The sequence below is a fragment of the Psychroserpens burtonensis DSM 12212 genome, assembly GCF_000425305.1.
GTDB lineage: Bacteria > Bacteroidota > Bacteroidia > Flavobacteriales > Flavobacteriaceae > Psychroserpens > Psychroserpens burtonensis.
The window spans coordinates 57,672-115,342 of sequence record NZ_AUDE01000019.1 but is presented as its reverse complement, the minus strand read 5'-3'; the positions used below and the strand labels follow the sequence as shown (position 1 = coordinate 115,342).

The following is a 57,671-nucleotide window of genomic DNA, read 5'->3' as shown; positions in this document are numbered from 1 at the left end:
ACCGTTGAAAAACTCAAAGGTTTTGGTGTCAATTATATTACGCTGCGCTCCGTTGGTCATGATAATGTCAACTTAAGAACTGCTTCAAGATTAAACTTGAAAGTAGCAAATATTCCTGCATACTCACCTTATGCTATTGCTGAGCATGCTGTGGCTTTATTATTAGCACTTAACAGAAAATTGATTGAATCTAATTTTCGAGTCAACCATTACAATTTTAATCTAAATAATCTCGTTGGCTTTGACCTCAACAACAAGACTATTGGCATTATAGGTACTGGAAAGATTGGTTCTGTAATGAGCAAAATAATGCATGGCTTTGGCTGTAAACTGTTAGGCTATGATGTTGAAAAAAACAATGAACTGGTTGATAAATATCACATGCAATATACAACTCTAGAAAATTTATGTAATAAAGCAGACATTATTTCTCTTCACGTACCTTTAACTACTGAAACCTATCAGATGATAAATGAAGATTTAATTTATGAAATGAAGGATGATGTTATTCTTATCAACACTGCAAGAGGATCTGTAATTAATACCGAAGACGTTATCGAAGGTCTAAAAAAAGGAAAGATTGGAGCTTTAGGTATTGATGTCTATGAAAAAGAAAAAGGTGTCTTTTTTAAAGATTGTTCTCAAGACCTACCAGATGATGATCTTCTATTAATATTAAATGCGATGCCAAATGTCCTTATCACAGGTCATCATGCTTTTCTAACTGATGAAGCGCTTACAAACATTGCACAGACAACTATATATAATTTAGATTGTTGGGAGTCGGGACAGGAATCTGAATACGAATTAACCGAAATAAACTAACTTTTCTTGTTATAACCATAAATATCCTTTAATACTAGAGTTTTACCGTCAGCATCAACAATATTTAAGTCATATCTAATTTTTACTTTGGTGTTCATTGGTGCATAATAATAAATCACCCAAGCATCTGCCTCCCTTATTGCAATACAACCATTAGAATAGACTTTACCTAGAGATATTGGATTTATGGTAGGATGTATTAATTGACCATGTCGCAACCCATTAATTTCAGTTTCAATAAAAGGGATTTGAGGTAACTTAGTCACTTTATCATCGTCTCTCTTGGTTACAAAATATTCATGGTTATTTGTAGGATTTATGTATCTGGGATTACAGGCATGGTTAACGATGTAACCTTCTCCCGTTTTTGTTTTTAAATCCTGAACTCTACCAGACATTTCTAAATATTTTTTTTCATTCCTACCTACTCTTACTAGAAATTCAGAGAGTTGAATGGTATCCTCGGAAATGCGAAGTTTAAATTCAGGGATGTTAATATCTATTATTATTTTTTGAAAAGCCTTTAAAAGATTTTTAGCTTGAATAGAATCTGGAATTAAAATTAAATTGCCTTTCGATAAAGCAATCATCTTTTTTTGATTATAAACAAATGAATCTCTCTCCATCATTTTATAATAATCTGTATTTTGCAGTGTATTTATAATCCAAGGATTAGCTCTCACCAAATGATGTTCAGTTAGTTCATAAGATGTTAACGAATCATATTTAGAGACAATAGAATCCAAATATTCAAAGTAATTTTATAAAATGACATTGTGTTTTATTTCAATATTATTTGGTTCTACTAAATCAACTAAAGCGATACTCCCTAATAGATTTGAAGACACAATCACATCTTTATCTCTGGGACAGCAAAGCTTTTATAAAACGAATACTGTAATAATCTTAAAGCCTGTTTTTAGCATTTGAAGGGTAATTAAATTAATGATATTACTTTAATCATTTTTTAATTTTACCAAAGACGAAACTCAAATAAGATCGCGGTTTGGTCTTTAATTTGTTTTCTTTGCCCACAATGGGATAACCTATTCTAGATAACGGGTGTTTTGCAGCTTCAAAATCATGATTTGTGTGATAATCAAAAGCCACAGCAGCATGTTCTTGACTAATTTCAACATCACTAATATTTATCCCTTCGGAAAGTCTATTTATAATTGTATTCTCGCCACCACCACAATGCAGGTTTTGTATATGAACTTTAATTCTCATAAGGTGTTTTTTTTTATCCAATGCGCTATAGTTATTTAGCTATTTTTGATGAAATCACTAAATCACAATCTTGAAATTCCCTACAACCCTCTTGAATCGCTTTTAATACAAAAGCGCGCGCTATGACTATATAAGAATATTTTAAATCTCCAATTATGAGACTCATTGACATATATTAGACGCATCTAAGAAGCCATTATAACTCCTGTATTAGAACCAGAAATATATGCTGCAGCTCTCGACAACCCTTCACATAGCACCAAGCCTATTATCATAATATTCAAAATATTCAGTATGACACAAATCAGGGTTATTGAGAGGCAAGTGAAATGATATTTGTGAGTTCATTGATATGATTTATATCATTTTTTACAAAGCTGTATTACTATAAATTTGATAAGACTTTAAACTAAGTATGTCAGGTATGCAAAAAATTAAAGCTCAATTGGATTTGTTTTTAATTGAAATAGGAGATTTATCCTATTTTACTGGACGCTTTTTCAAAGAAGTCTTTAAACGCCCATTTGAGTTTAAAGAATTTTTAAACCAATGCTACAACATGGGAAACAAATCCTTGTTATTAGTATGTGTTACTGGTTTTATTATTGGTTTGGTTTTAACATTACAAACACGACCAACTCTTATGGAATTTGGAGCTGTATCATGGATGCCATCTATGGTAAGCATTTCCATTGTTAGAGAAATTGGGCCTATCCTCACCGCATTGGTATGTGCTGGTCGTATTGGATCTGGTATAGGTGCAGAAATTGGCTCAATGCGAGTTACAGAGCAAATTGATGCCATGGAAGTCTCTGGCACAAACCCCTTCAAATATCTTGTTGTCACTAGAGTTTTAGCGGTTACGTTTACACTTCCTTTATTAGTAATCATTGGCGATGCCATTGCGTTATTTGGTTCTTTTTTAGTAGAAAATGTAAAAGGAAATGTATCATTCATTCTATATTTTAATCAAGTGTTTGATTCTTTAGAGTTTGGAGATGTTATGCCTGCAACTATTAAATCATTCTTCTTTGGTCTCGCCATAGGACTCATAGGCTGTTATAAAGGCTATTACTGTAAAAAAGGTACTGCTGGTGTCGGTAAAGCAGCAAATTCTGCCGTAGTATTAACCTCTTTGCTATTATTTATTATCGACTTTATTGCTGTTTTTGTAACCGATATATTCTACGATTTATGATTGAAGATAACAATATATCGGCTCTAAATATTGTACTTGAAATCAAAGATTTAAACAAGAGCTTTGGAGACAACCATGTATTAAATGGATTTAACATGAAACTCCATCAAGGAGAAAATTTAGTCATAATGGGGAAATCTGGGTCTGGTAAATCGGTTATGATAAAGTGTTTAGTAGGCCTAATGGAAGCCGATAGTGGTTTGATTTCTGTAATGCATAATGATATTACAACACTAACTCAAGAGGCTTTAGATATTTTACGAGCAGATATTGGATTCTTGTTTCAAGGCAGTGCCTTGTATGATTCTATGACTGTACGAGAAAATTTAGAATTCCCATTACGACGTCATACCAATAAATTTGGCAATGATATGAACACTGAAAAACTAGTTATAGAAGCTCTAGAAAACGTAGGTTTAGCTCATGCTATAGATTTAATGCCTTCAGAATTATCTGGTGGTATGAAACGTCGTGTGGCTTTAGCCCGAACACTGATATTACAACCAAAAATAATTCTATATGATGAACCTACAAGTGGATTAGACCCCATTACTGCAAAGGAAATCATCATCCTAATGCAGGATATTCAAAAAAAATATGGAACCTCGTCACTCATTATTACTCATGATGTGGATTGCGCTCGAGTTATTTCTGACAGAATGATATTACTTATTGATGGTATTGATTACGCCACAGGGACGTTTACTGAATTATCAACTCTTCAAGACCCAAAGATTAAAGCCTTTTTTAAACAATAATGATTATGAAACGAGCATGTTAAAGGTATTGCTATTAAAGGGAATAATAATAATAATAATAGCGAACAACATGTGACCGTCAAAAAACAATAAATATAGACACATGAAAAATACAAACTCACAAAAATTACGACTAGGCTCTTTTGTACTCCTTGGCACAGTACTTTTCATAGCAGGCGTCTATCTCATTGGACAACGTCAAGATATGTTTAAAAAAACATTTATAATTAGCGCTTATTTCCAGAATATAAATGGTTTACAAAAAGGTAATAATGTTCGTTATGCAGGAATTGATATTGGTACGGTTAAAGGAATTACCATGATCAACGATTCTACCATAAAAATAGATATGAATATAGATGAAAAGATCATTACTCATATTAAGAAAGATGCTATAGCTACAATCGGTTCAGATGGTTTGGTTGGCAATATGATTGTAAATATTGTACCAGGAAAAAGTATCTCAGAAGTAATAAACAATGGAGATATAATTGAATCTTACAGTAAAATTGGGACTGATGATATTTTGAATACTCTTAACACAAGCACTGAAAATGCAGCGATACTCACAGCAGACCTTCTAAAAATCACCAATAACATTACCAAAGGCAAAGGCACGATAGGCGTTTTACTAAATGACACTATAATGGCAAAAAATTTAAAGAAATCTATTGACAATCTTAAAAATGTTAGTTATGGTGCTTCACATACAATTACCGAGTTAAACTCTATCATCACTTCAGTAAAAACAAATGACAATACTATTCTAAGCATGATTCTTAATGATTCTATCTCTGGTCAAAAGCTTAAAACAGTCGTTAATAATCTAGAAAAATCAAGTACAGAAATTGAAAGCGTTTTTAGTAATATTAATATCGCAGTAGATGACTTCAACTCTAGTGAAGGTGCTTATAATTACATTATAAAGGACACCTCTTTAGTAAATAGCTTAAAATCTACACTAAACAATATTAATGAAGGGACAGATAAGTTCAATCAAAACATGGAAGCTTTAAAACATAATTTTCTAACACGCGGCTATTTTAGACGACTAGAACGACAGGAGAAAAAAGAAGCTGAAAAGAAAAAGGATTAGAATTCAAAATAATTTAAAAATGAAAATTGATTATTTCATCTTTATACCCCTAGTTTTTTTACTAAAAAGAGAGACTGCGAACATTTAAAAAATAAGTTTAAAACGTTCTACTAGTTGATATATATCATAGAAATTTTAAAGAATTGTATTGATATTTATATTGAATATAAAAAATCTTAATTATTATGGAAACAACACAAAACACTCATTTTATAGACAAGGTTGTTGAAGCTCTTAACAAAACAGCCATTGAACTTGAGGAATTTCAAGTAAAAGCAGCATTGGGAAAAGCCGAAGCGCTAGAAAAATATGAGGAATTAAAAAAGAAATTCAACATATTTATTAACGATAACAAAACTAATATTAAAACAGGTAAAGAAAAAGTAGATGATATTCATACTAAATTTGATGAACTTCGAGTGCAACTAGCGTTAGGTAAAGCAGAAACATCAGAAAAATTTAATGCACAAAAAAGACAATTACTACAAACCATGCATGATCTTGAAGTAGAAATTAAAACAAACGAAACACTTAAACGCATGTATGCTTTTGTTTTGATTGAAATAGAACAATTTAGAATTAGTCTCGAAATTTTAGAGGGAAAATTCAGCAAAGGCAAATCAGATACGAAAACATCTTTTGAAAAAGGCAAACAAGAGTTTGAAAATCTCATTGATGAGTTAAAATCAAAGTACTCAAAAAAGGAAGAAACCAAATGGGATCATTTTCAAAATGAAATTTCTGATGCACTTACGCATTTAAAGCAAGCATTTGTTAATAAATCCTGATTTAAAAAGGAGAGAAGATAAAAAAGCATCTCTAATTAGAGATGCTTTTTTATTAGTCGTATTTATACATCTATTTCAGTTGTCATAATCTCCTTTTTTAATATTTAATAGCAACCCAAATGTAAGAATACCTGCTATTATTATACCAATGATTCCAAAAACAGAAGTATCTCTCCATAAAGGTTTTACATTATTAATAATAAACAATGATGACCCTATTACTAGCGCAACTGCAATAAAAGCACTAACCAATTGTTTTGTAATTCGTTGTAATGTATGTACCATTGGGTCAATACCTTTATGTGTTAAATCTACTTTTACTTGCCCACTATTTATTTTACGGATAGCATTTTTTAAATCCCCTGGAAAATCTTCCATATAATTACTTAACTCATAAATAGAATTGAGTACTTTTTCACCCATTTTTAAAGGATTATAATTTCTGGATACGCTTTTAAATAAATATGGCCGAACCATATCAAACTGCTGTAAGTCTGGATTGAGTTTCTCTATAACGCCTTCAATGGTCACCAATGATCTAGCAAAAAGATAAAAATAAGTTGGTACTTTTAGACCATGAGCTACAATTATATCTTTTAGCTCCAGCAATATAGTACTCATTTCATTTTTATGAATCGTTCTCACGTAGTTTTTCTCTACAAATTCATTAATGTCAAATTCTAAATCTCTCATGTTAGGTATCGAAGAATTACTTGATAATTTCTGTAATACTTTAATAATTTTATGAACGTCCTTTTTTATGATTGAAATAAATAATTGACCAAAAATTTCAATATCTCTAGGTAGAATACTACCCATCATTCCAAAATCCAAATAACAGATAAGTCCATTTGGCATCACCAATAAATTGCCTGGATGAGGATCTGCATGAAAGAAACCATAATCAAAAATCTGCTTAAAATAAGTAGTAGCTAATCGCTTGCCAATATCGTTAACATCGAAACCTGCTTTCTCCAACTCCTCAATATTATTTATTTTTATGCCAGACATGAATTCTAATGCAAGTATTTTATCCGTTGTATAATCTTGATAGACTTTGGGCGATATAGCAAATTGATCTTTACCAGTGTCCTTATTTATATTATTATAAAATCGCTGTACATTTATTGACTCATTAATAAAGTCAAGCTCCTTTACAATTGATTCCTCAAAGTTTTTAACCAAACCAATAGGATCAAAGCTTTTTAAAGAAGGAATTCGTTTTTCTAATACAGCAGCTATGCTATACATTACTTTTATATCTTCAAAAATAATATCACGTATATTTGGTCGTTGAATTTTCAAAACAACGCGTTCTCCGCTATGCAGTGTTACCTTATGCACCTGAGCCATTGAAGCAGATGCAAAAGGTTTAGGATCAAACCAAGCAAATAAATTTTCTACCTTATCTTTTAATTCAAATTCGACAATGTCTTTAGCTTGTTCTTCTGGTATTGGCGGAACGTTATTTTGGAGTTTCTCTAACTCAAAAACCAAATCAAAAGGAATTAAATCGGGACGATTACTCATTATTTGACCAAACTTCACAAATGTTGGCCCAAGCTCCTCGCAAACCAATCGCATTTTCTCCCATTTTGTATGCTGCAAAGCGCGCTTTTTTGACGATTTAGGAATAAGTTTTTGAAAAAACTGAAATCGTTTTTCTCTTTTCATGTAAAAGACCAAGTCATCAAAACCATATTTAATCAAAACTTTTAAAATTTGATTATATCTGGCAACCGAATTATACTTATTACTAATTTGACTAAAAAATCCCATATTATTTTTTTGCTTCTAAACGATTTAAACGCGCTTCCAATAAGGCAATTTCCATATCAGCCTTTTTAACTTTTTCATTAAGAGCTATAATTTCATCGATATGAGCAATATTCATTTTCTTGTAAATTTTAATGACCTGCTCTTCAATTATTTCCTCAAGTTCATCTTTTACTTGATTAGCTTTAAGAATAATCTTATCAATAAACTCTAATTCATTTCCAGCATCATCTGTTTGAGATTCTGAAGCAACTTTGTTAATTTCGTCTTTACTCTTATCGGACAACTCATTTATTTTATCCATTAGTTGTGCCTCTTTGGCAAAATGATATATACCCGACGATAATGTGAGTAGCTCTAACATGGTTCTGGTTTTCATATACTAAATATTTAGTTTAATTCTGAAATAAATATATTGCTTAAAAATGTGCTTAAAAATGATATAAATCATGAGTTTTTATTAGTCTTTAAATTACTTTAGCTTAAGTACTAATAACCATAAAATCAACTTATGAAATCTACAGCTGTATCTTCAATAATGACAAAAAATGTCGTTAGTGTTTCACCAGAGCAAAAACTTATTGACATTAAACATATCTATGAAAAAGAAAAATTTCACCATCATATTCTTGTTATTGAAAATGATAAATTATTAGGCATTGTTAGCTTAATTGACTTTATGTACAGGATTAAAGGCGCTGGAATTGATGACAATAACGCCATTTACAATGACCTTTTGGTAAAAGACATTATGACCACTAACCCTTTTTCATTAAATCCTGATGCCACTATTCAAGAAGTAGCTTTAGAACTTTCTAAAGGAAGATTTCGTGCGATTCCAATAGTTGATGGTAAAAAAGTTGTTGGTATCGTATCTACAGAAGATTTAATAAAATATTTCCTTAGCAAACAAAAATAGTTATTGCTTATCAAGGGAGAAATTCAAGACATATTGGTTATTAACAATCACTATGTCTTAGAGATTGGAATACATAGTATAACACCAACGATTTATCAAACCAAGACCAGTGCCCTAATACGTAATATATCAAGAAACATTTGTAAAAAAACTCATCAATTGCACTAATTAAATACCGGATTATTAATTTACCCAGAGTATTGTATTAGTATTTTCACAATCCCATAGCTGAAGTCTACATACCGTTATACGCTTTCCTTATGTATCAAATACCAATAAAAAATAGTATTGTAGAGTTAGAAGTATATAGCCCATAATATATTCCAGAAAACCTATTGCTTTTATAAAGAAGATGATAAAGAAGGAAGTGTCTACACCTAATCATAAATAAAGTAACTAATAATTAAACTCAATTTTGAGTCACAGGAATTTTAATTACAACACTCACATCTGGCCAGAGCTTAGAAATACCATCTGTGCCTTTATGTAAATCGTAGCATACTTTATTTAAAGTATCTAGAGCTTTTTCTGCTTTCCAATTCAATAAATCCAAATTGGTTTTTATAATTAAAGTATCCGCTTTTAAATTATAATTATAGGCTATCTCGTTTGTTGTATTATTCATATTTAAAGCTAAAACACCTTTTCCGGTACTTGCTTCTAAAATTTCACCTTTAATCTTTTTTGTATTAAATATTTTAAAGAATATATCACGAAGTTTTTCGTCTCTAATCTCTGATTTTGAATTTACAGACTCAGCTTTAATTGAGATTATAGTGGTTTCAAGTAATGTTTCAATAGATCCTATTTTGTCTTCAGTCTTAAATTCAAAATCATCAAACACTCCTTTTACACCCACTTTATCTGTAAACTTATAAGCTGTCCAAGCAACTGTTATTCCATGAGTATCTATTGAGTAATTCGTATTTTCGTTAGTTTGTTTTTTTTCTGAGTTATTACAAGAAAACAACAAAATCAATACTATTAAATACGAGGTGTTTTTCATGAATTGTTATAATTTCACATAAAGGAAAGTATTTTTATAATAATTTAAAATGATATTAGTCATACACCAATACTAATGAGCATTTTACTAAAACAACGCTAGAAGGTTTCAGCTTTTATTTTACGCTATTCTATCAAATACCCCATCCATATTTATTTATAATAGCAAGTTGTCCTGCATGATAAGTAGTGTGAGAAATGATTCTCCCAAAGGCCTCTGCCTTGGTTTTTGTTCCAAATTCTTTAGTTATAATATTAGTTTCCCAATCTTTATCCTCTTGTTTCTCAACAATAGCTTCTAAAACTCTAAATGAATGGTTTACATACTCTAACAATTCACTAAGGTTTGTCCATTCTCCAGTATCTTCTTGAGCTATAACTGTTTTAGCTATGACTTTAGTTTGGCTTGCTCCAAATACATTTTTCGCAAAGAGTAATTCGACATCTCCAATATGACGCATTAAAAAACCAACACTGTTTGGCGAAGGCAACAATTTCTTTTTTAGATCTTCTTCTAAAAGATGAGCCAACTGATTTGAAAATCGTGTTCTAGATTCTATCCAGAGTTCTAGTAATAATTGTGTTTTTGTTTTCATAATTAATCAACGTTCAAGTCTAATTAAAAAATTAAAGGATTTGAGTCGTATTTTTTCAAAACTGAAAGCAATTCTACTAAGGGTAGTTCTATAGAATACGTACCTGTATAAGATGGACACATAACACAATCATCAAAATAAAATTCTACATAAGTATCGTTAAGCACAAAGTTATTTTTACTTTCAAAAAAATCATTTGGTGATAATTCCCAACAGTCGTAATACAAATCGCCTTTACCAATTTGTTCATTTATTTTTTTATTAATTATTATCACTAAATCTTCTTCAGACCCTTGGTTAAAGAAATCTTCATAAGTCATAAAAACACCTCTATTCAAATCAAAATTAAAACCATCAAAAGAATAACTTGGATGCATAGCACCTGAATAATAATTCTCCCTATAAAAAAGCACACTTACAAGTTGATCATTAACATTATAGATTTTGTAATCTATAAATCGTTCTTCTCTAAATTTTGAAACTTCTATACTATCACATAATAATTTACTTTCTAATATGTCTGACTCTGTTTTCGTCACATTAACATAATACTCGTTCATAAATTCATTAAAGTTTCTATTGGTTGGTTTCATGGATTCATTCAACAATGGATACCTAAAATTGATGGTGTAGTCTTTCTTATCTATAAGATACCTTTTATCGATAATCAATTTCTGTAAATCTTCTCTTTCATCTTCTTTTTCAATCAGTTTTTTTTGCTTTAATTCAATAGTAATTGTTTTATCCAAGGTCTTAATATCTTTATCTACAATTTGAATTGTGTCTTCTGTAATTGGCTCAATTTGTTTAATGCCTTCAATTTTATTTGTGTTTTCCTCGCGTTTGTCACTTTTACAGTTAGTAAATAATAGGGTTAATATTACTATGTATATATATTTCATGTACACTATTTTGAAGTTAATTACGTCTCATTTTACCTGTGATTTCATCAACCTTAATTTGAAAAACGACAGGCAGGTCATCCTTATAGATTTTACTCGAAAACTCACTTATAAAGTCTAATTTTCGGTGTTCTTTATTAATAATCAAATCTTTTACACCTAAAGAAAATATATGGAGCTGTGCTTTTGCATCGCTTCCAGAAAGTTCTAGAAACCTGCCTTGAGCTAGAACAGAATTCCAAGAATTTACAGAATCCACATCTGAAACTCCTAAAGACACGCTACTATTTTTACGCATGGCATTTATTTTATGGCCTTCAGCAGAATAACAAATAATCACATCATTGGCCTTATCAAAAAAATAAGTTATTGGCGCTATGAACGGTCTGTTTTGATAAATATATGATAAATTACCAATATAATTTGATTCTAAAAGCCTGGAGCTTTCTCTTTCATTAAGTGTTCTAATCATTGTTTAACTATTAAGTGTTTATGCTAAATTAATTAGTATATAGTTCTCAAACCATGATTTTAGTCAGTTATTCATTCTTCTTAATTCTATAAGTGTGATTTCTGGTCGCATACCTATTCTTGCAGGAAATCCCAGCCATCCTAAACCTCTGTTCACGTAAAGATATTGTTGGTTCTGTTTATATAAACCTGCCCAATGCTTAAACTTATATTTTATAGGACTCCATTGTAAATTTTTATACTGAAAAGCAGCTTGCATACCATGTGTATGACCAGCAAGTGTTAAAATAATATCCGTTTTATCCAAAACTTGTTCTGCCCAATGAGTAGGATCATGAGATAATAAAATTTTAAAAGGAATGGCATTTACGTTTGTCATAGCTTTTTGTAAATCACCATATTGTTTAAATGGCGGTTTTCCCCAATTTTCAACACCTATAAAAGCAATATGCTCATTTCGATCTGAAATAATTTCAGATTCATTCAACAAAAGTTTAAAATCTATATCTCTATAAAACTGCTTAATAGCGTCAAAATTTTCTTGCTTTGCTTCGGGCGAATCCCATTGACTATAATCACCATAATCGTGATTACCTAAAATAGCTAATTTTCTTTTTTTGGCTGTGAGTTTGTTAAAAACAAGCTTCCAACCTCGTAATTCCCAAGCATAATTATTTATCAAATCACCTGTAATCACTATATAATCAGGCTGTAAATGATTGATTTTTTCAATGGCACGTTCTAATTTATCATAACTGTAATTAAAACTACCTAAGTGTAAGTCTGATATCTGAACAATTTTCAAACCTTCAAAGCTTTCAGGTAAAATTTTTGATCTAATACAATGATAATGTACTTTAAATCTATACACAGATTTAAAAATACCATTGATAATTATAAAAAAAGGGAGAAACCCTGAAAGCAATCCAATAATAGGAACAATCAAAAGCGATTGACTTTCTGAGAAAAGATAATTAGTAAAGTAGAGTACAGAGATAACGATAACAAAAACAAGTTTAGGAACAAAAGAAGAAATAGCAAGCCCATAAAACCTTGAAATTAATAATTGTTTTCTCATAGGATTAATATCGTCCAATGTTACTTTTAGGACTACAATTGACGTGATTAAACCTAGAGTAAATATCCAAAATAGAGCATGAATAGTCGTTTTTAATAAAGATGAACTTAGATGTTGTGTTATGGATTGAAGCCAATAAAATGCGAGAACATCTATTAGGAGAATCACTAGACATAATATAATAATAGTGAACAATGAGAAGGACTTCATGGATTCTTTTTTAGTCGTCTTTTATCTCTAAAAGCCCAATAAACCCCTTTTACGTCTGATGCCCAATTATCATACATAAAAATGAGTGTGATTTCTTCGAATGTCTCCAACAACCCAATGGTAATCATCATATAGAATAGACTGTATTCAGGAGATAAAAATAGTGACCATAAAATAAATGCGCTTTGTACAACAGCAGATAACTTTGCTAAATAGGTATGAAATGCTGTAGCTTTTCCATATTTAGAATAGGCAACAATCATTTGAATAATATATGGTATAAACACCACACCTATTAAAACAAGATTGATTTTTATGAAGTTTGTTTCAAAATAAGATAAACCGACAAGACCTACAATCAATGTTATTTGATCTCCAAAAGAATCTAGCTGTGAACCTCTAGGACTTGTTATATTAAGTTTACGTGCTAGAAAACCATCAATAGCATCTGTTGAAAAACTGATTAAAAGTAACCACGTAAAAATTAACCGCTGATCATACCAAATTAGTGCTAACAAAAAAGGCGCAGCTATGATTCTATAAAATGAAAACCAATCTGCTATATTGAAGTTTTTAAATGTGAGCATGCTATCATTTTTAACAAATATAAATGATGCCCATTTCATGAACTATGAGAGATGTCAGTTCTCGGATTCTAATTTTGGTTTGGCTCCATAAAATTTATTAAATATGATGCAGGCTGTCAAATCTCCGGTAACATTAACCGCAGTTCTAAACATTCCTAAAATACGATCGATGCCAATAATGATAATGAGTCCATCAATTGGAATACCTGCGCTCTGTAATACCGATGCAAGAATAATAACTCCACCTCCAGGAATAGCTGGTGTTCCTATGGAAGCTGCTACAACAGTAAAGGTTATTAACAGAAGGCTTACTATAGATAATTCAATGCCATAGGCTTGCGCCATAAATAAAGTTGTTACACATTGAAACAATGCGGTTCCATCCATATTAATTGTAGCTCCAACTGGGATTACAAAATCACTGATATTAGAGGATACTCCCAGTTTTTCATCTGCTGTTTTCATAGAAAGTGGCATAACAGCTGCCGAACTTGCAGTAGAAAATGCTAATAGTTGAGGTTCTCTTATCGCTTTTAAGAATTTGAATGGGTTTTTCTTAGTGATTATCAAAGCCAACATTAAATAGAATATCAACAATACAATCAGGCCGAGCAGAACGACAAACATATAGTAACCCAAACCAAGGAATATTTCAACATTTGTTCTAGATAGTAAGGCTGCAATTAAACCAAAAACAGCATAAGGCACTAGCATCATAGCCCACGACACCACAATCATACATATTTTCTGGATAGCTTCTGAAAAACGAATAATAGGTCTTGCTATTTCGGAACGAAGTTGAGTAATTGCCACACCGATAATAATAGTAAAAATTACTACACCCAACATTTCTCCTGTCAAAATGGACTCCATAGGATTATTAGGAATAAGATTAGATATCGCATTTGGAATATTCCCAATAATGTCAGTTTGCTCAGGAGGTGTTTTTAGACTTTGTCCACTATTTGGAAATCCTCCTAGATCAAAAATATATTGACCGGGTTTCAAAACAAGCGTCACCACTAAGCCTATCATGATGGCAATAGAGGTTGTGAAAATGAAATATAGCAATAGTCGGAGGCCAAAGGTTTTAAGGTTTTCAGATGTGTTACCTACAATCCCTGTAATGATCGATGTAAATATCAATGGAATCATAATCATTTGAACCAGCCTCATAAAAATTTGACCTGGTAGGTCAAGCCAATCTGCCATTCGTAAACTAATATTTTCTGACAGCAATCCTGTAGATGGATTAAGTAGAACTCCTATTCCTGCACCTAAAAGGAGTCCAATAATTACTTTAAACCATAAGCGACCTTTAATAAGGCGGTCCAAATAAATCGATAGATTATTAAGAGATCTAAATTCTATCATGGTGTTGTTTTAAATGTTTGCTATTCGTTGAGATTTGTAGATAGTTACATGGATTATAATTTTTAAATATAAAAGCACAAGGAACCCTAAAATCCTCGATTTTGTCTGGAATAAATTCAATTTATGCTTAGTTATTGAAATAATATAAATCAGAAAAAAAAGTGCAATTATTATACGATACAATCCCTGACAGTTGTCAATATTGACGTTTTTGAATGTGAGTATCTAAATTTCTATTTTCGCAAAAATAGGCCTTGTATGTTCTTCGGAAAATGAGAAATATCAGTTTATCGTGAATAAACATATAAACGTTTAGATTAATCTCGATCATATCGAAGTAATCGCAATGCATTTAAAACAACCACAATAGTAGATCCCTCATGAAAAGCGACAGCCAAACCAATATTTGTTAGTCCTAAAATAGTTATTGGAACTAACAATACCACAACACCTAGACTTATAAAGATATTCTGCTTGATAATACGCTTAGATTCTCGACTCAAGCCAATTACAAAAGGTAAATTTTCAATTTTATCAGACATGAGAGCCACATCTGCTGTTTCTAGAGCGACATCACTTCCTGCCGCTCCCATAGCGATACTTACAGTACTTAATGCCATAGCTGGTGCATCATTAACACCATCCCCTACCATTGCTATCTTTTTATCTCTTTTAATTAATTCTTTTATGGCTGCGACTTTATCTTCTGGCAATAAGTTGCCTTTAGCTTCGGTAAGACCAATTTGTTTAGCGATGGCATCTCCAACATTTTGATGATCTCCTGTGAGCATAATCATGTGTTTGATTCCTATTTCTTTTAATCGCTTTAAAGTTGATACTGCAGTTATTCTAGGTAAATCCATCACACTTACTAACCCTATAATTTCAGTTTTAAAAGCCACGAGCATTACTGTTTGCCCGTTTTTTAAAAAATTATCCATTTCAGAAACAATACTTGTATCTACTTTAATAGCTGAATCTTCCATCAATTTTACATTTCCGATGAAAACAATATTACCCTTATAAGTTGCTTGGATTCCTTTTCCTTGGATAGCATTAACGTTTGAGGCTTTATTTTGAGACTCGATACTATATTTTATTTTTAAATCACTAGCTATAGCCCTAGCAAGTGGATGATTACTCAAACTTTCAACTTCTAACACTAGCTGAGCTAACTCTTGTTCATCAAAATTTATAAATGGGATTAAGTTTGTAAGTTTTGGCTTTCCTTCAGTTAACGTTCCTGTTTTATCAAATGCTATTGTAGTAATCTCACCTAAATCTTCTAATGCTCTTCCACCTTTAATTAACACACCTTTTTGTGCTGCTCTTGCAATTCCGCTTAATACAGCACTAGGAGTAGAAATAGCCAAGGCACAAGGACTCGCTGCAACCAATACTGTTATGGCTCTATATAAACTGTCACTAAAACTTTCATTAATGACCACATATGCGAAACACAATAAAAAAACGACAACAATAACTATTGGAACATACCATTTCTCAAACTTTTTGGTGAGTCGCTGTGTAGGAGATTTTTGGGTTTCGACGTCACTCACCATTTTAATTAATCTAGAAACTGTAGAGTCTTTTGTTAACTTGAGTACTAAAACTTCTAGACTACTATCGCCATTAATAGTTCCTGAAAAAACAATATGCTTTTTATCAATGTCGCTAAAAGCTGGCAAACTGTCTGAATCTTTTATAAATGTTTTATCTACTGGAATACTTTCTCCAGTAATAGGTGCTTGATTTATAGCGCTACTTCCACTAATTATAACACCATCTGCAGCAATTTTTGTGTGTGGCTTCACCACTATAATATCATTAATCTCTAAATCTTCAATGGCTATATCTTCCAGTTTCCCATTTTTCTTAACGAGTGCTATTTTGGGAGATAGATTACCCAATGCCTCAATTGATTTTTTAGCTTTATCCATTGCGTAATGCTCAAGAGCGTGGCCTGAGCTAAAAAGAAATAACAATAGGGCACCTTCTGCCCAACTACCAATATAAGCAGCTCCTGCAGCAGCAGCGATCATTAAAAAATCGATATCAAAACCTCCCTTTATGATTTTTTTAAAAGCTTCAATAGTGATGAAGTAGCCTCCAAAAAAATAGGATATAATATAACTTGATAAAGACACCCAATGCGGTAAATCAATATATTTTTCAGTTAAGAAACCTATGAATAGAAAGATACCACATAAGATGGCAAAATATAATTCAGTTTTCTTTCCAAAAATTTGATTGTGGCTATGGAATTCTTCTTTATGTACTTTCATTAAAAATTGCTTTCAGTCAAATTTAAAAAAAAACAATCATTTAAGTACATGAAAAATTAACTTAACAGATTAACAAGAAGAACAAGAACCACCTTCATTTTTAACACCTAGTTTTACTAAAATAGTTTCTAATAAACACCATTTTGTAAATGCAGATTGAATTAAATTTACACCGATAAAAACCGTAAACCACATCCAATTTGGACTAACATAAACACTTAGTACAACACTCAACAACACCATTGTACCTACTATAACTCTAAAATATGTATTTAACATTTTAATTAATTTTAAGATTAAACTACTTCCTTATATAAATCTTTCTATAGGAACCACAACCGCTTTTATAGGGTTATTAGTTTCTAAATTTGAATTGATTTCTTTTATTAAATCAAATAAAAGATCAATATGCTCATCATCTGTAAAAGAGAAAAATAAGCTTGATTCATTGCCTCCTTTTTCTGCTGAAAACCAATTGGATGCCACTAATATGGATGATCCGTTTTTGTAACCATCAATATCTGAACTACTAAAGTTTTCAATATTTGCTTTTTTAAAAGTTTCAAAACATCTTTTTGAAATTCTTCTACTGCCGTAACTATGACTAATTTCATATGTATATATTTATAATTTTTTATGAGTCACATGTTACATCCATACAAACATTTCCTTGTGTGTTTCAAAATTTAGATATGGATGTTTCATATTCGCTTTTTTAACCGTAAAGGATCTACAAGGCTTATTTATGGTTCTTCTTTTCTATCATATAATACACCAATGGAACAACGAGCAAAGTCAACACTGTAGAAACAATAGTTCCTCCCATTAATGAGATTGCCAATCCTTGAAAAATCGGATCAAAGAGAATCACGAATGCTCCAATAACAACCGTCCCAGCAGTTAATAAAATTGGTGTTGTACGTACTGCTCCAGCTTCAATTGCTGCTTGTTTCAATGGAACACCTTCCGCTGTTCTTATATTTATAAAATCGATTAGTAACACCGAATTTCGCACCATGATTCCTGCTAAAGCAATCATTCCAATAAAAGATGTTGCCGTAAAGAATGCTCCCATAATCCAGTGTCCAAGAATAATTCCAATTAAGGATAATGGTATCGCAACCATCATTACAATTGGTGCTTTAAAGTTCTGAAACCATCCAACAATTAAGATGTAAATCAAGATAATAGCACCTAAAAAGGCAATTCCTAAATCTCTAAATACTTCTAGTGTAATTTGCCATTCTCCATCCCATTTCACCGTGTAATTATCTTCAAAATCTGGCTGACCTAAATACATTTCATTTAATTGATAGCCTTTTGGTAATGGAATTTCTTTCAACTTTTCTTCCATTCCTAAAATAGCATAAGCAGGACTTTCTAATTCTCCAGCCATATCTGCCAATACATAAACCACACGTTTTTGGTTTTTACGATAAATACTCTTTGCAGCTATAGTTTGTGTAATATCTACCAAATCGGCAATTGGCACCATATTGCCTTGTTTCGATGTTACTTTTAACTGCGAAATATCAGAAATTGTTGAATTTTCTTTTTCATCTAAAACCAATACTAATCCTACTTGGCTCACAGCATCTTCATCATATAAATTGGTGATTGCTCTGTTAGACAACGCCATATTCATGGTATACACAATTTGTTGTGGCGCAACACCATATAACATCGCTTTTTCTTTATTAATATCAAATTGATATTCTATTTGATCATCTTCAACCATCCAATCAATATCAACTACATCATCTGTGTTTTTTAAGATATTTTGAATGCTGTTTGCTATTTTTATTTGCCCGTTATAATCAGGCCCATAAACTTCAGCAACTATAGTCGACAGTACTGGTGGGCCTGGTGGCACTTCCACCAATTTCACATTCGCATTGTATTTTGATGCAATTTTTTGAATCTCTGGACGCAATAACTTAGCAATTCCGTGACTTTGAATATCACGCTCACCTTTATCAATTAAGTTCACTTGAATATCTGCCATATTAGATCCACCACGTAAATCGTAGTGACGCACCAAACCATTAAACGTTATTGGAGCAGAAGTCCCAACATAATTTTGGTAATTCACAACTTCTGGTCGTGTTGATAAATACTGTGAGATCTCTTGCGTTACAACTCCAGTACGTTCTAATGTTGTGCCTTCTGGCATATCAATAACCACTTGAAATTCATTTTTATTATCAAAAGGCAACATTTTTACGGCAACCGAATTGGTAAAAAACAATACCATAGTTCCCATTAACACCACAACAGTGCCTCCTAAAAATAACCAACGTTTTCTTTTACTTTCTAAAAGAGGTCTTTCAAACTTGTTGTAGATTTTATAAATAAAAGTCTCTTCTAAAGGTTTTTCTGCCTTTACAACTTTCCCTTTCTTCTCTTTTTCTCTTAAGAAAATATACCCTAAATAAGGTGTAATAGTTAAGGCCACAAATAACGATAAAATCATAGCAATAGAAGCTCCAATTGGCATTGGCGCCATATATGGACCCATTAAACCCGAAACAAAAGCCATAGGTAAAACCGAGGCAATTACTGTAAATGTTGCAAGAATCGTAGGGTTTCCAACCTCATTAATGGCATATAATGCAGCTTGTTTAAATGGCAAGCGTTTCATCTTGAAATGCCTGTGCATATTTTCGGCAATAATAATCGAGTCATCGACGACAATTCCTGTGACGAAGACCAAAGCGAAAAGCGTGATTCGGTTTAGCGTGTAATCCATCATATAGTAACTCAACAACGTTAAAGCGAACGTAATAGGAACTGATAAAAACACCACCAAACCACCTCTCCAGCCCATGGCTAACATCACAACAAGTGTAACTGCAAAGATAGAACCTATAAGATGCCATAAAAGCTCCGATACCTTATGAGATGCTGTTTCTCCGTAGTTTCTGGTCACTTCAACATGTACATCATCAGGAATTAAAGACGTACGTAAATAATCCACTTTGTCAATAATAATTTCTGAAAGTTTCATGGCATCTGCGCCTTTTCTTTTTGCAACAGAAATGGTCACTGCAGGATATTCAGATTTATAATCCGAAGATTTTACACTTCCTTTTCCAAAACCTAAACTCACATAATTTTGAGGTATTTCTGGTCCATCAATTATTTTAGCAATTTGCTTTAAATATATGGGCTGATTTTGCTGAACACCAACCACCAAGTTTTTAACATCTGTAACAGACTCTAAAAATCTACCTGTGTTTATTAAGAATTCTGTGTCGTTTTTATCAAAACTCCCAGCACTCATTTGACTGTTATTTGCGGTAATCATTTTGGAAACAGACAAGAAATCCAATCCGCTTGAAGCCAGTTTATCCTTATCTAAAACGACACGTAACTGACGGTTTCTTCCTCCAATTTTATGAGTAACCGCTACATCATTTACCTTTTTAATTTCAGCCTCAAGCTCTTGCGCCATTTGGCTCAATTGGTAATCGTCATAGTTTTCACTCCACAATGTTAATCCTAACATTGGCACGTCATCAATAGCACGGGTTTTCACTAATGGAAATGTGACACCTTCAGGCATTTCGTCCATGTGCTTGTTGATTTCATTATATAATTTCACAAAAGAACGCTCAATATCTTCGCCAACATAAAACTGCACGATAACCATTCCTTGCTCTTTCATAGATGTAGAATACACATATTCTACACCCTTAATATTTGAAATTAATTGCTCTAATGGTTTTATTACACGTGATTCTACTTCAGTAGGACTTGCACCAGGATAACCTACAAAAATATCTGCCATAGGCACCTCAATTTGTGGCTCTTCCTCTCGTGGAATTAAAAACGAACTATAGACTCCAACGACCATAAACACAATCATTAACAGCACTGTTAACTTTGATTGCATAAAGACTTTGGCAATTTTCCCTGCGATACCTTCTTTCATTTTAATTTATTATTTTAATAAGATGACAAATGGAACTCGCGAATAAGATTTCAATTTAAAAACCGAATTCAATATTGCTCGTTTCATTGTATATATTTTTTGGACGTTTTAACAGGCTATCCGTTACACTCTTTTTTTGCCATATATGGCAGCAAAAAAAGGATTTCCACTTCAAATGTTTTTACATTCATGAGTTCATTAATTTGAAATAATAAACCACGAATAATCCCTAACGCACTCACTCTTGTTTGATAATTTTTAATTGATACCTACACCATTATTTAAAACATTGCAGGATAAACTATGTTTAAGTTAGCAGCTAGCTAAACACTAAAACTGACTACTCAATACTTACTTTCGCTCCATTAAACAATTTCCCTTCTGCTGAAATAATATATGCTTCGTTAGAATTTAAACCAGATAATACTTCTACTTGATTTCCAAAAGTTCTACCTAAACGCAACCAACGTAATAGTGCCGTATTGGTTTGACTTACGGTATAAACTCCAGATAATTGACCATTAGTTACGATAGCTGCAGTTGGAATTAAAACCATCTCTGTTTTTGCTTTTCTTTCTACAGGAAACTGAACCGTTGTAAACATTCCTGATAAAATATTAGCATCTGTTTTATCTAAATCTATTTTTACTAAATACTGTCCGCCAGTATTTTTAGAAGAAGTACTTACTTCTATAACTTTTCCTTTTATAGTTTGGTTGATAGATTTAACTAACACATCAACAATAGATCCTTCATTGATTTCAGAAATTTCTGTTTCAGGAACCATAGCTATGACTTCAAAATCACCTGGAGTTTCTATACTTATTAATGGCATTCCTGGATTTGCCATATCACCAGCATCAATATTTTGACTAGTCACTACACCATTAAAAGGCGCCTTAATATTTGAATATGCAAATTGAGAGTTAACTTCATTTTTCATTTGATTAGCTGCTTCCAAACGTGCTTTTGCCATTTCAAAATTTGCAGTCATATCATCCATTTCTTTTTGTGATGCACTATTATCTGTAAACAAGTTTTTAAAACGGTTGTAATCTTTTTGTGCATTACTAAAGGCTGCAGTTGCTTCTGTAATTCCTGCATTTACTTGAGCGCGTTTTGCTTGTAAAGCAGAATTATTAATAGACACTAATAATTGTCCCTCACTCACTTTATCTCCAACATTAACATGTACTTTATTAACATAACCCATCATTCTAGTACTTAAATCCGCACTGTTTGTGGCTTGAATTTTTCCGCTTACAGATAAAAATGGACTATCCCCATTCACCTCTACCTCACTAGTTTTTACAGAAATTGCTGGTGTATTATCTACACCTAATTTTTTCTCATCACTACCACAATTCATCATAAAAAGTGCAAAGGTGATGACTGCTATTATGTATGTGTATTTTTTCATTTTGATAAATTATTCTTTAGTTAAAAATTGTAAATATGCTTGAGCATAATTGTACTCAAAAATAGTTTGGTAATATTCTAACTGTTTTTGTGCATATTGTGTTTCTGCCATTAAAAGATCTGAAGTTTTCTCTAGTCCTTCTTCAAATCTATTCGTTCTAATTCTTAAAGATTCCTTTGATTGCTCTAATGCTAATGCTGTTAATTTTAGTTTATTTTCAGCATCTAAAAGCATCCGTTTTGCTTTATTGAATTCTAACTGACTTTGGGATACATATTGTTCGTATTGTAGTTTAGATTTTTCAAATTCAGCTTTACTTTTTTGAGCTTTTCCAAAACGCTTTGAACCTTGAAATAAATCCCAACTTAATTGTGCACCAAACACATATCCATTGGCATCTGCCTGAAAGATTTGATCATCATATAACTCATAACTTCCAAAAGCATTTAAACGTGGCAAAAAGGCCATTTTATCTGCTTTATGCATTGTTTGATAAGCATCAGTTGCTAATTGCATTGCCTTGATATCTGCTCTGTTTTCTGATATTTTTTTATCATCTAAACGTAAAACTGTGATCTCTAAAATGTCTGAAGGTCGATATACAACATTTTCCTTTTCATTCATTAAAAAGGAGATATAATTTGACGTATTTTGTACAGTACTTTTTGCAGTTTGTAATTGATTTTTAACTTCAGTCACACGAACCTCAACAGATAAGACATCTGCACGTTGCAAATACCCTTGTTTGAAACTATTATCTGCCAATTTTTTATTTGCCTCAGCAGCTTCTAATGCTTTTTCAAGGACATCAACCGCCTTGTGCGCTAGTTGTAATTGCATATAGGCTTTATCAACTTCAAAAACTAAATAATCTGAAGTGCGCTCGGTTTGTAAAGTCATCACATTCATCTTATTTTTGGCAGCTTTACGTTGGTACATCCCATCTACATTTATAAGTGGTTGTTGGATTTCAAAGCGTGTTGCAAAATTTTGAATTTGGTTAGGATCATTTAACAACGCTGGATTAAAATCTGCTTGTGTTAAAATTTCCTGATTTAATTTAGAACCAAAAGCCATCAAAGGGTTTGTTGTTGAAATAGCTGTATGTGACACTGTTATATTAGGTAAAAACACAGCATTAGTTTGTCTGTAGTCTGATCTAGCTTCAATGTACTCTTGTTCAGAAATCTTTATAGATCTATTTTCTTCGGAAACTTTTGTCAATACCTCTTCTTTAGAAATCAGAACAGTGTCTTGTGCTTCCATAGAAAACACAAACAGTAAAAGCATGACGGTAATTATATAATTGTTATGTTTCATTATCATTAATAGTTTAATGCAAAATTAAGCTCTAAAATGAAGCCAGTCAGTAACAATAGTTACCAAGCACTATTATTAAATAATAGTGCTGTTTTTGTAAAAAGTGAAGTTAGTTGATACAACCAACTCAGAAAATGATATAAATCAGTCAAAAAAAAGTACCCAAAATTAATTGAGTACTTCTGCTATTAATCAATAAGAATCATATTTTCATTTGAAAACATTAATTTTTAGAGACACACAAATTTAAATGTATTCAAAGTCGTTTTCGGTAACAAAAGTTACATTACTAATGAATTGGAATTCTTTTCAAGAATATCTTTTAACCACCCAAAAACAGACTAGCATATCAGTTTACTTTTCTAGTGCCTCCATGTCCTCCAGCTACAACAATCATTATTTTTATACTTAAATAAATGAACTTAAAAAACTGAATGACTGGATTCATCATTTTAAATCTTTGATATTTTGATATTCTTTGTGTCATAATATTCTATTTTATTCTGGAATTAACTTTTTATCATTTGATAACTATACTGAAATCTATCGTTTTTTAGTTTAATAACTATTCTGGAATCAACCACCAAAACGGTCTCATTTTGGCTTTATAGATAAATGCGTAGTGCAAAGCCAATTTTAACCAATGACCTGCTAAACCAATTTCCCCAAAAGTTTTTCCTAATTCTCTACCTTGTGTTTTTGGGTATTTTTCATAATCGGGAACAATAGGGTACGTTGTGATGCTCACGCCACTCCCCTTTGTCATACCGTAACCAGCAGAAGCAATACAAGCTGCTCCCATATTTCCTAGACTTCCTTTATGGTGAAGCAATTCTTTTCCGCTTTTAATAGAATCTATAATATTGTCTGCTACCAATTTTGCGGTAATACCAGAAGGCATACCTGTTCTTGGTGGTGCTGGCGAAATAACTGTTCCATTTCTACTTTGTCGCGGTTTAGAAATAGCATGTGGAGGCGCAAATGCAATTCCTGGAGCAAAAATATTTTTATAACTTGGATTTTGATACGTTTCTGGCCAATCTCTAACAGACCATTCTTCATAAGGTTTTGGTGTATAATCTGCATCAACAATCATAAAACCTTTAAATAATTTCTCTGTGATATCATTTTCGTTTTTATCGTAAGCTTTAAAGCCATGACCAGAAAACGAAGGAATTAGCATTGCAAAATCATAGGTTTCTGTTTTATATTCGCCCTCTAAGTTTTCGTAATGCGCTAAACCGTCTTCAATTTTATTTACTCCTGCTCCAAGTATCCATTTAATCTCTCTGTCTTCAAAAATCATCTCCACCATTTCATGAGATTTCATGGTCATGCTTCCATAGCTTAACAACATGCCATCCATACCAAAATCACCTAGTTGATACTCGTTAGAAATCCAAGTCACTTCAGCCATATCACGCACATTATGTTTACGTAATTCTTGCTCTACATTTAAAATATACTCAAAAGCAGCACCTTGACACGTAGATTTAGCATGTCCTGTACCAATTAAAATTTTAACTTTTTTGCCTGATTTCATTTGCTGAATGACTTCATTTAAGCCCTCCCAAGCATGATCTGCATGTGTATAAGTACACACAGAATACGTTTTATTTTCTCCCGGAATCAAACCTTCAGTTGCTTCGAAATCTAGTTTTGGGCCAGTAGCATTAATGAGATAATCATACGTTACTTTTTCTTGCAGCCCTTTCTTTTCTCCAATGACATATTCAGCTAAAACATATGGTTTTTCTTCACTTGTATCCCCTTCAGGAAAAAACGAAATAACTTTTGCTTGTTTATAACCAATACCTTTCTTTTTATATAAAGGTGCTAAAGGAAATAGAATTTCTTTAGATTTCATTCTGCCAATTCCCACCCAAATATTAGAGGGAATCCATTGATAGTTACTGTTTGGAGAAACGACAACAACGTTGTGTTCTTTAGATAATTTTCTTCGTAAATGCGCTGCTGCAACATGACCAGAAATACCGGCTCCTAGAATGACAATTTTAGACATTTTTTATAATTTAATAATATGAAATTAATTTAAAAATTAAGATTACAAAATGATATATATCATTTTGATTATCTAGGAAATAGAAGACCTTAATTACACTATCAAGGTCATATTATTAAAAGAACTACACAGTAACTTTTGTTACATTAAGAAAAATAAATCATACTTTAAGTAGTTTTCTTTCTATAATATTTAAGTTGTTTTTAAATAATAAAAGATACTCACCAGTAGACATTTTTGATAAGTCTAAAGGAACGGTTTTCAATCCAGTAGATTTCTCTATCACAATAGATTTAACTTTTTTACCTAAAAAATCATAAACTTCTAATGTGGATATTTTAGTATTTGGAATAAATACTTCAACAGAAAAAACACCTGAAGATGGGTTTGGATATACTTTTAAATTGTATATATTATTTGGATTAAGTATAACTTCATCCACACTTAAAGATGATTTATTAATAAATACTTTAAACGCTAAATTACTTGCACTACTTTGTGTACCGTCATTGGTAAAGAATATATTTTCTTGAGTACTTTCAATTCCCCCAAAAATATAGCCAACAAGAGTAATTCCTTCTTCTAGGTTATTGAGATCAACGATTTCATTTGTCAAATAATTTAAATTATTATTTAATTGAATAAACTCTGCTCCAGTCCCTAAAAATGTTGGCATCTCAATACCCAAACTGCTTTCTACCATTGATCCATCACCAAACCTTGATACCTTACTTATCGTTTTTACAAATGGTACATTATCATCTTGAATTAAATTACCATTTGTATCTAATTTGTATTGACTCAATCCTCCAAAAAACAAAGTGTGCATTACATTATTTGAAGTATCATAAACGGGAATCTTTGCACTATGATACTGACTTAAATATTGATTAAACGTATTGTTAACCATATAACCAGAAGCAGTAACATCTACTGTGTTCAACCATGGCAAATTTGCTGTATGCTGAAAAACACCACTAAACATAGTAAAGCCAGCTGTACCGTCAGGAAAAATTTGTGGTGCCATATTATAATCTCTTCTATGCAAATTATCCGTATCGTTTTGAGCCGAATAATTTACTATTGAGAGAGTTGTACCATTATCACTTATATCAAAGGTTCTGATTTCATCTGTATAATTTTGAATAAATCCCGGCCCATTATTTGGTCCCATTGGATTATATCTACCTTCAAAATATTGTCCGCCACACAAATAAAAGACATTGTTTAGCAATCCTAAATGTCCTCCAGTAACTGCGAGATTAGTATTTGAAATTTGTCTAAAAAAGGATACAATACTAGTGTTATTTATTACTGCATTTGCTAAACCATCTACATCAACAGCAGTTAATTTATCATAAGTAATATGGTCATTTTGCGAAGCACTAAAACCGTAACCACCCATTATATAGAGTGTATTTCCTCTTTGATGAAACTCCTGATTAGTAGCTTGTAATTGCTCAAATAGTGACGTTTGCAAAACACTAATAGAAGTACTCCAAGTTTGATTTGTAACTGGATCTATTATGTAAACACTTTTATTATTATCATTTTCCAAGAAAGAAACGAAAGGTTGTCTTTGGTGTAAGCCATCTATTCTTCCCCCTAAAACAACCCATTTACCATCTGTAGTTTTTCCCCAAGAAAAAGAATGTATGTTTGGTGCGTTTGTTATGACTAAAGGCTCTATCTGAACCGTGAATTGGTCTTGTGCAACAATTTCGTTGGTTATAAACAAACCTAACAATAATAGAATAAAGTTAATTTTTATCATCCTTCAATTAATTTAATTTTTATAAAATTAGTTCTAATAGTATTTTAATACATTCATATTAATCCTCTTAAATACGTAATAAAAAAGGCTTTTAATTCTCTGTAAAGATTATTCTTTTTTGCAATTCTCGGAGTAACCTTTGTTACACAAGACTTTTACCAAGCTTATTTATCATAGATAGATAACTTCAAAACATTACTGCTAGCTTTACTTTGACTTACATAATTATTGAAGAAAATATTCTATTGAGCACTCTCATTTCCAACCAAAATATAACCGACGAGATTATTTCCTTTTTTCAGCTTCTTGAAATTTAAAATATCATTTTCTAAATACACGTCGACTTTTACAGGAATAAACGCTGTTGCAGCACCTAAAAGATAGACGTTTTTACACATAAATATTTTTCTGACATCATAGCATATCCCGCTCTTATCGCCTTCCTAATCGCTTAAAAAAAAGGCCCTTCATCATCTAGAACTAACTCGCCATCTTCTTTAAACTGAAATTGAATAATCCCATTAAAAAAGATTGTTTGCATCTCATTTTTTTCAGAATAAAACATAGTAACTTTAGCACTTTAGTATTGACTTAAATGCTTTTAAACTCAGTATTAGAGTTACAACCTGTCGTTATTGTTACGTCAACAGAATTTAACCAAGGCAGATTAACAATATGAAGAACAACTTCACTAAGCATTGTAAAACCTTATTCGCCAGATGGGAATATTTATGGTTTGCTATTATAATCTCTTCGATGGATTTTTTTTCACATCTTTAGAAGCAAAATAATTATTTTATTGACAAGACAACCCTACAAATAACTCTTTAATTAATAACTCGTATCATCCAACTTAACTTTACCATGAAATGTTTTGTATAAGAATAAAAAATAACCTCCTAAAAGAGGTGCTCCAATGACCACAATAGTTAACATAATTCCTAGTGATTTTTGTGAGGATGCTGCATTATAAATAGTAACGCTATATTTTGGATCTATAGTCGATAGTAATAACACAGGATATAACTGAAATGCCACTAACATTAATAAAAAGGCCATGGTCAATGAAGAGAAAACTAATGCATTTCCATATTTTTTCTTGGACACCAACCTTGGGACATTTGCTACTGCTAAAAACGCTAAAATAGGTAAGCTAAAAAATAATGGATTTTCTTTAAACTTATCTGTTACACCAGGTAAAAATATTAGAGTATAAAGTGAAGTTACAGCAAAACTTGTTATAAAAAAAATCATTCCTTTTTTCAATAAAAAAGTTAATCTGGCGTGTAAACGACCTTCCGTTTTTAGCAACAAGAATATAGCTCCTTGTGTCATAAACAAGGACAGAGTCGTGAAGCCAACCATAATAGCATAAGGACTTAAAAAGGAAAAGAAAACACCTCCTTTATAAGAAAAATTCTCATGAAGTTCAAAACCCTGTAGTACGTTAGCTAGAACCACGCCTAATAAAAAAGCTATTAATGTATTTGATCCAAAATAAACAATATCCCAAGTTTTTCGCCACCATTTCATTTCTTCTGCACTTCTAAATTTTATAGCTGACGAACGCAATACTAATAGCATTAGAAACAGCATAAAAGGAATGTACATTGAAGATAACATAGTCGCATACATTACGGGAAATCCCGCAAACAATGCTCCTCCTCCAATAATCAACCATACTTGATTAGCATCCCATAACGGTCCTATTGCATTAATAGCAACACGTCTACTTAAATCTTTTTTAAAAAATAAATGCCAAGCGCCTGCACCATAATCAAATCCCTCTAAAATAGCATATCCTGAAAATAATAAACCGACGACTAAATACCAAAGTGTTGGATAATCAATACCTAAAATTGTTTCCATATTTTGTTTATCTAAATAATTTCAAATTCATTTTTTGATTCATCATATGGACCATGTTTTATTTTTTTATTTACAGAATATAAAAACAAAAGCAACAATATGGCATAGACTACTGCAAAAAGTATTAGTGAAAATAGTATTTGATTAGCTGACACTTCTTGAGAAAAGCCTTTGCTTGTTCTTAAATGTCCATAAACGATCCATGGTTGTCTACCCATTTCGGCAGCAAACCAACCTACTTGATTAGCTATTTGCGGTAATATTACAGAAAAGGCAAAAATCTTTAACAACCATTTTTTATCAAATAATTTACCTCTCCACCATAAAAAACTGGCATATAAAGTCAATGCTATTAAAAACAAACCTATGGAAATCATGATGTGATAAAACTGAAAAACAGCATTAACTTGTCCTGGTCTATCTTCTTCAGGAAAAGTATTTAAACCTGTAATTGGTGCTTCAAAATCTTGATGCACTAAAAAAGATAACCCTCCAGGAATACTAATACCTGTGACCTTTTGTGTTTCATCGTTAACCCATCCAAATAGATATAAATCTGCTGGTGCAGACTTTTGGTAATGACCTTCCATAGCCGCTAACTTTGCAGGCTGATTAACAGCAACACCATCTGCCGAGCTGTGTCCTGAAACTAGTTGTGTTAAGGAAGTAACAGTGGCTACTAATAGCGCTATCTTGAAAGCCTTTTTTGAAATTTCTACATATCTTCCTTTTAATAAATAATAAGCATGGATACTTAAAACTAAAAATGCTCCAGCTAAAAACGCACCTTGCCAAACGTGAATAACACGATCTACACTTGACGGATTAAACACCATTGCCCAAAAGTCTGTCACTTCTGCTCTGGCATTAAAACCCTCTCCAACAATATGATATCCTGCAGGAGTCTGTTGCCAACTATTAGCTACTACAATCCAAACTGCCGAAAACATAGAACCTAAAAACACACCAATAGTAGAGATAAAATGTACTTTAGGTGTCACGCGATTCCATCCAAAAAGTAAAACACCTAAAAAGGCACTTTCTAAACCAAAAGCGAATAAACCCTCGGCAGCTAAGGCACTGCCAAAAACATCTCCTACATATCTAGAATACACAGCCCAATTGGTACCAAATTCAAACTCCATAATAATACCAGTTGCAACTCCTATCCCAAAGGTGATAGCAAAAATTTTCAACCAAAAGCGCGTCAACACCTCATATTGCTTATTACCTGTTTTCAAGTATAAACCTTCCATAATTACCATTATAAGACCTATTCCGATGCTTAATGGTGGGTAGATATAATGAAAGGCAATAGTGAAAGCAAATTGTATTCTTGCTAATATTTCTACATCCATAATGTTTAATTTAGTTACAAAAATAATCTATAAAGATTGATTGTAATGTAACATTTATTGCAGAAGGAGCCCCTAATTGAGGCTCCTTCTCATTTTATAAAAATATTACTTTTTAAGAATGGTGTTTAGTACTAAATCTTTATCTAGCTTCTTAGTACAGAAAAACCAATCTTGACATTCTAAATCCTCTGTTCCTGTCATTCTTTCTTCTGCAACACCACAAGAACCAGCTGGAGAGACAATAACGTCATCGCCAGGATTCCAATCTGCTGGTGTTGCTACATTAAACTTATCAGACGTTTGCATTGCTATTAAAGCTCTATATAATTCATCAAAATTACGTCCTAAACTTAAAGGGTAATAAATTAATGCGCGAACAATGCCTTCTGGATCCACAAAAAAGACAGCTCTAACTGCTTGTGTTTTACTTTCTCCTGGTTGAATCATACCATATTTTTTGGCAACATTCATAGAGATATCTTCTATTAAAGGAAATTTAACTTCGACCTTTTCCATTCCGTTAAATTTAATTTTATCCTTAATGGTTCTTAACCAAGCGATGTGGCTATATAAGCCATCAATAGATAATCCTACAAGATTACAATTAGCTTTCTTAAACTTGTCCTCTAAATGCGCAAATGTCATAAACTCTGACGTACACACAGGCGTAAAATCTGCTGGATGACTAAATAAAATAGACCATTCTCCTTTATAATCTGATGGGAAATTAATTTCCCCTTGAGTAGTTGTTGCCGTAAATTCTGGAGCTTTATCACCAATTCTGGGCATTGTAAAAACTTCTTCTTGCTGTTGTGTTGATTCTAATGTATTCATAATTCTATCTAAGTTTAATTTATTTATAGTGTAAAGTTAATTAACAATCATGAGCCCATTTGTGACCTAAGTCACTTAAGTCATTGAGATTCTATATGATTACATAGAAATGATGAATTTATATCAAATAATCAATCGTTTTGTGACAAATGTCACGTTTTAGAATATTAATAGACCTTATTTTTGTGGTAATGAAACTTTCAATCGTAATACTGAGTCTATTTTTAACCGTGCTACTTCTTTATAATAGTCTAAGAGTATCATTGATGTATACCTATTACGAACTTGACCCTATAGGATTCATTGAAAATCTCTGCGTAAACCAAGACAAGCCAGAACTTCAATGTAACGGGAAATGTTATCTAAAGAGTGTCGCACAATCTCAAAACAAAACACAAAACAATCCAGAGTCTGCTATAGATTTTGAAAAACTACTTTTATATGTAAGTCATGCTAAAGACTATGATACTTCAATTACCAGATTAGAGAAAGAAAAAGATCCCATAATTTACCAAAACAACTATTCTTTCAACACTAGCGACGATTGTTTTCATCCTCCAAGAATTTAACTCTTTATTTTTAGGGTAGATACGACTACCACAATTACATGAGTTAAACTAAACATTACCATAAATGAAAACATTATATGGTATGCTTATATGCATACTAGTTACAAATATGTCTTTTGGTCAAAAACAAAAAGAGACCGAAAAAGACACGACAAAACAAAAAACCACAAAACTTGACGAAGTCCTTATTACAGGAAATAAAAATACAGATCCTGTCTTAACTACTGTTTCCAGTAACCACGAAAAAAAGATCGTACAACCTAAAAACGTAGCCGATCTATTCAACGCAATCAATGGTTTTTCTGTGATTAAAAGAGGAAACTATGCTATTGACCCTTCATTTAGAGGTTCTCAATACGAGCAACTCAATATTCAGTATGATGGTGGTGCCAAAGCGATGCATGCTTGTCCAAATAGAATGGATCCAATAACCACACATATTATACCTGAGGAAATCACCAAAATTGAAATTATAAAGGGACCTTACACAGTGAGATATGGTGCTACTTTTGGAGGTATTATTAATATGGTAACCCAAAAACCCGATTATGAAGATTATGGTTTGCACGGAAAGGTTTCCGCTGGATATGAAAGTAATGGAAGTTCTTTGGTAAACCTGGCACAACTGCAATACATTGCAGCAAAATATGATATTGTTACCAATGTTGGGTACAGAGATTTTGGAAATTATGAAGATGGCGATGGAATCGAAATTCCTTCATCTTTTAGAAGCACAGATTACGGTATTAAAATAGGCTATAATTTTACTGAAAATCAACGTTTTCAGGCACATTGGAGACAATCTTTTGGTCGTGACGTCTTACATGCTGCATTACCAATGGATACTGAATATGATAATAGTAGTATTATTTCATTAGATTATAAATTAGATAACATGGGTCCGATTTTGAAATCATTAACTGCAAAAGCTTATTATAGCTACGTAGATCATTTAATGACCAATACAAATAGACCTTCTTTTATGATGATGGAAGCTTCTTCTGCTGTAGATGCCACGACGATTGGAGGGAAATTAGAATTCAATTGGAAACCTATAGAAAAGTTGAATGTGTTTTCTGGTTTTGATGCGATGTATATTGCCAGAGATGGCGGAAGAACAAGGTTAGTAAAGATTATGAATAGCAATGCATTACCAATGCCTATGACTTTTAATGATAAGGTTTGGCAAGACTCTTACATAACTGACCTAGGTGCATTTACAGAACTTAAATACAATTTTAATCCGAAAACGATTTTAACTGCCGGAATTAGATATGATCATGTAGTTTCAGATATACAAGATCCAGAAGATGATTTTGCTGAAATGTATGACCTAGAAAAACGAACAGAGCATAATTTTAGTGGAACCATTTCTGTAAAAAAAATAGTATCAGATAAATTCACTCTAGAAGCAGCCTACGGAAGAGGCGTGCGCTCTGCCAATATGATAGAACGCTTTATTAACCATTTTAACGTTGGTCAAGATCCTTTTGAATACATAGGAAATCCAAACTTAAAAGCTGAAGTAAATAATCAGTTTGAAATAGGATTTAAGGGACAAGAACCTCTTAAAAACGGGTTTAACACCTTTAAATATGAAGTCTCATTCTACTATTCGTTTTTTGAAAATTATATTGTTGGTATTATTGATCCTACAATCACCCGAAAGTTTAACCCTATAGCTCAACCTAGAAATGTAAAAGTATTTCAAAATTTAAACGAAGCTTATAAAACTGGTTTTGAAGTTACGACTCAAGTAAATTTTTTAGAGGATTATTACTTTAAAGCAGACTTTGCCTATGTCTATGCAAAAAATAAAGATTTATCAGAGTCATTACCTTTAACACCTCCTTTAACAACAAGGCTATCATTTGGTATAGAAAAAGAGAAGTTTTGGGGAAACTTACAATACAATCTAGTTTCTAAACAGGATAACATTTCAAGAAGTTTTGGCGAAACAGAAACATCAGGTTACCAAACTTTAGATGTTCGCTTAGGACTAAGACCTATAAAAAATATAACATTAGGTGTCGCAGCTATAAATATCTTTGACGAAGCATATAATAGCCATTTAAACTTTTCTTTTACAAATCAAGCAAATTTTGATAGAACGCCAATTACCGAACCTGGACGAAACCTCTCCGTCTTCTTACAATATAAGTTTTAGTAAAAAGCAATAAATAGAGACAAAAAGAGAGCACAAATTCATGCTCTCTTTTTATTTTTAAAAAAAACCATTCTAAAAATATTCTTAAAACGCTTCTCTCTAAATAATGATTACCTCAATGAAAAAGGAACTATAATTAATTATACTAACACATTAAAATATTATCCCTACTCTTATATAGTTTCTACAGAAAATGTTATAGTTTTACAAGTGAATGAAACCATTTATATTATTTAGCTAGTTTTATTTGAGAGGACTAAAAAAAACATATGCTTTGAAATACATTGAAATACTTATAAAATTACGTAAAATTATTCGCTCTATAAATCTGGAAAGCAAAAAAATAGAGAAAGAATTGGGAATTAGTATCCCTCAACTTTTAGTGCTTCAATATTTATCTGATCAAAAAGACTACAGAGCATTTGCTAAAGATATTAAAGAATACATCAATCTAAATGCTAGTACTGTTTCTGGTATTATTTCTAGATTAGAAAGCAAAGTTTTAGTCGCTAAGTCTCCAAAACCTAATGATAAGAGAGCTACATATATTCTCTTAACCGCTAAAGGCGCTGATTTACTTTATAAATACCCACCTACGCTTCAAGAGAAACTTTCACAAAGGTTGAAAAAGTTAAGCCCTAATCAAATAGAGGAATTAGATAGAAATATAGATCTATTAACTATAATAATGGATGTAAAAGACATAGACGCAGCACCATTGCTTACTATAAAAGATTTAACAGAGCTTACTGTAAAAGTCAGAACAGACCATCCTCAATAATTTAGATCGGGTAAATTAAAAATCACCCAAAACAGGGTCAAATCATAGTGATGATAAATAATCACAAATACCTGATTATTATTAATTAAAATAAATAGTTTTAATATTAAAAACTTTAAATAGTTTCTACACGAACTATATTTTGTATATTTGTAATAATTCCTTTTTAAACAAAGGTTTTAAGTATAGTTTCACTAAAACAAATATATGAAGGAAGATAACTATTTAGAAAAGGCAGTTGTGTGGGCCGAAAAGAACACTACAATTTCGTTAAAATCGATTTCAGAGGGATATGAAAATCCTCAGATATTTACGAGCAGAACTACTCAGGAAGAAATTCAGCCTGATTTATCCTTCGTTACTTATGGAGGGATTAAACATTATTCAGTGTTAGCTTTAAAAAATGAGAATCCAAAAAAAACAGTTGCAAAATGGAAAATGCTAAGTTTTCTTGCTTCTATGGAGAGAGGAAATCTACATTTATTGGTACCGAAGGGTCATAAAGAATACACTGAAAAATTAGTTAATAATTACAATATTAAAGCAGTAATTCACATGCTGTAGCTAAGACAAGAGATAGATTGACACAAAAAATCTACTAAAAGCCAAAAACGCACAAAAAAATGCAGCAAAAGAGTAATGTATTACAAAATATAAAGCGCTTTAGCAGCATTCTTTATGTGCGGCCTTAAACTAAACCACTACCATCTCAGCAAACATCTAATTTATTAACAATAGTAAAAATTAATTTATGAAGATTATAGATATTAAAAGAGAAACAAAAACTGAGAAACGATATAGTAAAAAAATGGGGGAACTTACAGCTAAAGTTACTTACATAAAAAAACGCTTTTTAGGATTACCTATTAAGACGTTGCATAAATATAGGGAAACCTATTATGGCAAAATGAAAAATTGTGATGATTGTATCATCTAAATAACAAACTATTTTATTTAATTAATAAATTTATAATATTTAATGAAAATACTAGTAATTGGAGCAGGCAACATGGGACTAACCTATGCAGAAGGAATGTCTAAATCAAAACTGCTCAAGAAGAAAAATATAATGATTTTAGACAAATCTGAAGAAAAATTAAAAGAACTTCATGAAATTTCGCATTTCGATGCCTTTGAAGAATTGGAAGATTGTGTGCCAAAAGCGGATATCATTTTTGTCGCTGTTAAACCACATCACGCAGAAGATCTCTTCAAACAAATTAAACCCATGGTCACATCAGATCAAATTTTAATTTCTATTATGGCAGGAGTTACTTTGGACGCAATAAAGGAGTTTTCTGGGGTACAGAAAGTTGTGCGTGCGATGCCAAACTTACCTGCAAAAGTAGGTCTTGGATTAACATCTTATGTAGCTTCACCAGAAGTCTCACGAATAGAGTTATTAACTGTAGAAAGTCTTTTAAATACGACTGGGAAGTCTATCCTCGTTGATAGTGAAAGCTTAATCGATGCGTCCACAGGAATTTCTGGTAGTGGACCTGCATATGTATTTTATTTTATGCAGAGTATGATGGAAGCTGGATTGCAAATGGGCTTTTCAAAGAATGATTCTAAAGTATTGGTTAGTCAAACGTTCACAGGCGCTATAGAACTTTTTAATCAGTCCAATTTATCTCCTAATTCTTGGATGGAGAAAGTATCTTCTAAAGGCGGAACTACACAAGCAGCTCTCGATTCGATGGATGATAATAACGTAAATGAATTAATAAAAGAAGCTGCATTCGCCGCATTTAGTCGTGCTGTTGAATTAGGTAAAGAAAACAAATATGTATAAAGAAGTAATTGTCATCAAGGTTGGAACAAATGTTATGACCAATAAAGACAATAGAATAGTAAGACCGGTCTTGAGAAGATTAGTTAAACAGATTGCAGAACTTTATGAACGTGATATTATTACACTCTTGGTGTCATCAGGATCTGTAATTGCAGGAAAAGAGGTTTTAGGAAAATCAAAAATAAAAGACAAAACTAAGAAAAGGCAAGTATACTCTGCTATTGGGCAACCTCGAATGATGAGTTTTTATTATAGTATTTTTCAGGATTATGGTATGAAATGTGCCCAAGTGCTTCCTACTAAACGAGATTTTAGCCCAGGTATACATCGAGAAAATATGATTAATTGCTGTGAAGGATTGCTTTCAGAAGGAGTAATTCCTATTGCAAATGAAGATGATGCTGTGTCAGTAAGCATGTCTATGTTTTCAGATAATGATGAATTAGCTAGTTTACTCGCAAAACTAATCAATGCTGATCGACTTATTATCCTTACTGATATCGATGGCTTATATAGTGGTCATCCAGACGCAGATAACAGTAATCTAATTAAAAATGTAGACCCAAGAGAAGACCTTGATAAATATATAGAAGATACTGATAAATCTGAAGGAGAAGGTCGTGGCGGAATGGGATCTAAACTAAATTATGCCCAAGAGACTGCATTTCATAGCATTCCAACATTTATTGCCAATGGAAAGAGAGATAATACAATCATTGATATTATAGATGGAAAAAGTGTGGGGACAAAAGTGTCCCTTTAATTAAAATAGTTTTAAATGAAATTAATAGCAACAGAAATAAAAAATAACGTCTTGGAAAGCATGGAACGCATCTTAGACGAAAATAGGATAGCATTACTTGATGCTAATAAAAAGGACCTTGATGCTTTTAACAAAGATGATCAGGCCATGTATGACCGCTTGCTTATAAATGATAAAAAGATCGATGGCATGATAAAAGCTATCATGGAGGTCCGTTCACAAGACGATCCAGTAAATAGAGTCATTACCAACAAAACTCTAGAAAACGGTTTACAAGTAGTGAATAAAACAGCACCTTTTGGAACGATAATGATTATTTATGAATCTCGACCAGATGTGACTGTAGAAGCCGCAGTACTTGCTTTTAAAGCCAATAGTAAAATCTTACTTAAAGGAGGAAAGGAAGCTGTAACTAGCAATAAAATCCTTGTTAACTTTTGGCATAAGGCACTACTAGAAAACGGGTTAAGCACAGAATATATCCAATTATTGACAATGGATAGAACAGAGACACAACAATTTCTAAAAAACCCAAAAGAGCCTTTAGATCTAATTGTCCCTAGAGGCGGAGAAAAATTAATCTCTTTTGTAAAAGAACACGCAAAATGTGCTGTTCTAATAAGTGGTCGAGGTAATAATTTTTTATATGTTGATGAAAATGCTGATTGGGAACAAAGTATTGAGGTTATTCTTAATGCCAAAACTAGTAAAATATCAGGCTGTAATGCTCTAGATAAAATTTTAATCAACAATAATCTTCCCAATTATCATAATAAAATGATTGATTTGAAGAATATTTTAAAGAATAATGGTGTATCTATAATGGTAGATTCAGCTGTCAAAAATATTTTAAAAGAGGAAGAGCTTATAACGGATGAAAAGATTTGGAAAAAAGAGTTTTTGGCGATGAAATGTTGTATTGGTTCAGTAGATTCTACAGAAGAGGCCATTGAAAAAATAAACACAAATTCTGGTGGTCATTCCTCTACTATAATGACAACAAGTAATGAAACAGCATCACTTTTTATGGAACAAGTGGATTGTGCGGCTGTATATCAAAATGCATCCACCAGATTTACTGATGGTGGTCAAATGGGAGTAGGTGCAGAACTCGCAATTAGTACAGGGAAATTACATCACAGAGGCCCATTAGGTCTTAACGAACTGGTGACTAACAAATATTACGTATACGGAGAAGGACATATTCGAGAATAAAAGATATCATATACTACAAATTGTATTCTGACTATATCGTTATTGAAAGACCACTCATTATCGCAGTAGTATACAATAACCATTAATCGCAATTAATTTTAATATTTATAGTCTCCTTTAAATTATGGAGTCCATCAAAATCAAACATTTTTGACACTACTTAGGTCCAAGCTTACTAGTAACAATATCATTATACTAGTTCTATTGGACCTATATGTAGGGTTTTATTTTTATTTACAGAATTTTCAGTGATCATAATATCTCTCCACCGCTGGCTAAAATTTGATAATGAGATTTTATGCGCCCATTTTTTAAAAATATCGAGATATGTATTTCAATATCGTCATAACTAAAATACTTTTTTAGATAACACAACGCATATATTACAAATAACAAATCACCCTTTTTAATTTACTTCTTAACTTTACAAGAACTAATTCCAAATACTCTATACAGTGGGCAAAAGCTAACCAAACTTGTAAGCACAAAAATTACTGATAATGCAATCATTATATACGCTTACGCGCCCTCTATTATTCCCTGCCAATAAAGTATAACTACAATTGCCACTATTACTGATCTGATAGCCCTATCAGAATTACTCATATTTCTTTTCATAACAGTAAGTGTATTAATTATAATTTAAAATGATACTAACAAGTTCATCTTTCTAAACTAGGAGAGAACCTCTAAAATTACTTTCCGTAATTAAATAGTAGTAAAGCAGGAAGACCTCTAACCTGATATTTTGATGCTTACCCCTTTTTTTACTGATATCTATTTTAATAATCGGCACGCGTTCACGAAGAACATCATTGTCTTGGATCAAAAACGGATTCAACATTTTAAATGGACTGCATCACTCTGTAAAGAAATCAAATGACACCAGTTTTTATTAGTTTATAACTTCTGAAAAATGCTCATACCTGATTAATTTTATTTCTCAAAAGAAACGCTCCATAACCCTCTTACCTCATTGATTTCATATCCAATTGCTTTATCTTTCGGATAAAACTGCGCTATTGTATTCAAAACGTCTTTTTTAATAGTTTCGTTGGGCTTACCATGACACTGTAAGCACATGGAATTTGTAATGATTGGATAATAAAATTGAACTTTATCATTCAATTGAATTACAATAGGATCAATTTCATCTTCATTGAAAACACGTTCTTTGAATTTTTCGATATAGATTAACTCTTCTGAATTAGCAATATTATCAGGATTTCGCGGTTTATCTGTCACTCTTTTGATAGTCGCATTATGAACAGTAGCCATATTATCTGTTAACGGATAAGCTTTGGTATTACAAAACGTTAAAGCTTCTATAGTTCCTTTTTTTTGTAGTATTCCCATTAAGTTTCTACCTAAAACTGCTTTAGTCGTCAATGCATAGTTTAATCCTCGCTTTCCATCAGTTAAGTCTTCAGCATTAGCTTGTTCTTGTTGTTTATGATTTCCCTTTTTTTTTCCTAATCCCTGTCCTTTCTGTTTTACTTTTTTTGAGTTAAAATGATCCTCAAACCATGTTGGCTCCTCAATGTCATAATCAAACATATAGTCGCTTATTTGTTTAATTGTTTCCTCAGGAAAAACCTGTTTAGGCATAACACCAAAACGTTTTACAGCACCATGCATTTTTGCAGTGTCTTTCGTTGGATTATTAATCCAATTTTGGATATCATTAGTAAATTGTTCCTTGGTCATACCATCTTCCAAGTAGTGCTTTTTAACAGCAACCATTGGAGGTCCAATTCTATCATCATGACTAGCTGTTGGACTATGACATACATAACAATTAATTTGCATCAATTTCTTTCCTGGATGTGATTCTACCTTTTCAATTTCTGTTGTAGAAACATAACTTTTATCTTTAGTTTTATTACAACCAAAAACAAATAATAACAACAACATTAATACTATTAAATTCTTCATTTAGTTATAGTTTATTATTCCGCCTTTTAAATCATATATCTGTGCAAACCCCAAAGCATAGAGCTTTTTCGATGTTTGTCTGCTTCTACTTCCGCTTCTGCAATACACATAAACTGGTTTTTGTTTATTCATTTTATCAAATTCAATATTAAATTTACTTGAAAAGAAGTCTATATTTTTAGAACCTTTGATATGACCTGATTTATATTCTTTTAGTGTTCTAACATCTACTAGTTGAACATTATTATGAACGACTTTAAGTTTAAACTCAACCGGAGTAAGAACAGTTATAGAATCATTTTTTACTGGTTTTATTCCAAATAATGCTAACAAAAACGACATATGACTGAATGTTTTAAATTGGTGATTTTATGATTTATTTATAAAATTACTTGATTTAGATGATTTTTTTGGTGACCATTGTTACATAAACAAAAGCGCCTCCTACTTAATTTCAGAAACGCCTTTTCCAACCAAAAAATCATGTATTCTATTTAAGTGTCGTAGGACAAACAAAATCTGTTCTTGGCACATTTGTATTTTTTATGGCATCATAACCTCCAGAAATATTAATTACGTTATGGATGCCTCTGCTTTTTAAAATTGAAGCAGCTATCACAGAGCGATACCCACTAGCGCAATGCACATAAAAAAGCTTGTTTTTTGGAAACTCTGTCAAATGATTATTGATATAATCTAAAGGTGTATGCTTAGCATCACCAATATGTTCGGCAAGATATTCACCTTCTTTTCGGACATCAAATACCAAATCTTTATTTTGAGGATATCTATTTGCAAATTCTTCAGCAGAAATTGAATTTAATGTATCATATTCCATTCCTACTTGTTTCCAAGCACTAAATCCGCCTTCTAAATAACCAATTACATTATCAAATCCTACTCTAGACAAGCGTATAATAACCTCTTTTTCTCTCCCTTGAGAAACTATAAATAAGAGGGGTTGTGTCACATTAACAATTAAAGCCCCAACCCAAGGTGCAAAATCCCCGTCAATACCAATAAATATTGAACGTGGCACATGACCCTTTATAAATTCTGATTGATGGCGTACATCTATAACAATAGCTCCTGTTTCATTTGCAGCGGCTTCAAACACTTTTGCAGTCAACGGTTTCTGAGATTTTGACATTACCTTATCAAAACTTTCATACCCTTGAATATTCATCATAACATTTTGAGGAAAATATCCTGGCGGCTCTTTTAAACCCTCTAATAACTCTTCTATAAACTCTTCTTTCGTCATATCAGCACGTAACGCATAATTGACTTTCTTTTGATGACCTAAAGTATCTGTAGTTTCTTTACTCATATTTTTACCACAAGCAGAACCAGCTCCATGATTGGGATATATAATTAAATCATCGCTTAGGGGCATGATTTTATGCCGTAAAGAATCAAATAACAAACCTGCTAATTTTTCTTGTGTTAGATTTGCTACAATTTTTTGTGCCAAATCTGGGCGTCCAACATCACCAATAAAAAGTGTGTCTCCAGTGACGATACCATGCTCTTTGTCGTTCTCATCAATCAACAAATACGTTGTACTTTCCATTGTATGTCCAGGTGTGTGAATCACCTTTACTTTATAGGCTCCTATTTCAAATACCTGATTATCTTCTGCGACAATTGCTTCATAACTAGGTTTTGCTGTTGGGCCAAGGACAATTTGAGCTCCTGTCTTTTCTTTTAAATCTAAATGTCCTGAAACAAAATCGGCATGAAAATGAGTTTCAAAAATGTATTTAATTTTTGCATCATCCAATTTAGCTCTCTTTATATAAGGCCCTACTTCTCTTAAAGGATCAACTATGGCAGCTTCTCCATTACTTTCGATATAATAAGCTGCATGAGCTAAACATCCTGTATATATTTGTTCTATTTTCATATTCTATGCGTCTTTTCTAATTTTTAACTAACAGTTTAAAAGTAATATTAATAATTATCTCATCGTGTAACTAAGGTTACAATACCTACTTAGATAATTCTTTGTAGATGATATAAATCCCCATTATTAAAACAAACCACCCAAAACCTTTCTTCAATTTTTTTCCTTCAATAAATTTTGATAGATAAATACCTAAAAAAATACCGACTACTGAAATAGCAGTAAATACAAATAAAAATGACCACTCTATATCTAAATTTTCAACATCTCCAATAAAACCAATTAGAGACTTTATGGCAATAATTAACAGTGAAGTGGCCACTGCTTTTTTCATTGGTAATTTCGCTAATAATACTAAAGCAGGTATGATCAAAAACCCACCACCTGCGCCGACGATACCTGTTAAAACACCTACAACTAATCCCTCTATAATAATTAATGGATAATTATATGAAACGATAGTTTCTTCTTCATAATCTTGATTTTTACTTCTAATCATAGAGATTGAAGCGACTAACATCACTAGGGCAAAAAAGAGCATAATAGCAATGTTTTTAGTTACCAAAAAATCGCCAATTGAAAATAATTCATCAGGAATAGCTGGAATAAGATACTTGCGGGTTAGGTATACCGTAATAAAAGCTGGGATTGCAAAAACAATAGCTGTTCTATAGTCAACCAAGCCTTTCTGCATATTTCTAATTGCTCCAACTAAGGCTGAGACACCTACAACAAATAAAGAATAGGCAGTTGCTGTTACTGGATTAATAAATAGAAGATATACTAAAATTGGTACTGTTAAAATTGAGCCACCACCTCCAATAAGACCTAATACGATTCCTATTAAAAGCGCTCCAAAATAACCAAGTAACTGTTGTAAATCCACGAAAAAAATATTTCTTCAAAATTAACTCGTATTTACATGGTTTTTAGTAACAAAAGTTACATTCTATAATTCTATAACCTTAATATTATTTCTATGAAGTTCTATTTTACCGCTTAAAGATAATTTCTTTAATAATCTCGAAATAACGACTCTAGACGTATGTAAATCTTGAGCTATTTCTTGATGGGTCACATGGATTAAATCATTATGGTTTACCATGGCTTTATCTTTTAAATATTTAAACAACCGATCATCCATTTTTAAAAATGCAATCGTATCTATAGCTTGAAGTAATTCGCCCATACGATCATGATAACTTTGTAAAATAAATCGCTGCCAACTTTTATACTTACCCAACCACTCTTCCATTTTTTGCACAGGAATCATAATTAATTTAGTATCTGTTTCTGCAATGGCTCTAATTTCACTTTTAGATTGCCCTAAGCAGCATGACAGTGTCATAGCGCACGTATCGCCTTGCTCTATAAAATATAATATAAGTTCATCCCCATTTGTGTCTTCTCGAAGAATTTTTATAGCTCCACTTACTAAGAGTGGCATCGATTTTATATAGTCACCAATTTCAATAAGTTGGTAACCTTCAGGTATATCCTTGTAGGCCCCAACATCATTAATCTCATTAAGTAACTCATCTTCAAATAAGTAACCATAATTTTGTTTTAATTCTTCTATCATTGGCTCAGAAATCGGTTGTTAATTCAAAAGTAAGCATCTTAAAGAGAATTCTACTGATTTATATCATTGTAATACCGCAGTGAATCAAATAATTTTATGAGATAAAACTTAGAGATTATGAAAACAGCTATGAGCCTCCTTGTAATGATTTTGTTAGCAAGTTGCTCTACAGCAAGAGTCACTGACAGTTGGATCAATAGTGATTACAAGAACTATCAACCAAAGAAAATTCTTATTATAGGTCTAACAGATAACAGCAGTGGAAGAATGCTATTTGAAGAACAATTAAAAACAGCACTTACCAATAGAGGCATTGAAGCTGTTGAGAGCTACACCGTTTTTAAACCTACATTCACGAGCTCAAAACAAACCGAAGAAGAGATTGAAAAAGAGATAAAAAGACTATCAAATGACGGTTTTGATGCTGTTATAATTTCCGCAGTAAAAGGTATTGACGAGAAAGTATCTTATGGTGGAGACAACTTTAGAACACACTACTATTGGAGACGTTTTGGTCGTTATTATTATTTAGCCCAAGATGTATACCATACTGAAGGCTATTACAATAAGTATAAAATTTACCATATTGAAGCGTCTTTATATAACTTAAAGGAACATAATGATAAGTCTTTAGTTTGGGTCGCTTCGTATGATGTTGTAGACCCCAAACAAGTTAATACAACAGTTACTAATTATGTGACTGCTATTGTAAAATCGCTAGAAGAAAATCAAATTATAAAGAGTAATTAGAACCCTAGTTTACAAACCTCATCTTATACTATTATTTGGACTGGTCTACATTTAACTTCACTTCCAATTCTGGAATTTTAATAAGCTCAATAGTTGAAGATGCTAAGATGATTTCACCTTTTGTATTTTCAATTTCTAGTCTTATTTTATCATTTAAAAGGTGCTTTACAAGACGACGTTTCTTAAAATCAACAATATATCTCAAATTAAATTGAATCCAATTATCGGTTAAAGTAATGGCTAATGTAGGATCTACTTGAGCATCTTCTATATAATATTTATTGACAACATCTTTCCATTGCGACTTTGAATTTGCTGTATATTCTGAAAGGGTTTCCGAAGCAATTTTAATAACAATAGATTTTGCTAAATCAATATCAGAACCGTAGCGAATTGGCAAATTAAACTCATCCCAGATAAACGGAAAATCCTGAGAGTAATTATATATAGGGCCTTTAAAAACAAAAGCATTACTTAGTTTCACAATACGACCACTGTAATTATCGCTGCTTACCCATTGACCAATTTCCATCATAGTGGTATAGATACTATCCACATCAATCACATCGCCTTTAATGCCATTAATTTCAATTCGATCGCCAGGCTTATACACTTTTACCAAAAAAATATACATAGAACCTGCTATACTTAAAATTAATTCTTGCAATGTAAATGCCAATCCTGCGGTAAATAAACCAATGACAATAGTAAAATCTTTAATGGCTCCCGAAAAATAGGTGATTGCTAAAAAAGTTAGCAATACATAACCCAGAATTTCTATTCCTTTTTGCGTTTTGTAACGCACCACGGTATTTGATATTTTCTTTCTTAAGTAACGCCTTAAAATCTGAATGAGTAATAAAAGAATTATTAGAATGACCGAGAATTTAATCATACTCCAAATAAAAGGGTTAGCAATTAGCCATTCTTTTATATTTTCTATTGCTATCATAAAAAAGGAATTAAAAATCCTCGTAAGAGTTTAACTTGTTCTTTAATGTTCTGTTTTCTAATTGAAGATATTCGACTTGTTTGAGCAAATTATAAATAGCATCTATCCCTTCTAAATTGATATGAAGATCGTAATGCAAACGTATCATTTTCTCAACATCGTTAAGCTGATTGGTTTGTAAAAAATTGTCATTATCCGTTATAGTAATTTGAACTAAATCATATTCATAAAGTGCATCTATAAAAGCTTCAGGAACTTTATAATGTGTACAAAACTGTTGGATTGATATAAGATGTGTTGTGTCCATATTATCGTAATTTTGATAGTTCAGTGAAGAGTTCCTTTTCTTTAGCTGTAAGATTTTTAGGCATTTTTAGATTATAGGTTATAAACAAATCTCCAAACTGCTCTTCTTTTTTATACTTCGGAAAGCCCTTTCCCTTGAGTTTTACTTTTGTCCCATTTTGAGTTTCTGGCTTTACCGTTAACTTTACTTTTCCGTCAAAAGTATTGACCATAATTTCGCCACCTAGAAGCGCTTTGTAAATATCTAAATCAACTGAAGCATACAAATTATGTCCATCTCTTTTAAATTGAGATTGATTTACTACTGAAAACTCAATATATAAGTCTCCATTTGGTCCTCCATTAACTCCTTTTCCACCATGTCCTTTTATTTTTATGACTTGACCATTTTCTATACCCGCAGGAATGGTAATACGAATATTTTTATTGTTGACAGTTAAGGTACGCTTATGCGTCGTGTAGACCTCTTTCAGATCAAGTTTTAATTGAGCATTAAAATCTTGACCTTTAAATTTCACTTCCCTACCACCTGCTCTCGATGAACCACCACCAAACATAGAGCCGAAAAAATCTGAAAAATCTTCTTCAGAATAGCCTCCTTGAGGGTTTTGCGTACTTCTTTGATACTGATTTTGCTGTTTCGCTTTTTCGTATTCTTCTGCATGCTGCCAATGTTCTCCATGGTCATCATACTTTTTACGATTTTCGGGATTGCTTAAGACTTCATTGGCTTCATTAATTTCTTTAAACTTCTGTTCTGCCTTCTTATCATTAGGATTTAAATCTGGATGGTGTTTACGTGCTAATTTCCGATACGCTTTTTTGATAACGGCATCAGTTGCACTTTTTGAAATCCCTAGTGTTTTATAATAATCTATAAATGCCATTATTCTTTATTATGGGTTTTAATATATTGCTTTAATATCTGCTTGAGACTTTCTAAGTAGTCTTCCATATTCTTAATTTCTATATCTGGATGAACTTTTGATGGTATAGTTACTGGGTTTTCGTCTAACGTAGCATAAAGTTCTGGGTAATTAACCGCTATACTATTAGAAAGTCTTATAATTTGATTTTCTATGTCTTGTAATCTTTTCATAATATTATGCTTAAACTCAAGGACTAAGTTAGCTAAAAATGTTGTCATTTCATATGATTAATATCAGTCAACAAAGGCACCCTATACAAGTATTTTTCCATCTCCCATTTGGATAATTCTATCTGTCTTATTAGCAAAGTCCTCATCATGAGTTACCACTAAAAGTGATAAACCTTTCTCGTCACTCAACTGTTTAAAAATATTGAATATGTTTTGAGCATTATAGCTGTCCAAGTTCCCCGTGGGTTCATCACCCATAATTACTGAGGGATTATTTATTAGAGCGCGAGCAATAGCAATACGTTGCTTCTCTCCTCCCGAAACTTGTGAGGCTCGTTTCTTTGATAAATGTTCAATATTGAGCATTTTAAGTTTCTCTATGGCATCATGCTCAATTTCTGGGTATGATTTTTCACCTAATTTCTTGGCAGGAAGCATCACATTTTCTATTACTGAAAATTCTGAAAGTAAATAGTGAAACTGAAAAACAAAACCAATATGCTTATTCCGCAAATAGGATAGGTGTGTCCTTTCCTGTCCTGTAATAAGTTGATTATTCAAATATAATTGACCTTCATAATCGGTATCCATTGTAGAAAGGATATAGAGTAACGTAGATTTACCACAACCAGATTTCCCCATAATAGAAGCAAACTCTCCCTTTTTTATCTGAAAATTAATATCCTTTAAAACATGAAACGATACAGGCTTCTTGAAATATTTATTGATATGTTTTGCTTCTAATACAACACTCATATTATTGTCCTCTTATAATTTTTATTGGATCTATTTTTTTAGCTTTTTTAGAGGGTAAATATCCTGCTAGAAATGTAGAAAAAATAGCGAATAAAAAACCGATGATAAAAAATAATGGATCCCTATTTACAGGATAGGTTTCTACTGTTGGTAAGGCTTCTGTTTTAAAAGGAATAGTGCCAATTAAACTCGTTAACCCAAAACCTAATACCAACCCTAAAACTCCACCTACAAAACCAATAATCATGGCTTGACTCATAAAAATAAGCTGCACATCTTTACCAGAAAACCCCGTAGCTTTCAAAATGGCGATATCATTCATTTTTTCATAAATGAGCATATTTAATATGTTATAAATACCAAAACCCGCAACGATAAGGAGTGTTATGGATACCGCATATGTAATTAGATTTCGTATTGTTGTTCCCGTATCAAATTGTGCATTTGCTGTCTTTATATCTACGGCTTTTAGTTTAAATTGCTGCTCAATTGTTTTAGCTAATGAAACAGCCTCTTCAATATCATATAGCTTTACATTAATATCTGTGATGTAATTTTTTGCTTCGCCTAAAATACGTTGCACTGTTTTTATATTGGTAAAGCTTTGAATAGCATCAAGATCTGCTACACCACTTTGATAAAAACCAACAATTTTTAAAGGAAAAATATCACCATTAATTGGACTTATTTGTACGCGATCTCCAACTTTTAAAGACATTTTTTCAGCAACACCAATTCCTAACAATATCCCATTATCTGTAGTTTGCAAAGCTTCAGCAGAACCCTTAACAATATAATCTTCGATGTTAAAAAGTTTTGCTTCGTCTATTGGATTAATACCGATAAGATTTCCACCAATTTCTATGGAGCCAGCAATGTAGAATATTTGTGTTTGCACCTGTGGAAGTGCGCCTCGCACATTCTCATTACGTTCTAAATAGTCAATAATTGGTAGTGCATTATGGATTTTTAGCTGACTTAATTTGGGCTTAATTGAGTGTACTACATTAAAACTTTCATTAAAATCATCATACAACGAAACAGGTTGGTTTTTTGAAGGTTCAATTTCATTATAAACGTGAATATGTGGTGTTTGATTTAATATTAAATCATCTAACATCGTATTTAACCCGGTCATAAAGCACACCAAAGTAATATAACTACCAATACCAAAAGTAACTCCAAGAGCTGCAACAGAAGTTTGCTTTATTTTCGTGAGCAAATGTGTTTTAGCAATGCTTAATATAACGTTCCAATTGGTCATTATTCTAGCTTATAGATATAAGTGTCTTTGTTAATTCCTGACAAGATTTCGATATACTCCATATTTTGCAATCCCGTTTCAATAATTACTAATCCATCATCAGTTTTAACTTTATTACTATCAATCAAATATTCCTTGGGAATAGTCAGTGCCTTTTCTTTTTTAGAAATAACAATATTGGCTTCTCCAGAGAGTCCTGGATATAAAACTTTTGGAGGATTCACCAAAACAGCTTCAACTGTAAAAGTTTGGTTTCGTTCGTCTTTCTTAGGATATATTTTAGATACTTTTCCTTTAAAAATCATATCTGTATAAGCATCTAAATGAATTAAAACTTCCTGTGTTTTTACTATTTGCACTATATCCACCTCATCTACAAGTAGTTCAATTATAAAATCAGTAGCACTTCCAATAGATGCTAGTGGCTCCATACTTGTTACAATTTCTCCAGGCTCTTTATACAGGGCATATACCTTTCCTCCAATTTTACTGGTTATTGTAAAATCTTTTGTCACTATTGATGACGTTTGATACTTGTTTTTTGCTCGTTTAACAGCTGTATACAATTCATTTTTTGTGTTATTAAACTTACTTCGTAGCAGCTTTAATTGATTTGAAGCCAACTCATAATTAAGTTTTTTAATATCATATTGTACTTTAGACCCGATATGTTGATCCCAAAGATTTTTTTGTCTAAAATAATTAATAGAATCGTTTTTATACTTCAACTTAGCAGCTTCTATTTCATCTTTAATACTAGCCAATACCGTCGCACTTCCATTATAATTTTCTTGTGCTAGATCTAAAGCGAACTTGTCATTTTGAGTATTCAGTTTAGGTGTATTGTTTGTAATCTGAAATAGTTTTTTATTCTTCGGAATTAAATCACCCTCTTCAACAAAATTAAATTCTAAAATACCTGAAACACTAGAATATACTTGATACAAACTATCTGGCTGAATAGTTACTGAAGCGTAGACAAACTCTGTCAAAGCCTGCTCTATTGGCAAGACACTATACTTCTTGTTAGAACATGACAATAAGAAAAACACCATACTAATAAAGCTCCATACTTTCATTTCTAATACGTTAGTTTTGATTGTAATAATATGTATTCATTTAAGTTTGTAGCGTCGATAGCTCCAACTAATTTACCTTTTCTTACCACTGGAATAAATTTTTGTTTTTTACTATAAATAAGATGATATATTGATTTGAGATCATCTGTGTTTTTAACCGTTTTAAAGCTAGTATCCATCACATTTTCGACCAAAATATTTACATTAGAATTCTCAATAATTTGTCTGTGATACAAAAGACCTTTAACTACGCCTTCTTCAACGACAACAAAGTTAGTTTCAGTTCCAGAAATAATTTTATTGACAACAAGATCTATAGAATCTTTAGGATTGAATGTTGTAATATCAAGCAGCATTGCTTCTTCAACACTATGACCCTTTAATAAAGACATATGGTGCACCAATTGATTTTCACCGTAAGCTCCTAAAAAAACAAATAAGGCAATAACAATGAGAAACGGATTGTATAATACGCCTGCCAATAAAAACACAACAGCTATAAACTGACCGATACTGGCTGCTATTTGTGTAGCTTTTACATGATTCATTTTTAGAGCTAACAAAGCCCTTAACAATCGTCCTCCATCCATTGGAAAAGCAGGTATCATGTTAAACAATACTAAACCGAAATTGACAATAAATAAAAAGAATAAAAAATTCTGAAATGTAAAACTCACAAATATGTCATAAGCATCTGTGAAACTTTGACTAAATAGATCCTCTACAGGAACTATAAAATAGAGCAAAAGCGCAATGCCGACATTAACTAAAGGACCAGCGATAACGATAAGAAATTCTTGCTTTGGAGATTCTGGCATTTTATCAAAACTTGCCATTCCTCCAATTGGGAGTAATGTTATTTTTTCGGTTTTAACACCAAAATACTTTGCTGTTAAGGCATGACCTAATTCATGTAATATAACGCAAACAAAAACCGCCAATATAAAGGATATATTAAAAAGAACACTATCTGTACCTCCACCTCTTTTTAGTTCATCAAAAATAATCCATACAATTAAAAATAAAAATGTCCAGTGCACTTTTATTTTAATTCCGGCGACACTACCTAAATCTAAGTTTGCTTTCATTTTTATAGTATTATTCATTAGTGATAATGATTGCCCATGTATTATCTTTATACATAACAGCGTATAGGTTGTCTGAAATATGTTTGGATATAATTTCAGGTGGCTTTCGCATAAATTCCTTATCTAAAACAACATTAACAGCCTCTTGAGTTAGATAATTTTTAATTTGGCCAGTGGTATCTATGGTCACCTCATAATATTTGTAGTAAACCACATCTTTGCCTAAGGCTTTATTTTGACCAACCATTTCTTTAACTAATTCTAAAACAATTGCTTTACCACCATTAAAATTTGAGGCATTTAAAAATTGAGGTTCTATAATAGTTTTACCGTCAGCATCTATATAACCAAAGTAGGAAATACCATCTTTTATTTGCTTAATTAAACACCTTCTATCGCTAAATATGGGATAGTTTTCGTTAGTCATTTTTGTAGTGACTACATCATTTCTAAAACCGACTATAATAGCACCTTTATTATTAATAAAAGCCCATTGATTTCCCTTTTTGATAGCTGCAATACCATCATAGAAAGGTGAGATATAATCCAAATTTTTAATAGATTGTGTGAATCCAAAAATTGGAATTATTACAATGACAAAAAATAAAATTATTGCTTTTTTCATGATTTTAAAATTTTAAGAGTGATCTGTCAAAATTAGCATTGTGCACCTTTTTATAAAATGATATTCATCATGGGCTGCTAAAACTCTAAATCAAATAAAACAAATAAATTGTATTGATTGATTAGAGTACTACTTGCTTCAATAATTCAAAACTTGCAGTTGTTGGATAATCTCCATTTTTAGTTTTAAAACCATATGCGTTCATCAATTCATGACCATATATTAGTGCTCACGGTATTGCTATGCCTTAAACAAATACTCTTTTCAATTGCAGACTCTTTATAACCAAACATCTTTATAACATACCCGGTTTTCTAAAAACATCTCGGCAATATACTTAGTACTTAGACAATCTCAAGACAACAAAATCATTTTAGAATGGCTTCTTTTATACTTCTATAGCTACGCTCACTACCCTAGTGATTTGATTTTATAATTTCTATAATCTCATTTTTTTGAAGCACCCCAGATTGTCGCCATACCTGAGCACCATTTTTAAATAAAAGCATAGTTGGAACTCCACGCACTTGGTACTTGGCTGCTAACGGTTGATTTTTATCAACATCAATCTTTATAATTTTTACTGCATCTCCAAGTTCTTCTTTTACCTGTTTTAAAACTGGCGCCAACATTTTACATGGTCCACACCAATCAGCAAAAAAATCTACTAAAACAGGGATTTCAGACTGTATGATATCATTAAAACTACTTTTCATTTTCTATACTTTTTATAACCTTTTCAAGTTTTGCACTGACTTCGTGTGCTAGATTATTTAGTGCATCATTTTTTACTTCCTGCATGGATACTAAAGGGTTTATTGCAGAGACTTCAATGCTGTTAGGGGATTGCTCTTGTATAATAATATTACAAGGTAACATAGTCCCGATCTTATCCTCTACCTGTAATGCTTTATATGCAAATGATGGATTACAGGCACCTAATATTTTATACTTTTTAAAGTCAACTTGTAGTTTACTATTTAAAGTTGTTTGTATGTCAATTTGTGTAAGCACCCCAAACCCTTCATTTTTTAATAGTGCTACTACTCTATTTTCCACAGCATCAAATGGCCCTTTTACGATCTTAGTAAAATAATAATTCATAGTTAATATTTTTTTAATTCTATATCTAGTTTTGCAAGCATGATCAATTCTGATTTATTGATTCCGGAAAATGCGTGTGCAATAGAAGAGGCTGTTTTTAAAATTAAATGCCTTACATCTTCAGTAAATAAGTGACTTTGCTCTTTCTTATAACTTATAAAATCTTCATAACATAATTTAATATCAGGTTCTTCATCACGATTTAACCAATCAAAAACAACTTCTATTTGATATGCAGCATCAGTGCCAAAGAAATCTTCAATGGCATCCATTTCTAACCACTGTTTTTTTACAAACGCCTTTAATTTATCAAACTCTATGGATTTAACGCTACCATCAGAAGCTGCAATAGCATAAAATAATTTACCAAGATTCTGATAAAATGTAAGTGTCATTTTCTTTTTAGTTACCATGATATTACCATTTAAGATTCAAATTTAACTGCTTTGATAAAAATCGCATATGATATTTATCATGTGGGAATTATAATACATGTAATAATTTTAGCCCTAAATATCGAAAATCATGGCAAAAAATAAAAATTATGGCGTTTATCTAAATCTAGACAACAAAATTATTAGCAAATATGCATCTTCTAAAAAAGTGAATTTCATAAGAACTATGCTTAGTCATAGTTTTGAAAAACACAGCCTGGGTAGTCAAATGCAAGTACTTAAATGGTTAGATCCTAAAGGGTATATCAATATTGCATTTCAAGTCTTAAGACCTCATCCCTTAGACACACTACATACCTTAAATGTAGGCCTCAACAAGACCAGTTACTCCCTTGTTTTCTCACAAAACAGCCTTTACAATATATCTATACGTATTTTGTTCACTGCAACACACGAGATAGAAAACGAGACTGTAGAAGAACATTTAGGCACTTATAATTTAGAGGAACTAGATGAAAAATTAATAATCCAAAAGTTTGAACAATTTATAAATAGTATTGCTGCCTGAGCACTCATATTATAAAACATTTCAAAGCTATTATCTAAGAAAGATTTATAATAGCATATTTGACATTTCAATTTTTAACTACTAAAAAATCACATTAGTTTTTACTAACAAATTGAGTATCCTTTGCACAAACTTGAATCCTAAATACATTCCCACTTCATACCATTAGAATGTTTTGCAGCTTCATGGACTATATCCTTTATATTGATTTTAATATTCCACAAAATTTCAATAACTTTCAAATCGCTATATTTTTATAATTTAAATAATCTTCATAGGCACCTTGAAGAAGAGCATAGATCAGTTAGAATGACACATTAAAACTTAACAGAGTAGCTACAATTATTAAATAGGATTAGTTATCTTTAAATTTCTTTAATCCAACCTCAACAAAATGTTCAAGCAAGATCAAGATGTTTTTAATATCCTTTTAGATTCCGTTTCAGAGGGCGTCGTAGTCGTTAATGAACATCAAATTATTGTTGAAGCCAACACCTCTGCAGAAGCAATGTTTGGCTACAATAGTAATGAGCTCAATAAGCAACCACTTAATATTTTAATCCCGCAAAATTATCATGCAAAACATGGCGACCACTTTAAAGGGTTTGTCAAAGAGCATAAACAACGTCGCATGGGACATGGACGCGATATTTTTGGCGCAAAAAAAAATGGCAGTATTTTTCCAATTGAGGCCAGTTTAAATCCCTTTACCATTTATGGTAGAAATTACATAATGGCATTAGTTATTGATATTACTGAGCGAAAAAAATTAGAACAAGAAAAAAATCATTTAGCTAAGATTTTTCTAGAATCTTTAAATGAAATTTATGTTTTTGATACTAAAACCTTAAAATTTATAAATGCTAATCATGGTGCCCAAAATAATATAGGATATAGTTTAGAAGAACTAAAAACTATGACACCTTTAGACATAAAACCAGACTATACTGAATCAAAGTTTAGAAAAGAAATTGAAATATTAAGCCAAGATAATCTTGACAAAATTGAATTTGAAACTGTCCATAAACGAAAATCTGGGACCATCTATCCAGTAAGTGTTCATCTACAGCGTTCTAAATTGGGTGATAGAGATGTGTTTTTAGCAATTATCCTAGATATTACAGAACAGAAAAACTATACAGAAAAACTAGAGAAAACGGTATCTTTAAGAACTGAAGAATTACAAACAGCTCTATCTGCAGAAAAAGAACTCAATGACTTAAAAACGAAGTTCTTATCAATGGTATCCCATGAATTTAAAACTCCGCTTAGTGGCATTTTGACGTCGACTATATTATTAAATAAATACAAATTAACTGAGCAACAAACTAAACGAGAAAAACACATAAAAACCATTACAGATAAAGTACAATATCTAAATAAAATTCTGAATGATTTTCTTTCCGTAGAAAAACTTGAAAAAGGTAAAATCAATTATAATTTTACCACCTTTAAATTGAGTAAAGTTTTAAATGAAGTCATCTACAATGCAAATATGTTACTAAAGGATGGCCAGCAAATCAACTATCCCGAAAACATAGACGAAATCTCCTTATACCAAGATGAAAAGATTTTAGAATTAGCCTTATCTAATCTTATATACAACGCTATTAAATATTCCTCTGAAAATACAATCATAGATATTGATATTTCACAAAATGAAAATAGTACTATTTTGAAAATAACAGATAACGGAATTGGTATTCCACAACAGGATCAAAAAAATATATTTAATCGTTATTTTAGAGCAGAAAATGCTTTGCTATTGCAAGGCACAGGAATTGGTTTAAACATCGTTAAAGATCATTTAGAAAACTTAAACGGCACCATTACATTTGTAAGTAAACAATATGAAGGTTCAACTTTCACTATAGAACTTCCAAACAAAGCACAACTATGAAACGAGGATGCTAAAAACGTTATCACTCAAGGGAATTATGCATAGCGAACAGCATGTGAGCCTTAAAAAACAATATATATAAACATATGAAAAGAGTACTAATAATAGAGGATGATAGTGTATTAAGAGAAAATACTGCTGAGCTTTTAGAACTTTCCAATTATGAAACACTAACGGCTAGTAATGGTCAAATAGGGCTAGAAATGGCTACAAAGCATAAACCCGATATTATTATTTGTGATATCATGATGCCAATTCTTGATGGCTACGGTGTGCTCGAAGGTTTGTCTAAACAAGATGAAACAAAGTTTATTCCTTTTATATTTCTATCTGCAAAAACAGAACGACAAGACGTAAGAAAAGGCATGGATTTAGGTGCTGACGATTATATTACAAAACCTTTTAACGAAGATGAAATTATTAGCGCTATTGAAAGTCGAATTGCCAAAGCATCTATCTTAAAAGATGAGCGAAACTCCTTTAAAAACGCCCCTTCTAATACTGAAGATGACATAAGAACATTAAATGATTTAAAAAATTTCTTTGATGATTATGGCAAAATTTTTAATTACAATAAAAATGAAACCATCTACAAAGAAGGCCATAATTCTAACACCATCTATTTAATAATTAAAGGTGCTGTAAAGTGCTATAAATTTGACGAAAAAGGAAAAGAACTCACTACAGCACTTCATAAAGAGGATGACCTATTTGGTTATACATCCTTTACACAAAACATCCCTTACAGGGAAACTGCTAAAGCAATCAAGGATTTAGAAATGGTAGGTGTTTCTAAAGCAGAGCTAAAAGAGGTGTTGAATAACAACCATAAAGTAACTTTAGAAGTGATTCAACTACTCACTGATGACCTCACAGGTGTTAAAGATCAACTTTTGCAAATGGCGTACAGTTCTGTACAAAAGAAAACCGCTTCTACCATTCTAAGGTTTGCTGAAAAAATCAATTCCAACCCAGAAGATTCTATTAAAATCTCTAGAAATGATTTAGCTAGTGTTGCTGGAATAGCCACTGAAACATTAATTAGAACGATCTCAGATTTTAAAAAACAAGGCCTTATAGAACTAGAAGGCAGAAACATCAAAGTCCTCGATATTCAAAAATTACAAGATATTTCCTAGGTGCTCCATATTGTTTTCTAATATGACGAATATCATATGTTTTTATGACCCTTACATTTAGATTTGTTTAGAATAAGAAATTTAAATGATGAATATTTTATTACCAACAGATTTTTCTGATAACTCATGGAATGCTATTGTGTATGCTCTCGCCTTATTTAAAAACACAACTTGTAATTTTTATGTACTTCACATCAATAAAGTAGAAAATATTATCGTTGGAGATGCTATTTATATACCTACTCAAGAAGCTATAGAAGACACTTATGTTAAACCCTCCAAGAAAAAATTAAGATCTCTATT

The 57,671-nt window shown here is 31.8% G+C and carries 61 protein-coding genes and 1 pseudogene (2 of these 62 cut by a window edge); 19 read left to right on the top strand and 43 right to left on the bottom strand.

Annotated features, from left to right (window positions below; all coding sequences use genetic code 11):
- A protein-coding gene (locus H593_RS0109230; RefSeq protein WP_028872194.1) for a 2-hydroxyacid dehydrogenase crosses the window boundary here: on the top strand, nucleotides 1-825 show its 3' portion. It extends 174 nt beyond the left edge of the window; 825 of the gene's 999 nt are visible here — the last part of the coding sequence; the start codon falls outside the window, past its left edge; the stop codon is at nucleotides 823-825.
- Here the strand turns inward: H593_RS0109230 and H593_RS18815 are convergent.
- The 3 genes from H593_RS18815 to H593_RS21410 all read right to left on the bottom strand — a co-directional run bounded on the left by H593_RS18815 (nucleotide 822) and on the right by H593_RS21410 (nucleotide 2,221).
- Entirely contained in the window at nucleotides 822-1,571 is a 750-nt protein-coding gene (locus tag H593_RS18815) for a L,D-transpeptidase (RefSeq protein ID WP_051229681.1), read from the bottom strand. The genes H593_RS0109230 and H593_RS18815 overlap by 4 nt on opposite strands.
- A 214-nt stretch (nucleotides 1,572-1,785) precedes the next feature.
- Nucleotides 1,786-2,055 (bottom strand): heavy metal transporter, encoded by a 270-nt coding sequence (locus tag H593_RS0109220; protein ID WP_028872193.1) that lies wholly within the window; start codon nucleotides 2,053-2,055, stop codon nucleotides 1,786-1,788.
- A gap of 31 nt (nucleotides 2,056-2,086) precedes the next feature.
- Nucleotides 2,087-2,221, bottom strand: coding sequence for a hypothetical protein (locus tag H593_RS21410; protein ID WP_261793672.1), 135 nt, complete (start codon nucleotides 2,219-2,221; stop codon nucleotides 2,087-2,089).
- 249 nt (nucleotides 2,222-2,470) lie between these two features.
- On the opposite strand from H593_RS21410, the gene H593_RS0109215 reads away from it, so the two are divergent.
- The 4 genes from H593_RS0109215 (at nucleotide 2,471) to H593_RS0109200 (ending at nucleotide 5,895) form a co-directional block, all read left to right on the top strand.
- Nucleotides 2,471-3,253 (top strand): MlaE family ABC transporter permease, encoded by a 783-nt coding sequence (locus tag H593_RS0109215; protein ID WP_028872192.1) that lies wholly within the window; start codon nucleotides 2,471-2,473, stop codon nucleotides 3,251-3,253.
- Nucleotides 3,250-4,011: an ABC transporter ATP-binding protein gene (locus H593_RS0109210; RefSeq protein ID WP_037051909.1), complete on the top strand. Its 762-nt coding sequence runs from the start codon at nucleotides 3,250-3,252 to the stop codon at nucleotides 4,009-4,011. Before H593_RS0109215 ends, H593_RS0109210 begins: the two co-directional genes overlap by 4 nt.
- A gap of 103 nt (nucleotides 4,012-4,114) precedes the next feature.
- Nucleotides 4,115-5,107, top strand: a complete 993-nt coding sequence (locus tag H593_RS0109205) for an MlaD family protein (protein ID WP_028872190.1) — start codon at nucleotides 4,115-4,117, stop codon at nucleotides 5,105-5,107.
- Between the two features lie 185 nt (nucleotides 5,108-5,292).
- Nucleotides 5,293-5,895 carry a hypothetical protein gene (locus H593_RS0109200; RefSeq protein WP_028872189.1) on the top strand — a complete coding sequence of 201 codons (603 nt, stop codon included), beginning with the start codon at nucleotides 5,293-5,295 and terminating at the stop codon, nucleotides 5,893-5,895.
- 75 nt (nucleotides 5,896-5,970) lie between these two features.
- On the opposite strand, the gene H593_RS0109195 is transcribed toward H593_RS0109200, so the two are convergent.
- Both H593_RS0109195 and H593_RS0109190 read right to left on the bottom strand, forming a co-directional pair.
- Nucleotides 5,971-7,674: an ABC1 kinase family protein gene (locus H593_RS0109195; protein ID WP_028872188.1), complete on the bottom strand. Its 1,704-nt coding sequence runs from the start codon at nucleotides 7,672-7,674 to the stop codon at nucleotides 5,971-5,973.
- 1 nt (nucleotide 7,675) lies between these two features.
- Complete coding sequence (locus H593_RS0109190; protein ID WP_028872187.1) at nucleotides 7,676-8,050, bottom strand: hypothetical protein; 375 nt, start codon at nucleotides 8,048-8,050, stop codon at nucleotides 7,676-7,678.
- 132 nt (nucleotides 8,051-8,182) lie between these two features.
- Here H593_RS0109190 and H593_RS0109185 point away from each other — a divergent pair, with 132 nt between their 5' ends.
- Entirely contained in the window at nucleotides 8,183-8,590 is a 408-nt protein-coding gene (locus tag H593_RS0109185; RefSeq protein WP_028872186.1) for a CBS domain-containing protein, read from the top strand.
- 409 nt (nucleotides 8,591-8,999) lie between these two features.
- Here the strand turns inward: H593_RS0109185 and H593_RS18810 are convergent, their stop codons facing one another.
- The 20 genes and pseudogenes from H593_RS18810 to H593_RS0109085 all read right to left on the bottom strand — a co-directional run bounded on the left by H593_RS18810 (nucleotide 9,000) and on the right by H593_RS0109085 (nucleotide 31,630).
- Entirely contained in the window at nucleotides 9,000-9,596 is a 597-nt protein-coding gene (locus H593_RS18810) for a YceI family protein (RefSeq protein ID WP_051229680.1), read from the bottom strand.
- A gap of 133 nt (nucleotides 9,597-9,729) precedes the next feature.
- Nucleotides 9,730-10,191, bottom strand: a complete 462-nt coding sequence (locus tag H593_RS0109175; RefSeq protein ID WP_028872185.1) for a DinB family protein — start codon at nucleotides 10,189-10,191, stop codon at nucleotides 9,730-9,732.
- A gap of 23 nt (nucleotides 10,192-10,214) precedes the next feature.
- Nucleotides 10,215-11,093 carry an RsiV family protein gene (locus H593_RS0109170; RefSeq protein ID WP_028872184.1) on the bottom strand — a complete coding sequence of 293 codons (879 nt, stop codon included), beginning with the start codon at nucleotides 11,091-11,093 and terminating at the stop codon, nucleotides 10,215-10,217.
- Nucleotides 11,094-11,109: 16 nt separating this feature from the next.
- Nucleotides 11,110-11,565: a pyridoxamine 5'-phosphate oxidase family protein gene (locus H593_RS0109165; protein ID WP_028872183.1), complete on the bottom strand. Its 456-nt coding sequence runs from the start codon at nucleotides 11,563-11,565 to the stop codon at nucleotides 11,110-11,112.
- A gap of 63 nt (nucleotides 11,566-11,628) precedes the next feature.
- Entirely contained in the window at nucleotides 11,629-12,852 is a 1,224-nt protein-coding gene (locus H593_RS0109160; protein ID WP_028872182.1) for a metallophosphoesterase, read from the bottom strand.
- Nucleotides 12,849-13,439 carry a CDP-alcohol phosphatidyltransferase family protein gene (locus H593_RS0109155; protein WP_028872181.1) on the bottom strand — a complete coding sequence of 197 codons (591 nt, stop codon included), beginning with the start codon at nucleotides 13,437-13,439 and terminating at the stop codon, nucleotides 12,849-12,851. The genes H593_RS0109160 and H593_RS0109155 overlap by 4 nt, the downstream gene beginning before the upstream one ends.
- Before the next feature lie 54 nt (nucleotides 13,440-13,493).
- Nucleotides 13,494-14,813: a dicarboxylate/amino acid:cation symporter gene (locus H593_RS0109150; RefSeq protein ID WP_028872180.1), complete on the bottom strand. Its 1,320-nt coding sequence runs from the start codon at nucleotides 14,811-14,813 to the stop codon at nucleotides 13,494-13,496.
- Between the two features lie 317 nt (nucleotides 14,814-15,130).
- Nucleotides 15,131-17,098: a heavy metal translocating P-type ATPase gene (locus H593_RS0109145; RefSeq protein WP_028872179.1), complete on the bottom strand. Its 1,968-nt coding sequence runs from the start codon at nucleotides 17,096-17,098 to the stop codon at nucleotides 15,131-15,133.
- Between the two features lie 69 nt (nucleotides 17,099-17,167).
- Nucleotides 17,168-17,377 carry a YgaP family membrane protein gene (locus H593_RS0109140; protein WP_028872178.1) on the bottom strand — a complete coding sequence of 70 codons (210 nt, stop codon included), beginning with the start codon at nucleotides 17,375-17,377 and terminating at the stop codon, nucleotides 17,168-17,170.
- A gap of 30 nt (nucleotides 17,378-17,407) precedes the next feature.
- Nucleotides 17,408-17,712, bottom strand: a pseudogene (locus H593_RS18805) (hypothetical protein).
- Nucleotides 17,713-17,837: 125 nt separating this feature from the next.
- Complete coding sequence (locus tag H593_RS0109130) at nucleotides 17,838-21,032, bottom strand: efflux RND transporter permease subunit (RefSeq protein ID WP_028872177.1); 3,195 nt, start codon at nucleotides 21,030-21,032, stop codon at nucleotides 17,838-17,840.
- A gap of 340 nt (nucleotides 21,033-21,372) precedes the next feature.
- A complete protein-coding gene (locus tag H593_RS0109125; protein WP_028872176.1) occupies nucleotides 21,373-22,452 on the bottom strand; it encodes an efflux RND transporter periplasmic adaptor subunit in 1,080 nt (359 codons plus the stop codon).
- A 9-nt stretch (nucleotides 22,453-22,461) separates the two neighbouring features.
- On the bottom strand, nucleotides 22,462-23,772 hold the full coding sequence (locus tag H593_RS0109120; RefSeq protein WP_028872175.1) for a TolC family protein: 1,311 nt from the start codon (nucleotides 23,770-23,772) through the stop codon (nucleotides 22,462-22,464).
- Nucleotides 23,773-24,121: 349 nt separating this feature from the next.
- Nucleotides 24,122-24,259: a hypothetical protein gene (locus H593_RS20985; RefSeq protein ID WP_169338356.1), complete on the bottom strand. Its 138-nt coding sequence runs from the start codon at nucleotides 24,257-24,259 to the stop codon at nucleotides 24,122-24,124.
- 78 nt (nucleotides 24,260-24,337) lie between these two features.
- Complete coding sequence (locus tag H593_RS0109115; protein ID WP_028872174.1) at nucleotides 24,338-25,795, bottom strand: NAD(P)/FAD-dependent oxidoreductase; 1,458 nt, start codon at nucleotides 25,793-25,795, stop codon at nucleotides 24,338-24,340.
- Nucleotides 25,796-25,955: 160 nt separating this feature from the next.
- Nucleotides 25,956-27,569 carry a T9SS type A sorting domain-containing protein gene (locus H593_RS18800; RefSeq protein ID WP_051229679.1) on the bottom strand — a complete coding sequence of 538 codons (1,614 nt, stop codon included), beginning with the start codon at nucleotides 27,567-27,569 and terminating at the stop codon, nucleotides 25,956-25,958.
- 242 nt (nucleotides 27,570-27,811) lie between these two features.
- Entirely contained in the window at nucleotides 27,812-27,967 is a 156-nt protein-coding gene (locus H593_RS20810) for a hypothetical protein (protein WP_157588809.1), read from the bottom strand.
- Between the two features lie 433 nt (nucleotides 27,968-28,400).
- Nucleotides 28,401-29,438, bottom strand: coding sequence for a cytochrome d ubiquinol oxidase subunit II (gene cydB, locus H593_RS0109095; protein WP_028872173.1), 1,038 nt, complete (start codon nucleotides 29,436-29,438; stop codon nucleotides 28,401-28,403).
- Between the two features lie 11 nt (nucleotides 29,439-29,449).
- Nucleotides 29,450-30,796 (bottom strand): cytochrome ubiquinol oxidase subunit I, encoded by a 1,347-nt coding sequence (locus H593_RS0109090; RefSeq protein WP_028872172.1) that lies wholly within the window; start codon nucleotides 30,794-30,796, stop codon nucleotides 29,450-29,452.
- 105 nt (nucleotides 30,797-30,901) lie between these two features.
- Complete coding sequence (locus H593_RS0109085) at nucleotides 30,902-31,630, bottom strand: peroxiredoxin (protein WP_037051905.1); 729 nt, start codon at nucleotides 31,628-31,630, stop codon at nucleotides 30,902-30,904.
- A 191-nt stretch (nucleotides 31,631-31,821) separates the two neighbouring features.
- Here H593_RS0109085 and H593_RS19985 point away from each other — a divergent pair, with 191 nt between their 5' ends.
- The 8 genes from H593_RS19985 to H593_RS0109045 all read left to right on the top strand — a co-directional run bounded on the left by H593_RS19985 (nucleotide 31,822) and on the right by H593_RS0109045 (nucleotide 38,920).
- Nucleotides 31,822-32,199 (top strand): hypothetical protein, encoded by a 378-nt coding sequence (locus tag H593_RS19985; RefSeq protein ID WP_186826718.1) that lies wholly within the window; start codon nucleotides 31,822-31,824, stop codon nucleotides 32,197-32,199.
- Nucleotides 32,200-32,263: 64 nt separating this feature from the next.
- Nucleotides 32,264-34,366 (top strand): TonB-dependent receptor domain-containing protein, encoded by a 2,103-nt coding sequence (locus H593_RS0109075; protein ID WP_037051904.1) that lies wholly within the window; start codon nucleotides 32,264-32,266, stop codon nucleotides 34,364-34,366.
- Nucleotides 34,367-34,640: 274 nt separating this feature from the next.
- Nucleotides 34,641-35,147, top strand: a complete 507-nt coding sequence (locus H593_RS0109070) for a MarR family winged helix-turn-helix transcriptional regulator (protein WP_028872169.1) — start codon at nucleotides 34,641-34,643, stop codon at nucleotides 35,145-35,147.
- 207 nt (nucleotides 35,148-35,354) lie between these two features.
- On the top strand, nucleotides 35,355-35,711 hold the full coding sequence (locus H593_RS0109065) for a hypothetical protein (RefSeq protein WP_028872168.1): 357 nt from the start codon (nucleotides 35,355-35,357) through the stop codon (nucleotides 35,709-35,711).
- A 187-nt stretch (nucleotides 35,712-35,898) separates the two neighbouring features.
- Nucleotides 35,899-36,084 carry a hypothetical protein gene (locus H593_RS0109060; RefSeq protein WP_028872167.1) on the top strand — a complete coding sequence of 62 codons (186 nt, stop codon included), beginning with the start codon at nucleotides 35,899-35,901 and terminating at the stop codon, nucleotides 36,082-36,084.
- 42 nt (nucleotides 36,085-36,126) lie between these two features.
- On the top strand, nucleotides 36,127-36,942 hold the full coding sequence (gene proC / locus H593_RS0109055) for a pyrroline-5-carboxylate reductase (protein ID WP_028872166.1): 816 nt from the start codon (nucleotides 36,127-36,129) through the stop codon (nucleotides 36,940-36,942).
- A complete protein-coding gene (proB, locus tag H593_RS0109050; protein WP_028872165.1) occupies nucleotides 36,935-37,705 on the top strand; it encodes a glutamate 5-kinase in 771 nt (256 codons plus the stop codon). The genes proC and proB overlap by 8 nt, the downstream gene beginning before the upstream one ends.
- Nucleotides 37,706-37,720: 15 nt before the next feature.
- Nucleotides 37,721-38,920 carry a glutamate-5-semialdehyde dehydrogenase gene (locus tag H593_RS0109045; RefSeq protein WP_028872164.1) on the top strand — a complete coding sequence of 400 codons (1,200 nt, stop codon included), beginning with the start codon at nucleotides 37,721-37,723 and terminating at the stop codon, nucleotides 38,918-38,920.
- 411 nt (nucleotides 38,921-39,331) lie between these two features.
- Here the strand turns inward: H593_RS0109045 and H593_RS21515 are convergent, their stop codons facing one another.
- The 6 genes from H593_RS21515 to H593_RS0109020 form a co-directional block, all read right to left on the bottom strand.
- Complete coding sequence (locus H593_RS21515; RefSeq protein WP_315969373.1) at nucleotides 39,332-39,430, bottom strand: YgaP family membrane protein; 99 nt, start codon at nucleotides 39,428-39,430, stop codon at nucleotides 39,332-39,334.
- Nucleotides 39,431-39,856: 426 nt separating this feature from the next.
- Nucleotides 39,857-40,855, bottom strand: a complete 999-nt coding sequence (locus H593_RS0109040) for a Tll0287-like domain-containing protein (RefSeq protein ID WP_028872163.1) — start codon at nucleotides 40,853-40,855, stop codon at nucleotides 39,857-39,859.
- Nucleotides 40,856-41,197: a rhodanese-like domain-containing protein gene (locus H593_RS0109035; protein WP_028872162.1), complete on the bottom strand. Its 342-nt coding sequence runs from the start codon at nucleotides 41,195-41,197 to the stop codon at nucleotides 40,856-40,858.
- 148 nt (nucleotides 41,198-41,345) lie between these two features.
- On the bottom strand, nucleotides 41,346-42,761 hold the full coding sequence (locus tag H593_RS0109030) for an MBL fold metallo-hydrolase (RefSeq protein ID WP_028872161.1): 1,416 nt from the start codon (nucleotides 42,759-42,761) through the stop codon (nucleotides 41,346-41,348).
- Nucleotides 42,762-42,846: 85 nt separating this feature from the next.
- A complete protein-coding gene (locus tag H593_RS0109025; RefSeq protein ID WP_028872160.1) occupies nucleotides 42,847-43,647 on the bottom strand; it encodes a sulfite exporter TauE/SafE family protein in 801 nt (266 codons plus the stop codon).
- Nucleotides 43,648-43,710: 63 nt separating this feature from the next.
- On the bottom strand, nucleotides 43,711-44,343 hold the full coding sequence (locus H593_RS0109020) for a Crp/Fnr family transcriptional regulator (protein WP_028872159.1): 633 nt from the start codon (nucleotides 44,341-44,343) through the stop codon (nucleotides 43,711-43,713).
- A gap of 117 nt (nucleotides 44,344-44,460) precedes the next feature.
- Between H593_RS0109020 and H593_RS0109015 the strand changes: the two genes are divergently transcribed.
- A complete protein-coding gene (locus tag H593_RS0109015) occupies nucleotides 44,461-45,093 on the top strand; it encodes a hypothetical protein (protein WP_028872158.1) in 633 nt (210 codons plus the stop codon).
- A gap of 31 nt (nucleotides 45,094-45,124) precedes the next feature.
- On the opposite strand, the gene H593_RS0109010 is transcribed toward H593_RS0109015, so the two are convergent.
- The 12 genes from H593_RS0109010 to H593_RS0108955 all read right to left on the bottom strand — a co-directional run bounded on the left by H593_RS0109010 (nucleotide 45,125) and on the right by H593_RS0108955 (nucleotide 53,779).
- On the bottom strand, nucleotides 45,125-46,045 hold the full coding sequence (locus tag H593_RS0109010; protein ID WP_028872157.1) for a mechanosensitive ion channel family protein: 921 nt from the start codon (nucleotides 46,043-46,045) through the stop codon (nucleotides 45,125-45,127).
- 10 nt (nucleotides 46,046-46,055) lie between these two features.
- A complete protein-coding gene (locus H593_RS0109005; RefSeq protein WP_028872156.1) occupies nucleotides 46,056-46,352 on the bottom strand; it encodes a chaperone modulator CbpM in 297 nt (98 codons plus the stop codon).
- A 1-nt stretch (nucleotide 46,353) separates the two neighbouring features.
- The gene (locus H593_RS0109000) at nucleotides 46,354-47,238 is read right to left on the bottom strand and encodes a DnaJ C-terminal domain-containing protein (RefSeq protein WP_028872155.1); all 885 of its coding nucleotides are present in this window, start codon (nucleotides 47,236-47,238) and stop codon (nucleotides 46,354-46,356) included.
- Nucleotides 47,238-47,450 (bottom strand): hypothetical protein, encoded by a 213-nt coding sequence (locus H593_RS0108995; protein ID WP_028872154.1) that lies wholly within the window; start codon nucleotides 47,448-47,450, stop codon nucleotides 47,238-47,240. Before H593_RS0108995 ends, H593_RS0109000 begins: the two co-directional genes overlap by 1 nt.
- Before the next feature lie 81 nt (nucleotides 47,451-47,531).
- Complete coding sequence (locus H593_RS0108990; RefSeq protein WP_028872153.1) at nucleotides 47,532-48,206, bottom strand: ABC transporter ATP-binding protein; 675 nt, start codon at nucleotides 48,204-48,206, stop codon at nucleotides 47,532-47,534.
- Nucleotide 48,207: 1 nt separating this feature from the next.
- Complete coding sequence (locus tag H593_RS0108985; protein ID WP_028872152.1) at nucleotides 48,208-49,470, bottom strand: ABC transporter permease; 1,263 nt, start codon at nucleotides 49,468-49,470, stop codon at nucleotides 48,208-48,210.
- A complete protein-coding gene (locus tag H593_RS0108980; protein WP_028872151.1) occupies nucleotides 49,470-50,549 on the bottom strand; it encodes an efflux RND transporter periplasmic adaptor subunit in 1,080 nt (359 codons plus the stop codon). The genes H593_RS0108985 and H593_RS0108980 overlap by 1 nt, the downstream gene beginning before the upstream one ends.
- 2 nt (nucleotides 50,550-50,551) lie before the next feature.
- Nucleotides 50,552-51,637, bottom strand: coding sequence for a site-2 protease family protein (locus H593_RS0108975; protein ID WP_028872150.1), 1,086 nt, complete (start codon nucleotides 51,635-51,637; stop codon nucleotides 50,552-50,554).
- Between the two features lie 10 nt (nucleotides 51,638-51,647).
- Entirely contained in the window at nucleotides 51,648-52,262 is a 615-nt protein-coding gene (locus tag H593_RS0108970; RefSeq protein WP_028872149.1) for a WG repeat-containing protein, read from the bottom strand.
- Nucleotides 52,263-52,678: 416 nt separating this feature from the next.
- A complete protein-coding gene (gene trxA / locus H593_RS0108965; RefSeq protein WP_028872148.1) occupies nucleotides 52,679-52,978 on the bottom strand; it encodes a thioredoxin in 300 nt (99 codons plus the stop codon).
- Nucleotides 52,968-53,366 (bottom strand): DUF302 domain-containing protein, encoded by a 399-nt coding sequence (locus H593_RS0108960; protein WP_028872147.1) that lies wholly within the window; start codon nucleotides 53,364-53,366, stop codon nucleotides 52,968-52,970. The genes trxA and H593_RS0108960 overlap by 11 nt, the downstream gene beginning before the upstream one ends.
- A gap of 2 nt (nucleotides 53,367-53,368) precedes the next feature.
- Nucleotides 53,369-53,779, bottom strand: coding sequence for a hypothetical protein (locus H593_RS0108955; protein WP_028872146.1), 411 nt, complete (start codon nucleotides 53,777-53,779; stop codon nucleotides 53,369-53,371).
- A 112-nt stretch (nucleotides 53,780-53,891) separates the two neighbouring features.
- Here H593_RS0108955 and H593_RS0108950 point away from each other — a divergent pair, with 112 nt between their 5' ends.
- The 4 genes from H593_RS0108950 to H593_RS0108935 all read left to right on the top strand — a co-directional run.
- A complete protein-coding gene (locus H593_RS0108950) occupies nucleotides 53,892-54,329 on the top strand; it encodes a hypothetical protein (protein WP_028872145.1) in 438 nt (145 codons plus the stop codon).
- Between the two features lie 394 nt (nucleotides 54,330-54,723).
- Nucleotides 54,724-56,229, top strand: a complete 1,506-nt coding sequence (locus tag H593_RS0108945) for a sensor histidine kinase (protein WP_028872144.1) — start codon at nucleotides 54,724-54,726, stop codon at nucleotides 56,227-56,229.
- An 86-nt stretch (nucleotides 56,230-56,315) separates the two neighbouring features.
- Nucleotides 56,316-57,368: a response regulator gene (locus H593_RS0108940; RefSeq protein ID WP_028872143.1), complete on the top strand. Its 1,053-nt coding sequence runs from the start codon at nucleotides 56,316-56,318 to the stop codon at nucleotides 57,366-57,368.
- Nucleotides 57,369-57,453: 85 nt separating this feature from the next.
- A protein-coding gene (locus H593_RS0108935) for a universal stress protein (protein ID WP_028872142.1) crosses the window boundary here: on the top strand, nucleotides 57,454-57,671 show its beginning. 625 nt of this gene lie beyond the right edge of the window; 218 of the gene's 843 nt are visible here — the first part of the coding sequence; it begins with the start codon at nucleotides 57,454-57,456; the stop codon falls past the right edge of the window.

Excerpts from the sequence above, each read along its gene's own strand:
- H593_RS0109190 (WP_028872187.1), bottom strand. The coding sequence starts at position 8,050 with ATGAAAACCAGAACCATGTTAGAGCTACTCACATTATCGTCGGGTATA.
- H593_RS0109045 (WP_028872164.1), top strand. The coding sequence starts at position 37,721 with ATGAAATTAATAGCAACAGAAATAAAAAATAACGTCTTGGAAAGCATG.
- H593_RS0109205 (WP_028872190.1), top strand. The coding sequence starts at position 4,115 with ATGAAAAATACAAACTCACAAAAATTACGACTAGGCTCTTTTGTACTC.
- H593_RS0109085 (WP_037051905.1), bottom strand. The coding sequence starts at position 31,630 with ATGAATACATTAGAATCAACACAACAGCAAGAAGAAGTTTTTACAATG.
- H593_RS0109015 (WP_028872158.1), top strand. The coding sequence starts at position 44,461 with ATGAAAACAGCTATGAGCCTCCTTGTAATGATTTTGTTAGCAAGTTGC.
- trxA (WP_028872148.1), bottom strand. The coding sequence starts at position 52,978 with ATGAAAAGTAGTTTTAATGATATCATACAGTCTGAAATCCCTGTTTTA.
- H593_RS0109005 (WP_028872156.1), bottom strand. The coding sequence starts at position 46,352 with ATGGACACAACACATCTTATATCAATCCAACAGTTTTGTACACATTAT.
- proB (WP_028872165.1), top strand. The coding sequence starts at position 36,935 with ATGTATAAAGAAGTAATTGTCATCAAGGTTGGAACAAATGTTATGACC.
- H593_RS0109075 (WP_037051904.1), top strand. The coding sequence starts at position 32,264 with ATGAAAACATTATATGGTATGCTTATATGCATACTAGTTACAAATATG.
- H593_RS0109195 (WP_028872188.1), bottom strand. The coding sequence starts at position 7,674 with ATGGGATTTTTTAGTCAAATTAGTAATAAGTATAATTCGGTTGCCAGA.
- H593_RS0109030 (WP_028872161.1), bottom strand. The coding sequence starts at position 42,761 with ATGAAAATAGAACAAATATATACAGGATGTTTAGCTCATGCAGCTTAT.
- H593_RS0109010 (WP_028872157.1), bottom strand. The coding sequence starts at position 46,045 with ATGATAGCAATAGAAAATATAAAAGAATGGCTAATTGCTAACCCTTTT.
- H593_RS18800 (WP_051229679.1), bottom strand. The coding sequence starts at position 27,569 with ATGATAAAAATTAACTTTATTCTATTATTGTTAGGTTTGTTTATAACC.
- H593_RS0108945 (WP_028872144.1), top strand. The coding sequence starts at position 54,724 with ATGTTCAAGCAAGATCAAGATGTTTTTAATATCCTTTTAGATTCCGTT.
- H593_RS0109185 (WP_028872186.1), top strand. The coding sequence starts at position 8,183 with ATGAAATCTACAGCTGTATCTTCAATAATGACAAAAAATGTCGTTAGT.
- H593_RS0109090 (WP_028872172.1), bottom strand. The coding sequence starts at position 30,796 with ATGGATGTAGAAATATTAGCAAGAATACAATTTGCTTTCACTATTGCC.
- H593_RS0109115 (WP_028872174.1), bottom strand. The coding sequence starts at position 25,795 with ATGTCTAAAATTGTCATTCTAGGAGCCGGTATTTCTGGTCATGTTGCA.
- H593_RS0109000 (WP_028872155.1), bottom strand. The coding sequence starts at position 47,238 with ATGGCATTTATAGATTATTATAAAACACTAGGGATTTCAAAAAGTGCA.
- H593_RS21410 (WP_261793672.1), bottom strand. The coding sequence starts at position 2,221 with ATGAGTCTCATAATTGGAGATTTAAAATATTCTTATATAGTCATAGCG.
- H593_RS19985 (WP_186826718.1), top strand. The coding sequence starts at position 31,822 with ATGAAACTTTCAATCGTAATACTGAGTCTATTTTTAACCGTGCTACTT.
- H593_RS0108950 (WP_028872145.1), top strand. The coding sequence starts at position 53,892 with ATGGCAAAAAATAAAAATTATGGCGTTTATCTAAATCTAGACAACAAA.
- H593_RS0109020 (WP_028872159.1), bottom strand. The coding sequence starts at position 44,343 with ATGATAGAAGAATTAAAACAAAATTATGGTTACTTATTTGAAGATGAG.
- H593_RS0108970 (WP_028872149.1), bottom strand. The coding sequence starts at position 52,262 with ATGAAAAAAGCAATAATTTTATTTTTTGTCATTGTAATAATTCCAATT.
- H593_RS0109170 (WP_028872184.1), bottom strand. The coding sequence starts at position 11,093 with ATGAAATATATATACATAGTAATATTAACCCTATTATTTACTAACTGT.
- H593_RS0109165 (WP_028872183.1), bottom strand. The coding sequence starts at position 11,565 with ATGATTAGAACACTTAATGAAAGAGAAAGCTCCAGGCTTTTAGAATCA.
- H593_RS20810 (WP_157588809.1), bottom strand. The coding sequence starts at position 27,967 with ATGTGTAAAAACGTCTATCTTTTAGGTGCTGCAACAGCGTTTATTCCT.
- H593_RS0108975 (WP_028872150.1), bottom strand. The coding sequence starts at position 51,637 with ATGAAAGCAAACTTAGATTTAGGTAGTGTCGCCGGAATTAAAATAAAA.
- H593_RS0108985 (WP_028872152.1), bottom strand. The coding sequence starts at position 49,470 with ATGACCAATTGGAACGTTATATTAAGCATTGCTAAAACACATTTGCTC.
- H593_RS0109150 (WP_028872180.1), bottom strand. The coding sequence starts at position 14,813 with ATGATAGAATTTAGATCTCTTAATAATCTATCGATTTATTTGGACCGC.
- H593_RS0109125 (WP_028872176.1), bottom strand. The coding sequence starts at position 22,452 with ATGAAAAAATACACATACATAATAGCAGTCATCACCTTTGCACTTTTT.
- H593_RS0109200 (WP_028872189.1), top strand. The coding sequence starts at position 5,293 with ATGGAAACAACACAAAACACTCATTTTATAGACAAGGTTGTTGAAGCT.
- H593_RS0108960 (WP_028872147.1), bottom strand. The coding sequence starts at position 53,366 with ATGAATTATTATTTTACTAAGATCGTAAAAGGGCCATTTGATGCTGTG.
- H593_RS0108980 (WP_028872151.1), bottom strand. The coding sequence starts at position 50,549 with ATGAAAGTATGGAGCTTTATTAGTATGGTGTTTTTCTTATTGTCATGT.
- H593_RS0109060 (WP_028872167.1), top strand. The coding sequence starts at position 35,899 with ATGAAGATTATAGATATTAAAAGAGAAACAAAAACTGAGAAACGATAT.
- H593_RS0109035 (WP_028872162.1), bottom strand. The coding sequence starts at position 41,197 with ATGTCGTTTTTGTTAGCATTATTTGGAATAAAACCAGTAAAAAATGAT.
- H593_RS0108955 (WP_028872146.1), bottom strand. The coding sequence starts at position 53,779 with ATGGTAACTAAAAAGAAAATGACACTTACATTTTATCAGAATCTTGGT.
- H593_RS20985 (WP_169338356.1), bottom strand. The coding sequence starts at position 24,259 with ATGACACAAAGAATATCAAAATATCAAAGATTTAAAATGATGAATCCA.
- H593_RS0109040 (WP_028872163.1), bottom strand. The coding sequence starts at position 40,855 with ATGAAGAATTTAATAGTATTAATGTTGTTGTTATTATTTGTTTTTGGT.
- H593_RS0109175 (WP_028872185.1), bottom strand. The coding sequence starts at position 10,191 with ATGAAAACAAAAACACAATTATTACTAGAACTCTGGATAGAATCTAGA.
- H593_RS0109220 (WP_028872193.1), bottom strand. The coding sequence starts at position 2,055 with ATGAGAATTAAAGTTCATATACAAAACCTGCATTGTGGTGGTGGCGAG.
- H593_RS0108995 (WP_028872154.1), bottom strand. The coding sequence starts at position 47,450 with ATGAAAAGATTACAAGACATAGAAAATCAAATTATAAGACTTTCTAAT.
- H593_RS0109140 (WP_028872178.1), bottom strand. The coding sequence starts at position 17,377 with ATGTTAAATACATATTTTAGAGTTATAGTAGGTACAATGGTGTTGTTG.
- H593_RS21515 (WP_315969373.1), bottom strand. The coding sequence starts at position 39,430 with ATGATTGCATTATCAGTAATTTTTGTGCTTACAAGTTTGGTTAGCTTT.
- H593_RS0108990 (WP_028872153.1), bottom strand. The coding sequence starts at position 48,206 with ATGAGTGTTGTATTAGAAGCAAAACATATCAATAAATATTTCAAGAAG.
- cydB (WP_028872173.1), bottom strand. The coding sequence starts at position 29,438 with ATGGAAACAATTTTAGGTATTGATTATCCAACACTTTGGTATTTAGTC.
- H593_RS0109210 (WP_037051909.1), top strand. The coding sequence starts at position 3,250 with ATGATTGAAGATAACAATATATCGGCTCTAAATATTGTACTTGAAATC.
- H593_RS0109145 (WP_028872179.1), bottom strand. The coding sequence starts at position 17,098 with ATGAAAGTACATAAAGAAGAATTCCATAGCCACAATCAAATTTTTGGA.
- H593_RS0109130 (WP_028872177.1), bottom strand. The coding sequence starts at position 21,032 with ATGAAAGAAGGTATCGCAGGGAAAATTGCCAAAGTCTTTATGCAATCA.
- H593_RS18810 (WP_051229680.1), bottom strand. The coding sequence starts at position 9,596 with ATGAAAAACACCTCGTATTTAATAGTATTGATTTTGTTGTTTTCTTGT.
- H593_RS0109120 (WP_028872175.1), bottom strand. The coding sequence starts at position 23,772 with ATGAAACATAACAATTATATAATTACCGTCATGCTTTTACTGTTTGTG.
- H593_RS0109160 (WP_028872182.1), bottom strand. The coding sequence starts at position 12,852 with ATGAAGTCCTTCTCATTGTTCACTATTATTATATTATGTCTAGTGATT.
- proC (WP_028872166.1), top strand. The coding sequence starts at position 36,127 with ATGAAAATACTAGTAATTGGAGCAGGCAACATGGGACTAACCTATGCA.
- H593_RS0108940 (WP_028872143.1), top strand. The coding sequence starts at position 56,316 with ATGAAAAGAGTACTAATAATAGAGGATGATAGTGTATTAAGAGAAAAT.
- H593_RS0109155 (WP_028872181.1), bottom strand. The coding sequence starts at position 13,439 with ATGCTCACATTTAAAAACTTCAATATAGCAGATTGGTTTTCATTTTAT.
- H593_RS0109215 (WP_028872192.1), top strand. The coding sequence starts at position 2,471 with ATGTCAGGTATGCAAAAAATTAAAGCTCAATTGGATTTGTTTTTAATT.
- H593_RS0109065 (WP_028872168.1), top strand. The coding sequence starts at position 35,355 with ATGAAGGAAGATAACTATTTAGAAAAGGCAGTTGTGTGGGCCGAAAAG.